We start from the raw sequence: 57,671 nt of genomic DNA, 5'->3' as shown, positions 1-57,671 counted from the left end.
GGAAACAATCGCAGGCGGTTTGCTCAATGCCCTTTCTGGTGGCTTGATTCCTGTCGAGGTGGCCAAGGATTCTGTTGCGATTTCCTACACCTTTACCACCACCGATCCCCAAACTCCTCTTACCGCAATGGCGGCTCCACGAGGAGCGATCGCATTCTCCCAGATTGAGGCTGGCGTGCCGGCACAAGCCGCACTGCAGAATGCGTCCGATCTGGAAGCGGGCCAGTTCCTTAGTACGCCAAAAGCGCGCAACGTTGCGGTCAGCCATGAGACTGGTGTTGATTTCAATGCTTTGACTCAGGGTGCGCTGGGCGCCGGTGTGGGCAAGCTCTATACCGGAGCCATTGACCTGCCTTACTACCAGTCTGCCCCTGCCAGCGCTCTGGACTTCAGCTTCCTTCAGAAATCATGGACTGCAGACCAGGTACTCGGTTCCCAGCTGGGTGAGGGCATCCCGCCCATGGATGTGGACGGTAGCTACAATGTGACCTACAGGTATCCGTTTGCGGCACAGACTGGAACCGAAACGGTGCCCCTGCAGGTTACTCTGCCCAACCCTGCTCTGGCTCCTTCAGAGCTAGGTGGTGCTACGTGTGCCAATGTTCGTGATAATGCGGGTTATCCGACAGTGATCTATGTGCATGGCATCACCAGTGACCGAACTTCTGTGGTGGCATTGGCTCATACTCTGGCTTCTCGTTGTATCGCTACCGTGGCCATTGATTTACCGATGCACGGTGTGCCGGCCAACAGCGCCTTCGCGGCCGCACTCAACGTGGAAAATAGTGCGCTGATTCCGTTCTCCGCCATTTACAATGGCCTTGGTCTGCATGAGCGACATTTCAATGTGGCACAGGATGCGTCTGGTAATCCGGTCCCGATGAACTTCGAGTCTCCGACGGCACTGGATGGTTCCGGTAGCTGGTTCATTAACCTGGCGGACCTGAAGAATACCCGTGACAACTTGCGCCAGGGCGTGATGGATCTGCTGAACTTGAACGCCAGTTTGGGGGCGATCAGCGCCTTGAATATTGACGGCAATGGTGCGCTGGATACCAGCAAGGTGAGCGTGGTAGGGGTTTCCCTGGGTGCGATTGTGGGTACTGCCTTCACTAGCACCAACCAGGTTGCCATTTCTACGGACTCCAATTTTGGAGGAAGCAATCTCAATCCTGTCAGAGGCTTTGTGGCGTCCGTGGGCGGTACCCAATTGTCTCATCTGCTCAATAATTCCCAGGCGTTTGCGCCCAGAATTCAGGCAGGCCTTGCGGCTAATGGCGTTAATGTGGGGACTTCCAACTACGAAAGCTTCCTCTACGTTGCGCAGAGCACCGTTTCCTCCGGTGACCCGGTGAACTTTGCAGGCAGTGTTGGTGCTCTGGCGGTAGCTGGCCTGCCCGTGCTGATACAGCAGGTCAATGGTGATACCGTTGTGCCGAACGGTGACCCTTCGCTGCCCATGATGGGGACAGCGGGTCTGGCGACTTTGTCTGGCGCTGTGCAACTGTCTCCAGGTGCTGTTGATCTGACGAGTCAGGGCAATGCCGGTATCGTCAAGATGACCGCGGGCGGACATGGCTCCCTGCTGACCCCGTCAGGTGGTGCGCAGCAGGTGACCGCAGAAATGCAGGCTCAGGTCATGAGTTTCGTGCTCTCTGGCGGTACTCAGGTGCTCATCGGCTCCCAGGCGCCGGCTGACATTGAGGCTGTTGGTCCGTAAGGCCGATTCCTCATAGATTTATCGTGAAAAAACAACACCCCGCTTCGGCGGGGTGTTGTCGTTTTCGGGACGCGTTAAACTGTCTGAATCTTTCCTTTGTATGGAGTTGTTGCATGGAAACTGCCCACGCCGCTGTCACCACGCGTCTTTCTGATTACCAGCCTCCAGCTTATCTGGTGGATAGCGTGAACCTGGATGTGGATATTCGTGATGGCGTGACTACTGTCACCAGCGAGCTGGCGTTACGACGCAATCCTGAAGCGGCGGTTTCCGATACCATGTCCTTTAACGGGGAAGGCTTGGTTATTCGTTCCCTTGCTCTGGATGGCAAGGTGTTGGAGGAGGGTGAATATCGCTATGAAAATGGCGAGCTGCGCCTGTCCGGGTTGCCCGAACAGGCAACCCTGATTTCTGTTGTCGACATTGAGCCGGAAAAGAATACCGCCCTGGAAGGGCTCTACATGTCCAATGGCATGTACTGCACTCAATGTGAGGCTCAGGGCTTTCGTCACATCACGTTTTTCCCTGACCGCCCGGATGTGCTGTCCCGTTTTTGCACCACGGTCCGAGCGGACAAAAAACGCTACCCCTTGCTGCTCTCCAACGGGAATCCGGTGGAGCAGGGCGAAGAAGGGGAGCGGCACTGGGTCACCTGGGAAGATCCGTTCCCCAAGCCTTGTTACTTGTTTGCGTTGGTAGCTGGGAATTTGGCCTGTCTGGAAGACCGCTTCGTTACGGCATCCGGTCGTGAAGTCGCTTTGCGCCTCTATGCCGAGCACCGTGATCTGGACAAGCTGGACCACGCCATGGCATCGCTCAAGCATGCCATGCGTTGGGATGAGCAGACTTATGGTCGTGAGTACGACCTGGATATCTACATGATCGTGGCGGTAAGCCACTTCAACATGGGCGCCATGGAAAACAAGGGGCTCAATATCTTCAACACCTCCTGTGTGCTGGCGCATCCGGCGACCACGACTGATGCGGGTTTCCAGCGGGTGGAATCGGTGGTGGCCCATGAGTACTTCCATAATTGGTCCGGTAACCGGGTGACCTGCCGTGATTGGTTCCAGCTCAGCCTGAAAGAAGGCTTTACCGTCTTCCGTGATCAGATGTTTTCGGCAGACATGAACTCCGCGGCGGTGCAGCGGGTGAATGATGTGGATTTTCTGGTCAACCATCAGTTTCCAGAAGACCAGGGGCCCATGGCTCATCCTGTGCGTCCCGCCGAGTACCAGAAGATCGATAATTTCTACACGCTGACAATCTACGAGAAAGGGGCCGAGATTGTCCGCATGCAGTATCACCTTTTGGGAGCAGAGAGTTTTCGCAAGGCAACGGATCTCTACTTCGACCGGTTTGATGGCCAGGCGGTCACCTGCGATGACTTTGTTGATTGCATGGAAGAAGTGTCCGGTATGGATATGGGGCAGTTCCGGCGCTGGTACAGCCAGGCTGGCACGCCAATTCTGTCAGTCACAAGCGAGCAGAGCGGTGATACTTACTCACTCACCTTCAGGCAGCAAACGCCACCGACCCCGGGGCAGTCTGACAAGCAACCGTTGGTCATTCCTGTCAGGTTGGCGCTGCTGGACAAGGCGGGTGAGCCGGTCGCACTGGATGACACCGGTCTCAGAGAGACCGTGTTGATTCTCCGTGAGCAGGAGCAAACCTTCCAGTTTCCGGTTGGTCAAACCGTGACGCCTTCCCTGCTGAGAGGGTTCTCGGCTCCGGTGGTGCTGGAGTTTGACTACCGCGCCGACCAGCTGGCGACCCTGCTGGCCCATGATACGGATGGCTATTGCCGCTGGTCTGCCGCGCAGCGGCTTTACTTCGCTGCATTGGATCGACTGGTGACAGGTCACGGCAAGGCCGAGGATGAAGCGCTGAAGCTGGCGCCGGTACTGGAGCAGGTGATCGAGCGCGCGGGAGAAGATGCCGCTCAGGCAGCATTGCTGCTGACCCTGCCCACGGAGGTGGCGTTGGGTGACCGGCACACACCGCTGGATCCTTCAGCCATTCATTCTGCCCACCAGCAGTTGAAGCGGGCGTTGGGGCGGGCTTTACAGGCACAGTGGCTCTCGCTGTCGGAAAACCTGCTCGCTACCGAGCTGCAAATGGATGGGGTGGCCATGGGCCGCCGGCAGTTGCGTAACCTGGCGCTGGATTACCTGGCGGCGGGTGAACACAAGGAAGCCGCACGTATCGCGGTGGAGCTCTTCGAATTGCCATTGTGCATGACAGAGGAGCTGGGTGCCCTGCGCGTACTGGTTCATCATCGCCTGCCGGGTGCCGAGCTGGCGCTAAAGCAGTTCGCCGAGAAGTGGAAAGAGGAAGCGTTGGTCATGGATCAGTGGTTCTCCGTGCAGGCGTCAGTACCTGGCGAAACCACGGTGGAATCAGTTGCCGCTCTGCTTGAACATCCGGCCTTTGACTGGAAGGTGCCCAATCGGGTTCGTTCCGTGCTGGGAGCCTTGGCGGGCAACCCTTCGGCGTTCAATACCGACGAGGGCTATGCGCTCTTCACCCGGGCGCTGGCAACCGTGGATGCATTGAATCCGCAGATTGCGGCACGTATTGGTAACGCTGCGGCGCGTTTGCACAAGCTTGAATCAGGGCGGCAGCGGGCCTTTCGGACATTATTGCAAGGGGTCAATGACAAGGCGTCACCAAATTTGAGCGAAGTGCTGAGCCGGATACTGGGCAGTAGGTAGTCAGTAGTTGCATACCATCGGACCGTTGTAAAAAGTGACTGGCCGGTCGTAAATCGCCTGTAAGGGGGGATTTATTTTAGGTTTCAATGTGTAAGAATTAGGTATTAGCTGTCTGTGGCGTGTTTCAGTAGGAAAGATGGGATCTGAGCCTCGCGTAGGGACACGGCAGCAAGAACAATAAAGCCATTTGGCAACTCGGAGTAGCTACATGAACAATAACCACCTGCGTAGAACCAGGCTGGCGCTTGCTGTCGCCAGTGTCACAGCCCTCGGGGCTTTCTCTGCACCTGCCTCAGCGGTTCAACTCGAATTTGAAAATCCGGACTGGCAAGGCCGTCTGGATACGGCCTTGTCTGTGGGTGCGCTGTTCCGTACGGAGTCCCAGGATTCCATGCTGGCGGCCACCGGTGATGTGGTAGACATGACCAAGGCGGGTTTTGGCTCCCAGATCAACAAGAACGATGCCAACAACAACTATGACACCGGTCTGGCGTCACTGGTTTACAAGATCACCCCTGAACTGGCACTGGACTGGCAGGGCACGTACGGCATGTTCCTGCGTGCAACCGCTTTCTATGATCAGCAAATCATGGGTGGCGGGCATGATGGCGGCATCTTGAATGCGTCAGCTCCTTTTGTGCCGGGCAACGGATTTACTCGCTACGCTACTTACTCTGACTACGCGAACAATGGCACCGGTGACGACTTTACCAGTGACGCAGAGCGTTATGCCGGTGAGCGTGCGCGTCTGCTGGATGCATATGTGTGGGGCAACTTCGATGTTTTCGAGCGCCCACTGAATGTCCGCCTGGGTCAGCAGGTGATTAACTGGGGTGAAGCCCTGTTCATGCAGAATGGTGTGAATACGGCGAACTACTTTGACCTTAACGCACTGCGTCTGCCGGGCTCCGAAATCAAGGAAGCCTTGCTGCCACTGGATAGCGTTTACTTCTCCTATGGCCTGACCTACAACGCGACTCTGGAAGGTTTCTACCAGTTCGAGTGGAAAAACTCCGAGGACGCGCCCACCGGTACCTATTTCTCTACCCATGATGCCTTCCCTGGCAAAGGGGCGGATAACGTGATTCTGGACGGTCGCGTTATCGCGTTGAGCGCAGGCGCACCTGGCCTTGAAAATGCGTTCGCTGCCTATACCGCTGCTACGTATTCTGACTATCAGTATGAGGCTACGCAGGTCACCGTTGATCGTATCCGTGATCTCGAAGCAGATGACAACGGCCAGTTCGGTCTTGCCTATCGCTACTTTGCGGAAAACCTGAATGGGACGGAGTTTGCGCTGTACTACACCCGCACTCATTCTCGTACTCCTGTTGTAGGTGCGCGACTCAACAATGTGCAGGCAGCTCAAGGTGGTGGTGCGGGCGCAATCCCACTGATCATCGATACTGCTGAGTACCAGATGGCGTATGCCGAAGATCAGGACATGTTTGGCGGTAGCTTCAATACCAGCCTTGGCAATATGTCTCTGGCTGGTGAGATCGCCTACCGTCCCAAGCGTGCCATCATCAACGAAGGTGGTGACAACCTGATTGCTGCACTTGCGGGAGCGGCAGGCCAGTCAGCGCTCAGCCCGGCTCCTGTTACGTTGGGTGATCTGACTGGGCACTGTGTCCGCGCCGAGATGGGTGGCAGCTGCTTGTCTTCCGATAGTGAAGTTCAGGACGGCCAGCTCTACTACTTCTATGACGAAGTGGAAAGCTACAACGGTTCATTGGTGAGCATTTTCAACTTCGGCCCGACCTTTGGCGCTGATGGTTTGATCGCGCTGCTTGAGCTGGGTGTGGAGCATATCGAAGGTCTGGAAAATCCCGACCTGGAATACAACTCCACGGCCGCCATTCTGGACAGCGAAGCCCAGATTCTGAGCCCGGATGACCCGAACAAGTACTACATGGACCCGACGTCCTGGGGTTACCGTGCGGTGGTGAAGGCCGATTACAGCAACGTTTTTGCCGGCATCTCCATGAGCCCGAGCGTTCGTTTTGCTCATGATGTTAACGGCAACTCACCCATTGGCGGCAACTTTATGGAAGATCGTAAAGCTGCGACCTTGGGCCTGAATTTTCTGTACTTGAACAACCTGGAAGTGGGCATGTCTGCTACCTCCTTCTGGGGTGCCAACTATTCCAACAAACTGGCCGACCGAAACAACGCTTCGGTTTCTGTTAAGTACTCTTTCTAATTTTTTTCCGGGCCGCAGGGCGGCCCGGTTTATCGGAGAGCTAATCATGTTGAAGAAATTGACCGCAATGGGTAGCGCACTGGCGCTGTCCTTGAGTGTGGCGGCCACTGTGCAAGCGGCTGTTCCCGCTTCCGAAGCTGCCAAGTTGGGCTCAAGCCTGACGCCATTTGGTGCCGAGGTTAAAGGTAATGGCAAAGCCACTTCCACCGGGCTGGGTATTCCGGACTGGACAGGTGGTATCCAGCGCAAGGATATCCCCAAGACCTACACCCGTCCTGGCCAGCACCATCCTGACCCGTACGCCAACGAAAAGCCGGTATTCAGCATCACTGCCCAGAACCTGGGTCAGTATGCAGAAAAGGTACCTGCTGGCGTGCAAGCCATGCTCAAGACCTACCCGGATACCTTCAAGCTGAATGTGTACCCGAGTCATCGTTCCACTTCTGCGCCGCAGTGGGTCTACGACAACACCAAGAAGAACGCGAGCAAGGCCAAGCTGGGTGAAACCGGTGTAGACCAGGCTTTTGGTGGTATTCCATTCCCGATCCTCAGCGGTAGCAACGAAGAAATGGCACTCCAGGCGATCTGGAACCATATTCTCCGCTGGCGGGGTCTGTATGTGGTCCGTCGTGCATCCGAAGTGGCTGTTCAGCGCAGCGGTGCCTATTCACTGATCACTTCCCAGCAGGAAATCTATTTCCGCTACTACGATCCCAAGTACAGCTTCGACACTCTGGACAACGTGATCTTCTATTACCTGTCCTTCACCAAGGCGCCGGCGCGTCTGGCGGGTGGTGCAGTACTGGTTCATGAGATGCTGGATCAGAAGCAAATGCCGCGTCAGGCCTGGGGCTACAATGCCGGTCAGCGCCGTGTACGTCGTGCGCCGAACCTGGCTTACGATACTCCGATTGCGGCTGCAGATGGCCTGCGTACTGCGGATGACACCGATATGTATAACGGTGCGCCCGATAAGTACAACTGGAAGCTGGTGCATGCCAAGCCGGTTGAAATGTTCATCCCGTACAACAACTACAAGATGGATAACCCGGATGTCAGCTACGAGACCCTGCTGCAGAAAGGTCACGTGAACGCTGATTACCAGCGCTGGGAACTGCATCGTGTGTGGGTGGTGGAAGCCAACCTGAAGGACGGTGAGCGTCACATCTACCAGAAGCGTCGCTTCTACATCGATGCTGACTCCTGGCAGATTGCCGCCATCGACCAGTACGACCGTCGTGGTGAACTGTGGCGTGTCAGCCTGGCCTTCATCAAGAACTACTATGAAGTGCCGACCCAGTGGACTGCTCTGGATGTGTTCCATGATCTGCGTGCCCAGCGTTACCACGTACAGTTCCTGGATAACGAAGAGCCTTCCATCCTCGACTACAGCCAGCCGGTACCGGACGATCGTTATTTCCATCCGGCAGCCCTGCGTCGTCGCGGCCAAGGTTGATGGGAAAGACTGGTTTGCCGTTTGAACGGCTGCCATAACAAGACGGCCGGGTTCTGAGAGGTTCCCGGTCGTTTTGTACTCGGCTCATTGAGAGAGCCTCGGGAAGAGATGGGACAATGAATAAAATAACTGTTTTGGCCGTTTCGGCCGTGCTGTCTGCAACTGCGCAGGCAGAGTTTGTTGCTGGTGATTCCCCGCTGGTCAAGGCAAATACCTATCTGGATCTGGCAGATGCAGGTGGTCGTATTGTTGCCGTAGGTGATCGCGGAAAAATTCTTTACTCCGATGATGAAGGCGCGCACTGGCAAGTAGCGGCTTCACCAACGGAAGTGCTGCTCACCAGTGTGTGCTTCGCCGATGCCCGTCATGGCTGGGCAGTGGGGCACGATGCCCTGGTGCTTGGAACCACTGATGGTGGTGAGACCTGGAGTGTCCAGTACAGCGACCCTCTGGGTGGGGGCGGTAGCGTCGATGCAGCATCAGAGGGTGATGTGGGCAGTGTTGACGACCTGTCCATGGATGACATCTACGGCGATCCCTATGCTGACGATGAGTACAGCGATGATCCCTATGGGGATGACCCGTATGGCGATGACCCCTACGCCGAAGAAGGCGGTTCATCTGGCCCGGTAGACACCTCCGGTGCGCCCTTGTTGGATGTGCAGTGTGAGAGCCGGGAACGTGCAGTGGCGGTAGGGGGTTACGGCTACTATCTGGAAACCACTGACGGTGGTGCAACCTGGAGCAAGAAGCTCGACAGCCTGAAAAATGGTGATGGCTGGCATCTTTATGATCTGGCCTCTGTCACGAACACGTCCACCCGTTACCTGGTGGGTGAGAAAGGTGCCATGTTCCGCTCACTGGATCAGGGTGCCAACTGGGAGCGTCTGAAGAGCCCCTACAGTGGTACCTTTTTTGGTGCCACAACACTCTCTGATGCGAAAGCGCTTGTCTATGGCTTGCAGGGCAACATCTGGCTGACGGGCAACCGTGGTGTCAGCTGGAGCCAAGTGGCCAGTGGCTTGACCCGTGGTATTAACGATGGCGCAGTCCTTGCCGACGGCACCGTTGTATTGGTCACCAATGCCGGAGGCATTCTTACCAGCCATGATGGTGGCAAGAGCTTTTCTCTGCGATTCCTGCCGGACCGTGAATCCATCTCCGCCGTTCTGCCCCGTGAAAAGGGTGGCATCCTGATCGCGGGTCAGGGTGGTGTGCGTGTGATTGAAGACGTGAAATAAAGGGGCTCAGCATGTCAGGTAGCATTTCTCAAAATATCGCCGGCGCGCTGTTTAACGCGCGCAAGGTCGTGCTGATCCTCTTTGTAGCGTTGACTGCACTGCTGGGTTATCAGGCGTCCAAGATTCAACTGAACACGGATATCAGCAAGATGGTCCCGCTCGGCCATCCCTATATCCAGAACTACTTTGAACACAAGAATGATCTCAACCTGGGCAACGATATTCGCCTGATTGTGGCGGAAACCCAGGGTGATGATATCTTCAACGAAGATTACATGACTGCCCTGAAAGAGATCACCGACGCGGTGTTTGCTTTGGATGGGGTGGATCCCAGCAAGATCAGTTCCCTGTGGACCAGTAATGTCCGCTGGAACGAAGTGACCGAGCAGGGTTTCCAGGGCGGCGAAGTGATTCCTGCCGGCTATGACGGTTCGGCTCAAAGCCTGGATCAGCTGCGCACCAATGTCCTGCGCTCCGGCCAGGTGGGTCGTCTGGTGGCCGATAATTTCCAGTCCAGTGTCGTGCATGCTCACCTTCTGGATGCTCTGGGTGAAGATGGCGTTGATATTCCTGCGCTGTCGGCCAGCCTTGAGGAAATTCGCAACACCTATCAGGAAAAATACCCCAACGTGCGTGTTCATATTGTCGGTCTGGCCAAGAAAGCCGGCGATGTGATGTCCGCAGCTCAGGAAGTGGCGATGTTCTTCTTCCTGACCCTGGGTCTGATTGCCGTGTTGCTGCTGCTTGATACCCGCTGCATTCGCAGTGCCCTGACCGTGTCCATCTGCTCCTTTGTGGCGGTGATCTGGCAGCTGGGTATTGTCAGCACGCTGGGTTTCACCATTGATCCTTACTCCATGCTGGTGCCGTTCCTGGTATTTGCCATTGCGGTGTCTCATGGTGTGCAGATCGTTAATACGCTGGCCAACTACGTCTCTTCCGGCCTGTCGTCACTGGATGCCTCCAAGTCCACGCTACAGGCACTGGTCGTGCCGGGTATGGTGGCTCTGGTGTCTGACGCCATCGGTTTCCTGACCCTGTACATGATCGATATCGGTGTCATCCGAGAGCTGGCCATGGCGGCGAGTATTGGTGTGGCCGTGATCATCATCACCAACCTGATCGTAGTACCTGTGGTGCTGTCCTACCTGGGGGTGGGTGCGGCAGCAGTGCGCAAGATTCAGGCGGGCGATACCAAGGATCACCCTCTGGCGGGGCTGTTCGCACGCTTTACACGACCGGGTATGGCTGCAGCCTCCATTTTGCTGGCCATTGTGGGTTACGCCGGTGGTATCTACCTGAGCCAGGATCTGAAAATCGGTGACCTGGACAAGGGCGCTCCTGAGCTGTGGCCGGACCCCTGTGAAGAGATGGAGTGTCCCCGTGGTTATGAGCCGAAGGATCGGTATCGCTACAACCATGACGTGAACTTCCTGGTCTCCAACTACTCCGTGAGCGCGGATGTTCTGGTAGTGATGGGCAAGACTCCGCAAGAAGCCTGTAACACCTACCCGGCCATGCAGGCTGCGGATGACATGGCGTGGGCTCTCAAGAATGTGGACGGAGTGCAGGACGTGGCCACCATTGCCTCGGCCACCAAAATGATCGCCACCAACATGAATGAAGGCTCCATGAAGTGGGCCACCATTTCCCGCGATCAGTTTGCCCTTAACAATGTCATGAGTTTCATGCCGGATAGTCTCTACAACCTGGACTGTTCCCTGACGCCGATTTATGTGTTCCTGGACGATCACAAGGCCGAAACCCTGGATCGTGTGACCAAGGCCGTGGCGGACTTCTCTGAAACCCGTAATAACCCGGACGTCATTCAGTTCAAACTGGCTTCGGGTAATGCCGGTGTAGAAGCGGCGACCAACCAGACCATTGAAGCCAGCCAATACCCGATGCTTGCCCTGGTCTATGCCGTGGTGTCCATTCTGGTACTGATTGCCTTCCGCTCCATCCGGGCGGTGATCTGTATCATCGTTCCGCTGGGCCTGACCTCCATTCTCTGCCAGGCGTTGATGGCACAGATGGGGATTGGTGTGAAGGTGGCAACCCTGCCGGTGATCGCTCTTGGCGTGGGTATCGGTGTGGACTACGGCATCTATATTTACAGCAAATTGTCCGAGTACCTGAAACAGGGCATGGATCTCGAGTCAGCCTATAAGGAGACCCTCAAGACCACGGGTAAAGCGGTGGCCTTCACCGGTATCACCCTGGCCGTGGGCGTTATCTTCTGGGTATTCAGCTCCATCAAGTTCCAGGCAGACATGGGTATCCTCCTGACCTTCATGTTCCTGTGGAACATGATCGGTGCCCTCTGGTTACTCCCGGCATTGGGGCGTTTCCTGCTCAAGCCGGCCAGCGTCGCGAAATAACCGGCGCGCTGATTTCGTTGGTTGTGTGTGCAAGCCCGGTGAAAGCCGGGCTTTTTTTGTGGGCCGCTCTGCGGCCGCTGCACGCATCACCCGGCACGCAAAACCATAAATACATCGCACCCTTCTACCGTAGGAGCCTGCCTGCAGGCGATCCTGTCCCGGTCGTGGGGCAATCGACAGCAGGCCGGTTAATCGCTGCGGGCCGCACTTCGTGCGTTACTCCGCTGCGCTTCGCTCCTACGGCGTAAAAGAAAGCGGGTTTTGCGTGAAGGCTGTTGCGTGAAGCGTGCCGCGTCTCTCTGTCCGACACAAAGCATCGAAGTAGCCGTCCCCCTTGGCTATAATGCGCGCCAGCTCACCAGTTGCGGATTCCTCCATGCTGTATTCCCTTGCCCGACCCTTGTTGTTCTCCCTTTCAGCTGAACAGTCCCATGACTTGACCCTGGCCATGCTGCGCAAGCGTGCGGGCAAGCTATGGCCGGGCTGCCAGGTCTCTGCGCCGGTGAAGGTGATGGGGATTGAATTCCCTAATGCGGTAGGACTGGCCGCAGGACTGGACAAGAACGGTGATTGTATCGATGGGCTGGCGGATCTGGGCTTCGGCTTTATCGAGATCGGAACGATCACCCCGCGCCCACAGCCCGGGAACCCAAAACCCCGCTTGTTCCGGTTGCCGAAGGCCGATGCCATTATCAATCGCATGGGCTTCAATAATCTGGGCGTGGATTACCTGGTCAATGCCGTGAAGCACAGCAAGTATGAAGGCGTGCTGGGCATCAACATTGGCAAGAACAAGGACACTCCGGTTGAGAATGCAGTAGACGATTACCTGATCTGTCAGCAGAAGGTACATGCCTACGCGACCTACCTGGTGGTGAACGTCTCTTCCCCGAACACCCCAGGCCTGCGCGAGCTGCAACATGGCGATGCTCTCAATTCCCTGCTGGCAACCCTGCGTGAAGCTCAGGATCGACTGGATGAGCAGCACCGTCGCAAAGTGCCGCTGGTGATCAAGATTGCCCCGGATAATAGTGAAGCAGAGCTTCAGGCCATGGCAGAAGCCTTTGTAAAGCATGGGATTGATGGTGTTTGCGTCGGCAATACCACCTTGTCCCGTGAAGGTGTCAAAGACTTGCCCCATGGGGATGAGCAGGGTGGGCTGAGCGGGGCTCCGCTGACACCGATCGCCAACCAGGCACTGGATACCATGAGCAAGGCTCTCAATGGGCGTATCCCGATCATTGGGGTGGGCGGAATCAGCAGCGCGGAAGATGCCCTGGCCAAGAAAAAGCTGGGCGCCGACCTGGTTCAGATCTACAGCGGCCTGATCTATCAGGGGCCGGGCCTGATCAGCAAGATTGCGCGTGCCTGGAAGTAGGGAGTACAGGCTACGAGCGACACCTGATTGGATAGGGAAACCCGGACAATTTCCCGGGTTTTCGAAGAGCTGAAAAGACTTTCGGATCGTTGAGTTCGGTGGATGGTGAGCCTGATAAGCCGCTGCAGGAGATTCAACTCGTTGAACGAAGCGCTCGTTGCACTGTAGCGCCCATTAAAAAGGGCCCTGGTGGGGCCCTGTGGGTCGGCGCGCGAGCGCGTCGGCGCATTGGTGAACTTGGAATAAATTAACCGATATTTTTCAGGTTCTGAATGCTGGCGACACCCAGCATGCCTTGAGCGAGGTTGGTACGGCCCTCACGCCATCCACCCATCCAGTTGGTTCTGGCCTGGAGCGTGCCAAAGGGGCAGTCTTCACGGGATTTTCCATCGAGGCCAGCGTTGTAGCCACGGTTGTAGGCGCGGTCGTCTCTGTTTCGTTTTTGTCGCTTCATAGACGCTTTTCCCTTTCACATACATCGGTACAAAAAAGAAATAACCCCGGGCAATGCGAACAGGCCCGTTGTGTTATGGACTTCACTTCCGGGGTCGACAAAATCAGTATGGAAAACGGGTAGAGTAGTGTCGAATACCAAGTAGCAATATCGAGGCAATCCTTTAAGCATATGACGTATAAAGGACAGCCAGATGACGGTTTGTGTAACGCGCTGAAAACGTTAAAAATTTAATTTCTGTGATTGCACAAAACAGTCACTTACGAGGAACACATAATGGAATTTGTTGCCACCAGCATGCCCGGTTTGGCGCCACTGCTGGCAGACGAACTGGCCACACTGGGCATATCGGTAACGGAGACGGGCAGAGCGCATGTCGAATTCTCCGGTGGAACCGCTGATGCCCTGAAGGTATGTCTGTGGTCCCGTCTGGCGGAGCGGGTACTGTTACCGCTGGCCACACTGGGGGTGACACCGGATATCGCACCGGAAAAACTGGCGGCGAGCCAGGACTGGCTTGCCCTGGTCGGAAACGACGCGCCCATCCATGTGAATGTGGAGCATGCCGCCGGCGTGCGTGGTGACAACCGTATTAGTGCGAAACGCTTTATTCAGGCGCTTCCGCCACAATTCACCATCTCACGGGACCTGCGTGGCAGTTGCTGTATCCGCGCGCGTCTGGATCAGAATGAGGCTCACCTGTGGCTGGATCTGGCGGGGGATCCCCTGCATCGTCGCGGCTATCGTCTTGCCGGTGGCCGCGCCCCTCTGCGTGAAACCCTGGCTGCGGCCATGCTGTGGGCGGCGGGCTGGCACAAGGCCGAGCGTCCAGCCGCGATGCTGGATCCGTTCTGCGGCTCGGGCACCCTGTTGATCGAAGCGGCCTGGATGGCTGCCGGCCGCGCCCCGGGTCTGATGCGCCGTCACTACGGCTTCCAGCAGTGGCGTGGCTGCCGCCGCCAGCTTTGGGAGGCGGCCATGGAGGAAGCGGCTGCCAGTGCGGACCGCCCGGTACCGGCGCTGTCGCTGAAAGGCTTTGATGCCGATCTCAAGGCTATTCAGCTGGCCCAGCAGAATGCTGAGCGCGCTGGTGTGCGTAGCGCCATTCATTTTGAACGTCGCGAGTTGGGTGCACTGCGGGCGAGGGATGTCGCGGAGGATGGCGTCATGGTGACCAATCCGCCCTGGGGCGAACGGCTTGATGAGCAGGAGCAAGCCGGCTGGTTGCATCTGGGCCTCGGTCGTATCATGGCCCGTCTGGCGCCACACTGGCAGATTGTATTGTTGGGGGCGGATGCACAGGTGATGGACCGTTCCGGCATGCAACTGGACAGCCAGTGGCGCCTCAAGAATGGCCCCTTCAATAATTTTATTCGGCTTTACAGCCCCCGCCAGCTTCAACCGTCGCAGATCGTTCAGGTGGCAGACAGCGCCGCCTTTGATGTGCCTGAAGCGGCCATGCCACTGGTGAATCGACTCAAGAAAAACGGCAAACATCTGCGCCGCTGGCTGGAGCGGGAAGATATCCAGTGCTACCGCCTCTATGACCGGGATTTACCGGAATTCAATGTGGCGGTGGATATCTATGGTGATCAAGTACTGGTGCAGGAGTTCAAGGCGCCGAAGACCATCGATCCGGAAAAGGCTCGAGAGCGCCGCGATCTGGCGGTGACGGCGGTGCGTGCTGCGTTGGGCGTGCACCGCGAGCAGGTGCATCTGCGTACCCGTGAGCGGCAGAAGGGCAAACAGCAGTACCAGAAGCTGGACGGGCAGGGGCACTACCGGCCTGTGCGCGAGGGGCCGGCTCAGCTACTGGTAAACCTGCAGGATTATCTCGATACCGGTTTGTTCCTCGACCATCGCCCGATTCGTCTCCGGATTGCCGAAGAGGCTTCTGGCAAGCGCTTCCTGAACCTGTTTGCCTACACAGGATCCGCCACCGTACATGCGGCGGTGGCCGGTGCCAAGCGAACTGTGACTGTGGATGCGTCCAAGAAGTACCTGGAGTGGGCGGCCAGTAACCTGGCCTTGAATGGTTTCTCGACAGATCAGCACAGCCTTGAGCGTGGCGACACCATGCGTTGGCTGGATGAATGCAAGGAGCAATTCGACCTGGTGTTTTGCGATCCGCCCACGTTCTCCAATAACAAGTCACGTAGTGACTTTGTGGTGGAGGAACATCATGGGGACCTGATTCGCAAGATCATGCGTCGCCTGGAGCCAGGTGGGGTTCTCTACTTCTCCTGTAATTTCCGTCGCTTCAAACTCGATGAGTCCATCACTAAATGGTACGACGTGGAGGATCTGACCCGCTGGAGTATCCCGGAAGATTTCCGCCGTAATGACAAGGTTCACGTGCTTTACGCTATCCGTCATGTGGAGGCGTCATGACCGTTGTACTTTACACCACACTCGGTTGCCATCTATGTGAGCAGGCAAAGGACCTGCTGATGATGGTCAATCCCAATGTGGAGCTGCTGTCAGTGGATGTGGCCGAGGATGATGAGCTGATTGCGCAATATGGTGAGCGCATTCCGGTGTTGGCCCGTGATGGGCACGAACTGGCCTGGCCATTCGGCCTGCTGGATGTGCAGGCGTTTCTGCAAAAATCCGTAGGCATTTCAGGCTGAAATATGACGCAAAGACTGCTTCTGATCGTGATTAAGATCGCGCCCTTGGCAATGCACAAACGGTAGCCGTAGGAGCCTATGCTCGCATGGCGATCACCACCAGCCTGGAAACGGAGCCCGGATTCCAGAAGACAGGGTTCAGGCAGCAATAGAAAGGTTTCCCTATAGGTGCTCTGTGGCATCTGGGGTAAAACTGCTTTTCCTCGGGACAGCAATAGCACAGTCCATGTGGGTTAGGACAATGTCCGGGGGGATTGTCTTTTCATGACGCTGGATTCACGATCCTGGCGTAATCCTTGTAGCATGAAAACGATCACAGCAAACAAACTAGCCAAGCAACAGGTAGAGGAAATCGAGATCACCTCTGCCTGCCTGTCAGTGTGCACAGTGCGAGTCTGCCTCAATGGCGAGTGGTTCTGGGTGGTGGATCAGAATGGCAAGATCCAGCGCTTCAATGGCCCTGAACATGCCAACAACCTGCTCAGCCATGTTTCCACCCCCAAGGCGACTCTGCTTCATCATTCCGCCCATGCGGAAATGGTGGGGCAGCCGGAAGGGGAAGTCATACCGCCCCTGAAAGTGTCATTTAACTGGCGCAGTGACCGGGCTTGATGCTGGCTGACACAAAAAAGCGGTTCTGACTTCTACCTGTTCCCTATCCGGCCACTTTAGATTGACACCACTCTGGCTCTCCATGCCCAGCCAAGGAGCCACGGTGTGGGGTGATGAGGCTCAGGGTACTGGATAGTGTCATCCAGCTTTTCGATCCGCGAACAGGGCTTTGGCGTTATTGCTTGTCATGGCTGCCACCGCCTCGATTTCCTGGCCTCGAAGCTGGGCGATTCGCTGTCCAATCCAGGGTAGCAAGGATGGCTCATTGCGGCGTTTTTTAGGTGGTGCTTCAGGAAGATCTCTGGGCAATAAATAGGGTGCATCGGTTTCGATGAGCAGGCGGCTGTCCGGGATATTGTGGACCAGATCCGCCAGGTCCTTGCCCCGTCGCTCATCGCAAACCCAGCCAGTAATGCCAATGTGACAATCCAGGTCCAGATAGTCGAACAGTGCTGTTTTTGAACCAGTAAAGCAGTGAACCACGGCCCCGACCAAATCATCCCTAAAGGTTTTCAGGATTGGTTGGAAACGTTCATGGGCGTCGCGCTCATGAAGGAACACGGGCAACCCCGCTTCAACTGCCAGAGCGAGCTGCGCTTCAAAGGCGGTTTCCTGGTCCGGTCGGGGAGAGAAGTCCCGATTGAAATCCAGCCCCATTTCCCCCGCAGCACGTACGGCAGGATGGCGCAGCATATCGGCGAGTTCTTTTTCCAGATCCCGGGAATAGAATCGGGCACTGTGGGGGTGGAGTCCTGCAGTGGCGAACAGGTCGTCATGCTGCTCGGCCAGGGCGATGGCTTCGCGGGATTCGTCGATATGCGTGCCAGTAATCAGCTGCCAGCTGACACCGGCTAGCCTGGCCCGATCGATGACCGCATCGCGGTCATCGCGGAACTGCTTGTCTGTCAGGTTGACGCCAATATCAGCCCACTGGGCGGGCGGAAGGAGGGTCGAGCTGTGCGCTTCGGTCATTGGTTTGAATCTCGGCCAGTTTCACGCGCAGGGATTCTACCCGACGGCGGTTGGCACCTAAATCCCAGTAACCGATCCGTGACGCGGAACGTACTTCCACCACGCCATTTTCCCGGACATAGAAAGTCACATCATCAGTAAAGCGCATCACCAGGCTCTTGAAGCGGGCCTGGATACGAGATTGCCCAACCACGTCGTATTCCACCCGTGGCAGGGAGTCCAGCACGGATTGCACGCGCTGGAGACTGGACTCGCGGTTATCTGACACCTCGAGCGGAGCCACCCAGTGATCCTTGCTGCCGCTCAGGCTGGATACACAGTTGGGTGAGTTCGGGCAGGGTGCGAGCAAATTGTTTTCGTCTGACATGACACTGCTACTCATAACCAGAATGAACAAGCTAGTAAGAATTCGGATCACGGATCAACCCCACAAAAATACCTTCAATTACCAGCTGGTCGGCTGGCACCTTGATGGGCTCGTAAGCCTCATTCGCAGGAAGCAGGGTAGCACTGGACTTGTTCAGTTTTAACGTCTTGACCGTGACTTCTTCGTCAATTCTGGCCACAACAATCTCACCGCTACGGGCCACATTGGACTTGCGCACGGCGATCAGATCGCCATCGAAGATGCCGGCATCCACCATACTGTCACCCTGGACCTTGAGCAGGTACGTGGGGCGTTGTTTGAACAGGCCCTGGGGGACCGGAACGGTACGCTCCACGTTCTCGATAGCTTCGATGGGTACACCGGCGGCCACTTTACCGACAATGGGCAGCTCTTCTTCTGACCAATAGGCGTTGTCCAGCAGCTGGATACCGCGAGAGCGGTCACTGTGCAGGCGGATATACCCTTTACGCTCCAGCGCCCGGAGGTGATCAGAGGCGGCATTCTTTGACTGGAAGCCCATGATATCGGCGATTTCGGCCCGGGTAGGCGCCATTCCGGTATCTGCGATGCATTCGCGAATACAATCCAGTACCTGCTGCTGACGATCAGTGAGTTTGCTGCTCATAACCTTCTCCGTATGGTCACAGGGAAATGACGCCTGTACGGGTGCGTTATTTCCGTTGTCGGCTGTAAGTCATTGACCACAGTCGCTCATCGATTTCGATCCTAGCATGGATACTGATAATATGAACAGTGTTATTTGTCCACCTGTCCATAAGGTCAATGGCGCAGTTCCTGCGGCCTGTTTCGGGAGGCGGATAGCTCCAAAAGTGCCATTCCCGGATGAAACTGTGAATTCGGTTCTGTGGGACATTGTTCTTCACTGCGATGGCGAATAGCATTGTGGTTTTCAGTCCATCAGCGTTTGTGGGGTAACAGATGGAAAAGGCCAATAATAATGATTACGGCCAGCAACGAGTGCGTCAGCTTCTGTCCGGCGTACCCTTTTTTAATGAAATTTCTCGAGATGATGCCGAGCAGTTTGACCTGCTGGAAAGCAATACCCGGCTATGGCTGGCCGGGTCAGGCGATGATGTGATTCGCGCAGGTGATGTGGATTCCACTCTTTACTTCCTGCTGCGGGGGCAGCTTGAAGTACTGGGAGACTCTCCTTCCCACCCGCCGTTGTATTACGTCTCTCCCGGTGAAGTGTTTGGCACGCTGTCGATGTTGCTCGGCACGCCGCGCAGTGCCGATATCCGCGTTTCAGAAAATTCCCGCGAGGCGGTGATTGCCAGCCTCGATTTCAATGATTTCAGTGAAGATGACAGCCCTTACACCCTGTCTACCCGCCTTGCCTTTTATCATATGATCGTCCACCACATCCGTTGGACTCTGGAAGTGAAACGGATGGCAGATCCAGATCATGAACTGGTGCAGTCCATGCGCAAGCTGCCGGTATTCCATGGTGAAAAAGGCAGCCAGGAAGAGCTGGATGCCCTGCGAGAACAGGCCCAGGGGCTGGCTGAATTGCTGTGTCGCTGGAACGAGGAAGGGCAGGGGAATACGGGGGCGCTGCAACTCACCTAGTGAACAGTTAACAGTGAATAGTGAACAGCGACGCGATCCTGGTTTTTGATTTGATGAAAGCAATGAGGCCGCGCCCAAGGGTTGGACGCGGCCTCATACGTTTTAAAACCAGAAACCGTTGCTCGCGCAACTGTTCACTATTCACTGTTAACTATTAATTGCTTTTCTGATCGACCTTCACTGCCAGCACATCACAATGGGCGCCGGGTACCAGGCCGCGGGCGGTGGAGCCCAGCAGTAGCGCCAGGCCACTGCGCGTGTGACTGCCGACGGCAATCAAGTCAGCGCCGAGCTTGTCAGCCATGTCGAGAATGGTCTTTTCGATGGAGCCCAGTTCAACATGGATGTTGGCGTCGGCGATTCCGTACTGTGCAGCATACCGTGCTGCCATGGCCTTTGCCTGGTCCATCAGGCCGGTTTGCAGGTCGGTGACATCCATGGGGACGTCAGCCCCGTAGGCCAGCGCCAGCGGCTCAATCACGTGGATCAGGTGAAGCTCGCCTTCGTTGCCGGAAAGCACACCGGCGGCGCGCGAAAGTACCTGTGCGGACTCATCACTACCATCAATGGCGACCAGAATCTTGCGATAGGGGGTGGGCACGATCTTCTCCATGAGCGGCTTTTCCCCCGAGTATAGCGTCCTTTTAACGGCTTGCCAGAGAACAGACTCATGATTCTCTGATCGGGATCAACGCCATGTTTCATGCGGGGTGCGGCGACTTCATGGCAGGCGCCGAAAGCGCCCCATCTGTGCCCTGACTTGCTCTTGGTGCCTTCTCTGGTCTAGTACTAAAAAAGGAACGTCGGGGTAGATCCTGCTTGACCCGGCCATACTGGCGCTGTCTAAATAGCGCCCATCGCAAGCCTTAGATCGGATGTTGAGTACCTGAGAATGGGAAAATCGCTAGTCATTGTGGAGTCGCCTGCCAAGGCAAAGACCATCAACCGCTATCTGGGCGACGACTTCATTGTGAAGTCCAGTGTCGGCCATGTGCGTGATCTGCCGGTCAGTGGTGGCTCCAAAAAAAGCACCCCTCAGGAGCGCGCCAAGGAAGCCGCTTACACTCGCTCCTTGCCGAAGGAAGAGCGCGAAGCCTATAAAAAGAAGAAGGCCAAGGCCCAGCTGATCAATCGCATGGGCGTGGATCCGGATAAAGGCTGGCAAGCGCATTACGAGGTCCTGCCAGGCAAGGACAAGGTGGTTGATGAGCTCAAGCGTCTCGCAGAAAAAGCTGACCGCATCTATCTCGCAACCGATTTGGACCGCGAAGGGGAGGCCATTGCCTGGCACCTGCGGGAAGTGATCGGTGGTGATGACACCCGTTTCGACCGGGTAGTGTTCAACGAAATTACCAAGAAGGCGATCCAGGCCGCATTCGAAGAACCGGGCAAGCTGGATTTGCACCGTGTCGAAGCCCAGCAGGCCCGCCGTTTCCTTGACCGGGTGGTGGGCTTCATGATTTCCCCGCTGCTGTGGGAAAAGATTGCCCGTGGCTTGTCTGCGGGCCGGGTGCAATCCGTGGCGGTGGAGCTGGTGGTGGAGCGCGAGCGCGAAATCCGTGCCTTCATCCCGGAAGAATACTGGGAGATGTATAGCGACACTCACAGCGCAGAGGGTGAAGCTCTGCGTCTGCAGGTCGCCAAGCACCGGGGCCAGGCATTCCGCCCGGACAACGGCGATGATGCCCATGCTCACCGTGCGGCACTGGAAGCGGCAGGCAAGCTGACCATTACCCAGCTTGAGCAGCGCCCCACCAAATCCCGTCCGTCTGCGCCTTTTATTACGTCTACCTTGCAGCAGGCAGCCAGCACCCGTCTGGGGTTTGGCGTGAAGAAAACCATGATGATGGCCCAGCGGCTCTATGAAGCGGGTCACATCACCTACATGCGTACCGACTCCACCAATCTCAGCACCGATGCAGTGGCTGCCTGTCGCGAGTGGATTGGCGAGAATCTGGGCGACAAGTACCTGCCCGAGAAGCCGCTGTCCTACTCCAGCAAGGAAGGGGCTCAGGAAGCGCACGAAGCGATTCGTCCATCCGACGTGAATCGTCGTTCCGAGCATCTCAAGGACATGGAGCGTGACGCCCAGCGGCTGTATGAGCTGATCCGTCGCCAGTTCATCGCCTGTCAGATGCCCCCTGCGGAATACCTGAGCAGCACCCTGACCGCCACCGGTAATGACTACGAGCTGAAGGCCAAAGGTCGCATCATGAAATTCGATGGCTGGACCCGTATTCAGCCACCGGCTTCCCGCAAGGGCCAGGAAGACACCCTGCTGCCCGATGTGAAGGAAGGCGACATCCTCACCATCGACCAAGTGGATGCCGAACAGCACTTCACCAAGCCGCCGGCGCGATTCACCGAAGCCAGCTTGGTGAAAGAACTGGAAAAGCGTGGCATCGGCCGCCCTTCCACCTATGCGGCGATTATTTCCACCATTCAGGATCGTGGCTATGTGCGCCAGGACAACCGTCGTTTCTATGCCGAAAAAATGGGGGACATCGTCACCGACCGTCTGGTCGAGAATTTCCCCAACCTGATGGACTACGGCTTCACCGCCAGCATGGAAGAAACCCTGGACGAAATCGCCGAGGGCCACCGTGACTGGAAAGATGTGCTGGACGAGTTCTACAAGGATTTTGTCGGCAAACTGGAAGCGGCACAGGGCGAAGGTTCAGGCAAGCAGGCCATTGGTGGCATGCGTGCCAACCTGCCTACCGATACCGACATCCAGTGCCCCACCTGTGGCCGTCCAATGCAGATCCGCACCGGCTCCACCGGGGTTTTCCTGGGCTGCTCAGGCTACAGCCTGCCACCCAAGGAACGTTGTACCGCCACCCTGAATTTGCTGCCTGGCGAAGAGGCGGTGGATGTGAAGGCGGACGATGAAGAAGCGGAAATCAATGAACTCCGCAAAAAGAAGCGTTGCCAGAAGTGTGGCACCGCCATGGAAAACTATCTGATTGACGAAAAGCGCAAGTTGCACATCTGCGGTAATAACCCGGATTGTGATGGCTATGTGATCGAGCAGGGCGAGTTCCGCATCAAGGGTTATGACGGTCCGACCCTGGATTGTGAGAAGTGCAATCATGAGATGCAGCTGCGTACCGGTCGTTTCGGCAAGTTCTTCAAGTGCACTAACGAATCCTGTGGCAATACCCGCAAGCTATTGAAAAGCGGTGAACCGGCTCCGCCGCGTGCCGATCCGATTCCCATGCCGCACCTCAAGTGTGAGAAACACGAAGACGATCATTACCTGTTGCGAGACGGCGCCTCCGGCCTGTTCATGGCGGCCAGCAAGTTCCCGAAGAACCGGGAAACCCGACCTCCGCTGATTGAAGAAATTCAGAGCGTGGCCGAACAGCTGGATCCCAAGCACAAGTATCTGGCCGAGGCACCGGCAAAAGATCCGGATGGCAATCCGGGCGTACTGCGTTACAGCCGCAAGTCGAAAGAGCAGTACGTGATGAGCGAAGTGGACGGCAAGGCCACCGGCTGGTCTGCTTTCTATCGTGATGGCAAGTGGGTTGAGGAGCAGGCAAAGAAAAAAGCGCCCGCCAAGAAAAAAGCCGCCGCGAAGAAGCCAGCTGCCAAGAAGAAAGCGGCAGCCAAGAAGTAAAGACACTAGCTACAAGCTACAACACGAGGCTCGCGTCTCTTGTCCTGAGGGCACTGCTCCGTGCTGCGATGACACAAGAGCGCGGGCACTGCCTCTTCTTCGCGATAGCCTCTCCCGCGCCTTGCTGCTTGGGGCGTGTAGCTTGCAGCTTCTTGCCAGGATTATGTTATGTCCCGAATGGTTCGTGAAAACACCGTTAGCGGTCTGCGTGAGCGGATCTATTTTGCCAATGCCATGCTGCGCCAGTTGACCCACGATCAACGCGAAGCCAGCCCGACCATTCGGTTGGCCCTGCGCGGTGCGGTGGTATTTCATCTTTACTCCGCGCTGGTGGGCATGATCCGGCAATCGGCCAAGACCTATCAGGTGGCAGGGGCAGATACCCTGTTTAGCCTGGCGGCACTGGAGCAGGCGTTCGAGGCGGCGGGTGTTGAGGCGCCGGAAGTCTCGGTGCTGGCCCAGGCACGGCAGGATCGCGGTGATCTGGTGGCCTGGCTGGACAGCGAAATGCAGACGGCTCTTGGGGCGTCAGGCCTGGCCCGTCGCCCCACGCCGCCCAGTGAAGCCAATGCCCTGAACTTGATGGCCGAAGACCGCTATGCGCCATTGGCCGAGGGCGATCTGGAACGTCTGGCGCAGACATCGACCCGTGTTGGTGAACTCGTCGAGCATTGCGTGGGGTATCTGGAAGAGTGGTAACCGGCAAGTCAGCTCCGCTTGACTACCGCTAGGTATCCCCAGCCTTGAAAATAGACCCGATACCCTGAATTCTGGTGGCGTCGGGCCGATTCCCTCTGGTGTCCGGCAACGTTTCCCATGCCGGAGCCCCCATGACCCACCCCTACCGCTGGATGTCTGCACTGTTGTTAGTCCTGTCGGGATGGATGCTGTTAAGCATGCAACCTGCCAAGGCAGAGATGCTGCCTGCGCTCACCGGCGGGCAGTCGGATTGTGTGGTCGTGCTCCATGGGCTGCGTCGCTCTGCGTGGGCCATGTCGCGCATCGAAGACACCCTGACGGAGGCGGGCTACCTGGTCTACAACCAGGATTACCCGTCTACTTCCGCACCGGTAGAAGCGCTTGCCCACGAAGAAATCAGCCGTGCGCTTGGCTGGTGTCGAGCCCAGACCGTAGAGCAGGTGCATTTTGTGACCCACTCCATGGGGGGAATTCTTGTACGCAGTTATCTGCAGCATGAAACTATCCCGGAGCTTGGCCGAGTGGTCATGCTCGCGCCCCCCAACCATGGAAGCGAAGTGGTGGATCGCATGCAGGACTGGTGGTTGTTCCAGAAACTCACTGGCCCGGCAGGGCAGCAGCTGGGTACGGGGCCGGAAGGCATCGCGGCCAACCTGAAACCGGTATCGGCAGAAATTGGCGTCATTGCCGGATCCCGCACAGTGGACCCCTGGTTATCATGGATGATTCCCGGCAATGATGACGGCAAGGTTTCCTTGCCGAGCACGCGACTCAAAGAAATGCGTGACCACCTGGTGGTCCCTGCCAGTCATGTGTTCATCATGCGCAAGCGGGCGGTTATCGAGCAGGTGCTGACTTTTCTCAAACACGGCTACTTTGGCAAGGATGGCGAAGGTTCGGCCTGAATTTCATGCGAATCCGGTGACATTAGTTGACACCGCAGTGCACATTTTGGCCTCATTGGCATCGCTGTTTTCGGCGGGGCGGGTATCATGGTAAACACGGTGTTGCTCCTGCCGTCTGAATAACAAAGATTCCCCACTGAACAATGAGGACAACCATGACATCTCGTTTGCTGACTGCCGGCCTGGCTCTGGCCCTGTCCATCCCCCTCCCTGGCATTGCTCAGACGCCAGAAGAGAAGGGGCTGGAAATCGCTCGTGCAGCGGATGCCCGTGGTGATGGCTTTGGGGATTTTCAGGCCGACATGAAGATGGTGCTGATCACCAAGCGTGGCGATCAGGCAGAACGGGAGCTACGTGTTAAGACGCTGGAAGGGAAAGGGGAGCTGGAAGGCGACAAGAGCCTGACCATTTTCGATACCCCCCGTGATGTCCGTGGCACTGCCATGCTCACGTTCAGCTACAAGACCAAAGACGACGATCAGTGGCTGTACCTGCCAGCCCTGCGTCGAGTGAAAACCATCGCCTCACGCAACAAGTCCGGCCCCTTCATGGGCAGTGAGTTCAGTTTTGAAGACATGCGTGGCCAGGAAGTGGAAAAGTACACGTATAAGTACCTGCGTGAGGAGGCCTGTGGCGAACTGACTTGCCATGTGATGGAGCGGTATCCCACTGATGAGCATTCCGGCTATACCAAGATGGTGGTCTGGCTGGACAAGGACGAATACCGCACCTGGAAAGTGGAGTACTACGATCGTCGTGGCAGCCTGCTCAAGACCCTCGAGTCCAGCGACTTCAGCCAATACAAGGACAATTTCTGGCAGCCCGCCAGGATGTCCATGGTGAACCACCAGACCGGCAAGGCCACCAACCTGTTCTGGAGTAACTACCAGTACGATACCGGTCTGACGGAAGACGACTTCAATCAGAACAGTCTCAAGCGCGCCCGATAAAACATGAAAAAAATACTTGTGACGGCATCGCTGCTGGCGATGCCGCTGGTCACGTTGGGCTGGGAATTCCGTGGCGAAGTGGCGCTGGAAGGGCGGTATTTCACCCAGGACTCCCCATATGCGGAAGCCGATTATTCCAGCAATGGTTCCGCCTACCTGAAACCCGAGTTGCTCCATGAATGGAATGACCGGGATGACCTGTTCACTTTCATTCCCTACGCTCGAGTCGATGAGCATGACAGCGAGCGTACCCATTGGGATATTCGCGAACTATCCTGGATTCATGTGGGCAATGGCTGGGAGTCGCGGGTGGGCATTCGCAAGGTGTTCTGGGGGGTGACCGAAGGCCGGCATCTGGTGGATATCATCAACCAGACCGACCAGGTGGATCAGGTGGATGGCGAGGAAAAGCTCGGCCAGCCCATGATCAACCTGTCGTTGGTGCGGGACTGGGGGATCGTGGACCTGTTCGTGCTGCCGGGTTTCCGGGAGCGCACCTTTGCCGGTGAAGAGGGCCGGCCGCGCACGCCGTTGCCGGTGTCTGATGACGCCCTGTACGAATCCTCAAAAGAGGACGGGCGTGTGGATTTTGCCATCCGCTTCCAGCAGTACTTTGATAATGGTATCGAACTGGCGCTGTCGCACTTCTCCGGTACCAGCCGGGACCCGCTGCTGATTCCGCAGAGCCTGACATTGGCAGAGCTGCAGGCATTGCTGGCCACCGGCCAGCTGCCGGCAAACGCCGATCCGGAATTTACCCCGCTCTACAACGTCATCGACCAGACTGGCCTGGAGCTGCAATACTTGCAGAATGGCTGGCTGTGGAAACTGGAGGGCATCAGCCGCTCCGGGCAAGGGGAACGTTTCAATGCGCTGGACGGGGGCTTTGAATACACCCAGGTGGGCCTGTTCGGCAGTGCCGCCGATCTGGGCTGGATTGTGGAATACATCTGGGAAGACCGCGACGACAGCCTGGCCTCACCACTGGCCAGCGATGTGCTGCTGGGCACCCGCTTCACCTTCAACGATGTGGCCTCCACCGAGATCCTGGCCGGCATCATCTACGATACCGAAGAAGAAGAGAAAGCCATCAGCCTGGAATCCAGCCGTCGTTTCGGCAACAACCTCAAGGCTTCGCTGGAAGCCCGCTTCTACACGGATGCGGCAGATCCGCGAAGCCCCTCTGCGCTGTACCGCGATATCCTCAGAAACGTGAATACCAACCCCGGCCTGGGCCCGATCAGTCGCTCGGACTTTGTGCAGGCAGAAATGGTGTATTACTTCTGAAGCCTGATGAGGTGCCGGCGGTGCCGGCCCTCGTATTTCTCCTGTGACAACCCGGAACCTACTTGACCGAATGTGGCTCCAAACGTATGTTTGAAACGTATGTTTTGAACGCTAGGGGCAAGGAAAATGGCACAGCCAGGAACAGTGGACCGGATTCTGGATACAGCGGAGGTGCTGTTTGCCCAGAAGGGGTTTGCCGAGACAAGCCTGCGGGCCATTACCAGCAGGGCCGGGGTCAATCTGGCGGCTGTGAATTATCACTTCGGATCCAAGGAAGCCTTGATTCAGGCGGTGTTCGAACGCTTTCTCTCGCCATTCTCCCAGGCGCTGGATGCCAAGCTGGCGGAGATGGAGGAGACCGGCACCCCAGATACGCCGGAGAAACTGCTTTCCCTGATCTCACGGCTGGCGCTGGGAACGCACCCTGAAGACCCACAGCGCGCTGCTATTTTCTTCCGCCTTTCCGGCCAGGCCTACAGCCAGCCAGTGGGGCATTTACGAGAGTATTTGCACAAGCAGTACGGTGACGTGTTCAGTCGACTGCAGGAGCATATGCAACGTGCTCTGCCAAACATGCCACCGCGTGAATTATTCTGGCGTGTGCAGTTCGGTCTCGGTGCGGCCATTTTTACTCTGTCTGGTATGGAGTCACTGAAAGAAATCAGCCGCAATGATTTCAACATGGAAGTCACCGAAGCTGATATCACCCGCCGTCTGATGCCGTTTTTGATTGGGGGCATCACGGCTCCGATGCCGTAACAATGCTGGACGCAACACGCCCGAAACCAGACACTACAACCCCTGCGGAAACCTTGCCTGCACAGGCAAACGGGCACACATAATCTCGTCAGGCGTTTGACCTCTGGCGTCCAGCGTTCTTCCATCCATTGCAATAATCCTCTCTTCGGGCATAGTCGAAGGAGGGAAAACAATAATGAGGATGGATGTTATGGCACTCGATTATGCCTTGCTGGATGTGTTTGCTGGTGCGCCATTTCAGGGTACCCAGATACCCGTTGTGACTCTTGATGGCTCGGCTATTGATGCGCATGCCAAGACGGCCATTGCCAGTGAATTCCAGCAAACCGAAACGGTATTTATTGAACCCGGAAACAGTGCCGCTCCGGTGTCTGTGTTTAATGGCCGGGGGCAGCAACTGTTTGGCGCCCATACCATCCTCGCTGCTTCTTTCGTTGCCCATGAAATGGGGTTGACCAAGGACGAGGGTGCCTTTGCTTCGTTTCTGCTCAAGCAGAACGATCAGCTGATCGAAAGCTTTGTGGACAAGACGGAAGATGGCCCCGGCGCCATACAGTTTGCCCGTGAACTTCACCCGACTATTGACCATTACACCCCGGAAGTCAGCAAACTGGCCGCGGCGCTGAATACTGACGAGAAGCATATCTCCTTCAGCAAATACAGCCCCATGGTGGTTTGCGTGGACAAGCCCACGTTGATTGTTCCTTTCACCAAACCCGAGCACGTGCTGACAGCGAGTCTGAATACCGGGTATTGGGATGCGTTGGGTGGGCATGTTTATACCACTGAACTCTTTCTGTTCGCTCCCGGTACCATCACCGGCGAGTCGGATTTTCATGGCCGTATCCTGAACCCGGATTTGCCTAGGGATGTGTATCCCCCAATCGGCAACGTGATGCCCGAGTTCATTGCCTACCTGGCAGAACAGAAGGACACTGCCGACGGTACCCACACCTTCTCTATCGATCGCGGTAGCCTGGATACCCGCAAGAGTCTGCTGCGAGCGGAATTCGACAAGCGTTCGGGCAAGGCGTTGCGCTGCCGTATTGGTGGCAACGTGGTGAAGATGGGCGTGGGTTCGTTGCTGTACTCCTGAAACTGACCAGACAGGGACCTCAGTGTGCTGGATGATCTGACGTTGTATCAGATAATCACCGCTTTTGTGATTTTCCTGGTGTGCATCGCCAGCGTGGCGTTCATTGTCTACCTTAAAAACCAGCGTGGTAAATGAGCAGCGGCAAGCTACAAGCCTCCAGCTGCAAGGCGCGGGGTAGGGGGGGCGGAAAGGCCGTGCCCGCGGGACTCTGTTGAAAGTTCAACGTATAAAATTGAAAAGGAAACCCGGTCAGCAGTGGCGGGTTGTTTATCGAGGGGCATTTCCGCAACCACTGCGACAGAGGGTTATCGGTGGAAGCTTGCTTGCAAGCGAAGCCTTTCAACCTGCCTGCTTTGGTTTGCAGGTAACATCCCTCAGAAAAAGCCTGGCCATCGATGGTGCGCGGGGCAGGGCGGTTCAAATGACTCCCCGCCCATCCCGCGCCTTGTAGCTTGACGCTTGTAGCTAAACTCCCTCCAGCAGCGCACAAGTCTTCTCCCAGCCGAGACATCCATCCGTAATCGACACCCCGTAGGCCAGCTCACCCTCCTGGCCCTGACGTCCATCGTTCAGATGACTTTCCAACATCACCCCGGCGATGTGCTGCTGCCCTTCACCCCGTTGGGCGAGCAGGTCGCGCAGTACTGCGGGTTGCTGTAGCGGATCCTTGCCGCTGTTGGCGTGGCTGCAATCCACAATCAGGCGAGGGTTCTGGCCCCGTTGCTGCAGGGCGGCCACCGTTCGGGTAACACTCTGCGCATCGTAGTTGGGGCCGTCATGCCCTCCGCGCAGCACCAGATGGGTATCCGGGTTGCCGGCGGTCTGCAGCAGAGCCGCGCGTCCCTGGTCATCGATGCCCATATGGCTGTGTGGATGCGATGCGGATCCCATGGCATCACAGGCCACATCAATACCGCCATCGGTGCCATTCTTGAAACCCACCGGCATGGGCAGGCCACTGACCATTTCCCTGTGGATCTGCGATTCGGTAGTACGAGCGCCAATGGCGGCCCAGCTGAGCAGATCGCCCAGATAGTCTCCCGCCATGGGATGCAACAGTTCGGTGGCCAGCGGCAGACCGAGCCGAGCCAGATCCAGCAGTAGGTGACGGGATACCGTCAAGCCGGTGGCCAGGTCATGGCTGCCATCCAGATGCGGATCGTAGAGCATGCCTTTCCAGCCCACAGTGGTCCGCGGCTTCTCCACATAGGCGCGCATCACGATGAAGGCACGGTCATTCAGACGATGTGCGAGTTCAGCCAGCTTGTGGCCGTACTCGAGGGCTGATTTAGGATCATGAAGTGAGCAGGGCCCGGTAATGATCAACAGGCGAGAGTCTTCCCCATTAAGAATATTGCGGATGGTCTGGCGGTGACTGGCGATCTGCCCAGCCAGCGCTGCATCCACTGGCAGACGATCACGCAGGGTGACTGGTGAGGGCAAGGGCTGGCTGCGACGGGTGGCCTCAGTCTGCTGCTGGCTGGCGGTACTTTGAAGCTGTTGCATGTTCTTTCCTTTCAATCTGTACGTGCCCAGGCACGCGAGTTCATCGTCGTAATCTCGAATGGGTCTGCGGCCATTGGGTAAATCGCAGGTGCTGTGCTGTCGGTGGATATCGATACATGTTGTGCCTCCAGTGTGTCGACACGATGTGATCAGTACCGAATGCCGGTCTTTCAGGCAATAAAAAACCCCGGGCGGGATACCGACCGGGGTTTTCAGAGGTTTCGGCAGGCGTCCCGTAACGGGCGCGCCTGGGTAAGGTCAGGCGCGCGAGCGGCTAAACCAATACCCAAAATAGAAAGCACCAGACACAAACGAACGCACCGCCATTGAGGCGATAAGTTGCAGTTGTGGGGTGTTGGTCACTTTCATCGTTAATGAATCCTGTTCGTAATGAAGTCAGACTAACCAGCGCTAGACGTGTCTGCAAGCGGAAATCCTGCTGGGATGGATAGATATTAGCTATACCCGCAGTTGCATAGCTTGTTGAGGTGGGATCGGGCCAAAAAGTAGCCAAGGGTAGGGCGCGCTAACACGTTGATACTGCGGCAAGGTCAATGGTGTGCCTGCAGGGGTGTGACAGACTTGCGGCTGAGTGTTTACCCCGCGATAAGACGAGGACGCCCCATGGCACAACAGAGTGAAGCGCTGGCCATAGAACCCCGTAATGCCATTCTTGAAGCCGCCGCATGGTGTTTCATGGAGCGAGGCTTCAATGCCACCAGTATTGACGATATAGCCCGTGAGCTGTCTGCCACCAAGGGCATGGTCTATCACTATTTTGACACCAAGGCGGAGCTGTTCTTCGAAATCCACCACCGGGCCATGGATGCCTTGCTCGATGAGGTCACCCCCCTGGCCACGGCTTCAATGCCCGCTTCACAGCGCTTCACAGAGATGGCACAACGCTATGTGCGCACCCTGATTCTTACCCGCCATTACCAGCGCACCGTTTCTGAAGCGGTACAGATGCTGCTGCGCAGCACCACCACGGCCAGTCAGCGCCTGCAATTGACCCGACTGCAGGAGCGGCGTAATCACTGTGAGTCGCTCTTCCTGACGGTTCTGGAGCAGGGAATGGCTGAGGGCAGCATGCGGGCACAGCGTCCACGCGTGGCCATCAAGCCGGTCTTCGGTGCCATGAATTCGGTGATCAACTGGTATCACCCACGAGAGGACGAAACCCAGGAGCAACTGGACCAGCTGGTCGGGGAAGTGGTGGATGTGGCTCTACAAGGGGTCATGCTGAGGGGCTGATCTCTTCTGTTTAAACCAGAACCCTGCGTTGCCCCTCTTTATTGCTGGGCTGTGCTGGTACGGTGAGCGCCACCGGCTCCTGATCGTCATGCAAGCATAGGTTCCCAGGGTAGTCTGCCAAAGGGGTCATCCGGCCTGCCGGGCCCAACCTGGCCTCACGCCCTCACGCCCTCACGCTACCTCAAGCGATGACGTCTCCCGTTGCATGAGCCATGCTCGCATGGCGATTCCCCCAGGGCCTGATGGCTATGCATCATACTTATCGGCCAGGATTCAAAATATCAATTTCACTAACAGTTCGGGCTGTTCTAGTCTGGGTCATCGACGACATCGCTTCAGGAGTAGCGCATGGCCCAGTTTTACCTTGTCCGCCACGGACAAGCGTCATTCGGTAGTGACAACTACGACCAGCTTTCCCCCCTGGGGCATCAGCAGGCACGCTGGCTGGGCGAGTACTTTGCCGACCGGGACATGCAGTTTGACGGCCTGATTACGGGCGATCTGGTGCGGCACCAGGAGACCGGTGCGGGCATTTGTGACGGGCTGGGAGTCCAGCTGCCAGCAGAAATTCACACCGGCCTCAACGAATTTGATTTCCATTCCATCGTGCATGCCTGGCTGGCCCAGAACCCTGAGGACAAGGCGCCAGAAGATAGCGCTCATGCCTCGGCCTTCTACAAGGCGTTGAAAGCGGCCATGAGAGCCTGGCGCAATGATGAACTGGGTGGCGACTTGCCAGAAAGCTGGGCGGATTTTTCCGACCGGGTAGCGGCAGCGCGTGATCACATCCAGCAGCACTACAGCGACAAGGACAAAGTGGTGATCGTCAGTTCCGGCGGCGCCATGGGCATGTTCATGAAGCATGCCCTCAACACTGCTGATGACACTGTGGTGGAGCTGAACCTGCAGATCCGTAATACCAGCGTGATCCATGGTTTCTTCAACCGCAAAGCGGTGCGCGTGGCCAGTTTCAATAATGTCCCGCATCTGGATCGCGCCGACCGGTTCGATGCGATTACCTATTTCTGAAGTGAGGCCGGACGCCTGACGCCGGACCAGAAACCGCAAAATCAATACGCAGCAAAAAAAGGCGGCAGCAAGACCGCTTACAGACTGCAATCTTACAGGCAAGACAAAAGGACAAGGGAGAGCTGCATGGACTTTCAATACACCGACAAGATGAAGGATCTGGTACTTCAGGTTCGTGAATTCATCAATTCCGAAATCCGTCCGGCCGAAGCCCGCTTCCGCGAGGAGCTGGCGGCCAACCCGTGGGAAACCCCGCCAGTGATGGATGAGCTCAAGGCCAAGGCCAGGGAGAAGGGGCTCTGGAACCTGTTTCTTCCGAAAGAGTATGGCGACTACAGTGCCGGCCTGAGCAATCTCGAATATGCGCCACTGGCAGAGGAAATGGGCCGCAGCCTGATTGCTTCCGAGGTGTTCAACTGCGCCGCACCCGATACCGGCAATATGGAAGTGTTGGCCAAATACGGCAACGAACAGCAGAAGAAGCAGTGGCTGGAGCCGCTGCTGGAAGGCAAGATCCGTAGTGCCTTCGCCATGACCGAGCCAGACGTGGCGTCGTCCGATGCCACCAACATCGAAACCCGCATCGTGCGTGATGGCGACGACTACGTCATCAATGGCCGCAAGTTCTATATCAGCGGCGCCATGCGCAAGAGCTGCGAGATTCTCATCGTCATGGGCAAGACCGACCCGGATAACCCCAGCCGTCACGTGCAGCAGTCCCAGGTGCTGGTGCCCACCAACACCCCGGGGGTCAAGATCGTGCGTCCCATGAAGGTGTTCGGATATGACGATGCGCCGGAAGGGCATGCGGAGGTGATTTTCGACAACGTGCGGGTGCCGAAGGAAAACATCATCCTTGGCGAAGGCCGCGGCTTCGAGATCGCCCAGGGGCGTCTGGGCCCTGGCCGTATCCACCATTGTATGCGTCTGATCGGTGCGGCACAGGAGGCATTTGAGCTAATGGCCAGGCGCGTTAACGAGCGGGAAGTGTTTGGCCAGCCCATGAGCAAACAAGGTTCCGTACGCGAAGATTTGGCCAGATCCTGGTGTGAAATCGAGCAAGCGCGCCTGCTGACGCTGAAGGCGGCAGACATGATGGACCGCGAAGGTAACAAAGTCGCCAAGGATTTGATCGCTATGATCAAGGTGGTTGCACCCAATATGGCGTTAAATGTCATCGATCGGGCGATACAGGTCCATGGCGCCGTGGGTGTCAGTCAGGATACCCCGCTGGCGCACTTCTTCAGTTATGCGCGCAGCCTGCGGTTGGCTGATGGGCCGGATCAGGTGCACATGATGCAGCTGGGCCGCACGTTGGCCAAACAATTCGCCTGAACCGATCATGTCCGGCGCGCCCTTCTCTCTTCACAAGGGAGGCCGCGCCGCGATAAGCCATTCGCGCAGCAGACAGAACAACAGGAGAGCTCCATGTCCCAGGTGGATTCACTGGATACGGTAAAACTGGCCGAGTACCTCGAACAGCAGATCGACAGCTTCAAGGGGCCTATTCAGGCAGACAAGTTTGAGGGTGGTCAGTCCAACCCTACCTTCAAGATCACCACCCCGTCCGGTGCTTATGTACTGCGTCGCCAGCCACCGGGAGCCCTGCTCAAGTCTGCCCATGCCGTTGATCGCGAATACCGCGTCATGGACGCGCTCAAGAACACCAACGTGCCGGTACCCAAGGTACTGCACCTGTGTGAAGACCGTGACGTGATCGGTTCCATGTTCTATGTGATGGAGTTTTGTGACGGGCGCATCCTGTGGGACGCCTCCCTGCCGGAGTGTGGCGAAGGCGAAGAGGGTAATGCCCTGCGCGCGGCGATGTACGATGAGATGAACCGGGTGCTGGCGGCCATGCACAGTGTGGATCTGGACGCCGCAGGACTGAGTGACTACGGCAAGCCGGGCAACTATTTTGAACGCCAGCTGGGTCGCTGGACCAAGCAATATGAAGCGTCCAGGTTGCAAGACATTCCGGCGATGGATGAGCTGATGGCCTGGCTCGACAAGCATCAGCCGGAGGACGATGGTCAGGTAGCCCTGGCCCATGGTGACTTCCGTCTCGATAACATGATGTGGCATCCCAGCGAGCCCAAAGTGATTGCGGTGCTGGATTGGGAACTCTCTACCCTGGGCCACCCTCTGGCAGATCTGGCTTATCAGTGCATGGGCATGCGCATGCCGCAGGGTAAAGCGAAGATGGCAGGTTTGGCCGGCGTGGATCGCAAGGCACTCGGCATCCCTACGGAAGAAGAGTATGTGGCCGCATACTGCAAACGACGCGGTATCGACAAGATTGATAACTGGGAATTTTATCTGTGCTTCAGCTTCTTCCGCCTCGCTGCGATCTGTCAGGGCGTGGCCAAGCGCGCCGAAGACGGCAATGCCTCCAGCAAGGAAGCGGCTACCGTAGGTGCACTGGTAGAACCGCTGGCCAGCATGGCGGTGGATATCATTCATAACGGGGCGTAAAGCCCCGAGCTGCAGGCTACAAGCTTCAATAAAACCTAAAAAAATTGACGCGCGGGCAGGGTGTAGCCGGTTGCTAATCCCCCCTGACGCGTTGCAGCTTGCAGCTTGTAGCTTGAGGCTTACAGCCTTTTTCTGGGAGAGTAAGTGATGAGTACCAAACTGTTTGATCTGACCGGCAAGGTGGCGCTGGTTACCGGTGCCAGCCGTGGCATTGGTGAAGAAATTGCGCGTCTGCTGGCTGAGCAGGGCGCCCATGTGATTGTCTCCAGCCGCAAGCTGAATGACTGTCAGGCGGTGGCGGATGCCATCCAGGCAGACGGCGGCAGTGCGGAAGGCTTTGCCTGTCATATCGGCGAGATGGCGCAAATCGAAGCGATCTTTGCTCATATCCGTGATAGCCACGGCAAGCTGGATATTCTGGTCAACAATGCCGCGGCCAATCCGTATTTTGGCCACATTCTGGATACGCCAGTGGATGCTTTCGACAAGACAGTAGACGTGAACCTCAGGGGGTATTTCTACATGTCCGTCAATGGTGCCAAGCTGATGCGTGAGCACGGTGGCGGTGCCATTGTGAACACCGCCTCCATCAACGGCCTGCACCCGGGTGACATGCAGGGCATCTATTCCATTTCCAAGGCGGCGGTCATCAGCATGACAAAGTCTTTCGCTCAGGAATGCGCCCAGTTCAACATCCGAGTGAACGCACTGCTGCCTGGCCTCACCAAAACCAAGTTCGCCGGCGCCCTGTTCACCAATGATGACATCTACAAACATGCCATTGCCCAGATTCCCATGCGCCGCCATGCCGACCCGAAGGAAATGGCCGGCACTGTGCTGTATCTGGTGTCCGATGCCTCCAGTTATGTCACCGGTGAATGTGTGGTAGTCGACGGCGGCTTCACGATCTGATTACGAGCTACGAGCGTAGAAGCGACGAAGCCGCTGTAGGAGCCTGCCTGCAGGCGATCCGAGCCTAAGCGAGGTAATGAGTTTCGAGTTACGAGAAGCGAGTTTCGAAAGGCAAAACCCAAAATCGCGTCCCGGGCGCCGTCTTTTGATTTTCGAAACTCGATACTCGAAACCCGTTTCTGGAATCTTTACCTCGCCAAGGCTCGGATCGCCTGCAGGCAGGCTCCTACAGCGGCTTCGAAGTACTGTTTTCTCAAACTCTTGCAGCGCGGAGCGCGGCGGGGTTTAGTTACTCCCGACTTGTCTTCGCGCCATAGCCTTACAGGATTTTACTCGCAGTTCGAAGCTCATAGCTCGCAGCTGTTCGACGAAGGAGAACACACACCCATGGATCCAATTCTCGATTTCACAGGCAAGAGCGTCATCATCACTGGTGCTGCCAGCGGCTTTGGCAAATTGCTGGCCCAGGAGCTGGGCAAGCGCGGTGCCTGCCTGGTGCTGGGTGATATTAATACCGATGCTCTTGATGCTGTGGCGGATGAGCTGGCCGGGCAGGGGGTGAAAGTGGCCGCTCTGCGGTGTGATGTGTCCATCGAAGCGGACTGCAAGGCCATGGTGGACACTGCCCTGGCCCAGTTTGGTCACCTCGACATGGCGGTGAACAATGCGGGTATCGCCCATGCCTTTGTGCCTTTTGATCAGCTCACCGACGAGATTCTCGATCTGCAGATCAATATCAACGTGAAGGGCGTGATGTATGGCATGAAGCACCAGATCGCCGCCATGAAGGAAAACGGGGGCGCCATTGTCAACGTCAGCTCCATGGCCGGGCTGGGCGGTGCGCCCAAGATCGGCGCCTATTCCGCGGCCAAGCACGCGGTCATCGGCATGACCAAAACTGCCGCAGTGGAATACGCGCGCCGCAATATCCGTGTCAACGCGGTGTGCCCGTTCTACTCTCACACCCCCATGGTGGACGAGGGCGAGCTGTCCGAAAACAAGGACACCGTCCACGCGATGCTGGCCTCCGGCAGCCCCATGAAACGCCTGGGCCAACCGGAAGAAATCGTCACCGTTATGCTCATGCTCCTGTCCCCGGCCAATACCTACATGACCGGTCAGAGCCTGGCTGTGGATGGTGGGGTGTCGGCATTCTAGGCGAGACGCCTGACGCTGGATGCCGGAAGCCAGATGCAAGAACCGTAAGCCCTTCGTCCCTCACGAGGAACGCCTACAGCAACAATAGGCGTAGGTGGGAGCTTGCATGCAAGCGATTAACATGTGTCGAGTTGCGAGAAGCGAGTTTCGAAGATCAAAACCGGAAGGGCAGACAACCCGGTTTTCGCGACGCGCTTGTCCCTAACCCCCCGATAGCGATGCGGCTGGCGCCCTATCGCGTGTAGACACGCTCCCCAGCAGGTCAACTGACAGCGCGGTCCGGCTGGCCGTAGGAGCGTGCCTGCACGCGATCTTTCTCGCCAGCAGGCCGACTCCTGAGGCCAAGTACACCGCCCACGTGTTGCCTGTTGCGTGCAGCATGTAGCGTCCCTTCCCACTAGTACTTTAGAACAATAGCCGTCTACCCAATTAACCCATACAGTTAACTGAGGGGCGCTCTGTTCGTCGCCCCAGCGTAATGTGGCAATGGATGCCGCTGCCTTTACCAAGGCCACAAGACCAATAACAACGGACCATCAGGAGCGTCCATGTATCAGATCCTGATTGCGGATGATCACCCCCTGTTTCGTGAGGCCATGGCGCGGGTGATTGACGATGGCTTTCCAGGCAGCACCTTGCTTGAAGCGGCCGATCTGGAGGCCACCCTGAAACAGGTGTCTGATAACGAGGACATCGATCTCGTGGTGCTTGATCTCAACATGCCCGGGATGCATGGATTGCAGGGGCTGGTGCAACTGCGAAACCAGTTTCCTGACACCCCGGCTGTGATCGTTTCCGCCGAAGAAGACAAGAGCACCATTCTCCAGGCGGTGACCTGTGGTGCGGTCGGTTTTATTACCAAATCATCCCCGCGCAAACAGATGATTAGCGCTCTGGAGCAGATTCTGGCCGGCTCGGTTTATCTGCCCTCGGAGATCATTCGCGCCAACACGGGTAGCGAGTCCACCCGCCCGGATAACTCCTTGCTGCCGGCAGTGCTGGAAAGCCTGACCCGTAAACAGTTGCAGGTATTCGAACGCATGACCCATGGTGAGTCCAACAAGGTCATCGCTTATGAAATGAATATTGCCGAGAGCACTGTGAAGGCCCATGTCTCTGCCATTCTGCGGAAGCTGGGCGCCAGTAACCGGGTGCAGGCGATTCTGACCGCCAGCGAGGTGGATTTCAGCGCCTATCAGAAACGGGCCGGCCAGCAATGATGGCCGTGGTGGAAGGTGGCTAGTGTGGAAGGCGGAGCCCTGCCAAGATTACCAAACCGCAACGGCAAATAGCTTCAAGCGAGCCGCCGGGATACGCACAATTTGAACTGTCGCGCGCTGAATGCCTCAGCGCCAGAATAAAAACAGAGAAGCGAGTGCCATGAATGCTGCTCCTGCCAATGCGGTGTTGACCTCGTTCAGTTCCGCCACCGATGAATACATCGCTGCTGATGAGCTGGCGAGCAGTCTGGTGCACCCCAATCTGGGCTTCGTACTTTTTTTCTGTTCCGTGGAATATGATCTGGACCGCCTGGCACAGGCGCTCCAGTCACGCTTTCAGAATGTGCCAATCTCTGGCTGTACTTCCTGTGGCGAGATAACCTCTCAGGGTTATGACCGTGGCTCCATCGTGGCCATCGGCTTTGACCGCCGCTTCTTCACCGTGGGCCAGCGCCTGATTGAGCAGCTGGAGCGATTCGATCTGGCTGATGCCCAGCAGCTCACCGACAGTCTGTTTGCCGAATGCAGCCATGGCGTGGCTGGTACCCCGAACACCAACAACACCTTTGTACTGACTCTGATGGATGGTCTTTCAGTCAGTGAAGAAATGGTGCTGGCTACCCTTAACGCTGTCCTGGGAAGCATCACATGCTTTGGTGGATCTGCTGGCGATGAATACCGGCTCAATGGTACCTACGTGTATAGCAACGGGCGATTCTGCCGCGATGCAGCCATTGTTCTGATGGTCTCCACCCAGCTCGATTTTGAAGTGCTTAGTACCCATCACCTGTCGCCACAATCCCAGAAGCTGGTGGTCACCGATTCTGATCCTGAACAACGTCGGGTGCTGTCACTTAATGCGGAGCCAGCAGCACAGGCTTATGCAAGGCTGGTCGGGGTGCCGGTGGAAGAGCTGGATGATGTGACGTTCGCCTGTTCGCCGTTGGCCGTACGTATCAACGGCCGTTATTACGCCCGCGCCATCCAGAGGGTGAACCCGGACATGAGCCTGTCGTTTTACTGTGCTGTGGAAAACGGCATTGTGCTCACCGCCATGGAGACCGGCTCCATCCTGAACGAACTGGATGAAAAGTTGGGCGCCATCGAATCCCGACTTGGCCCTGCCTGGTTGACCCTGGGCTGCGATTGCTGCCTGCGCTATACCCAGTTGGAGGCAGAAGGCCTGGTGGATGCAGCCTCCGCCTTATTACGTCGCTACGGGGTGATTGGCTTCAGCACCTATGGTGAGCATGTGGACGGCATGCACCTCAATCACACCTTCACAGGAGTGGTCATTGGACGAAAGCAACGGCTCTGACAATGCAGCGGACCCCCGCGAAGATTCCCCCTGGGAGTTGCACGAAGCCCGATTGATGGCTGAGAACTCCCGGCTCAGACGTATCTGTGATGCCCTGATCGAGCGGGTGGAATCCAGCAATATGACGCCCACCGCGCCGTATGGTGCGTTCCAGCATTCCGTGGTGCTGGCGGAACAGGTCCGCGAGCGTACCCAGGCACTTCGGGAAGTGAACCAGCAATTACTGGCGGAGATCGAAGAGCGTCGCCGGGTCGAGCAACAGCTGCGCGAGGCCCGGGAAAAAGCCGAGCAGGCCAATCTGTCCAAGACCCGCTTTGTGGCGGCCGTCAGCCATGACCTGATGCAGCCTCTCAATGCTGCACGACTTTTTACCAGTGCCCTGCAGGAAAGTAGTGATGCCAATAGTGCCTTCCAGCTCTCCCACATCAGCACCGCCTTGAGGGACCTGGAATCCCTGATCACTACACTCTCTGATGCGTCCAAACTGGATGCCGGGGTGGTCACCGCGGAGGTGGGGGTGTTCCCGCTGCGTGACCTGCTGGATGTGCTGGCTGAAGAGTTTCGTCAGCAGGCGGAACAGAAAGGACTGCGGCTGCGTTATGTGCCCAGCGAAAGGCTGGTGCGCAGCGATCCGCAACTGCTCAGCCGCATTATGCGAAACCTGCTGTCCAATGCCATTCGTTACACCCATTCGGGCAGTATCCTGCTGGGGAGTCGGCGTCATCAGGACCAAGTGGAGATCGTCGTTGCGGACACGGGTATCGGCATCCGCGAAGATCAGCTCGGCGTCATTTTTGAAGAATTCAAGCGGGGCAAGCAGGCGGCTCGTTTCCATGAACGGGGGCTGGGTTTGGGGCTCGCCATTGTTGAAAAGATCAGCCAGATCCTGGCCCACCCGTTGTCCGTTAGCTCTATCCCGGACAAGGGCTCTCGCTTCACGCTGACCCTGCCTGTTGCACAGCCCTCCGAGTATGTGGCCAGGACGCTGTCAGCTGACGAACTGGCTGGCCAATCGCTGGCGGGCCTGCGCACCTGGGTGGTGGATAACGATGAAGCTATTTGCCTGGGCATGAAGACCCTGTTGGAAGGATGGGGTTGCGAAGTGGTGGTGGCGGAATCACTGGCGGCCCTGCGCGCCAAGGTGGATACCTCCAGGGATAAGGCCGATGTGCTGCTGATGGACTACCACCTGGATCCGGACATGGATGATGGCATCACTGTGGCCCGTTTTATCAATGACGGCCGAGCGGTTCCCCTGCCGGTGCTGCTGGTGACGGCGGATCGCAGTGCCGACCTGAAGAAGCGCTGTGCCCGCAACGGGTACCGCCAGGTCTACAAACCGCTCAAGCCTCTGAAACTGAAAATGGCTCTTCAGCAGTTCGCCCATCACCGCGATAGTTGACGTTTCGTTTCCCAAAGCAAACCAATACCAAAAGCGGAGAAAATTACACCTTTAGTCGCATGCGGACCGATACCTCACAGGCCTAACCTGATCACAAGAGCTCGTCCACGAAGAGACGAGCGTGACCAGCATTGGAATGAGGATCAGGCCATGATTTACGCAAACCCGGGCAGTGACGGTTCGGTGGTATCGTTCAACGAACGTTACGACAACTACATCGGCGGCGAGTGGGTCGCGCCGGTCAAAGGGGCCTATTTCGACAATGTCAGCCCCGTGAATGGCAAGGTCTTCTGCCAGGTTGCGCGCTCCACTGCCGAAGACATCGATCTGGCCCTGGATGCGGCTCACCGTGCAGCCGCCGCCTGGGGCAAGACCTCTGTCACCGAGCGCAGCAACATCCTGCTGAAGATTGCCGATCGACTCGAGCAGAATCTGGAAATGCTGGCGGTGGCCGAGACCTGGGACAATGGCAAGGCCGTGCGTGAAACGCTCAACGCGGACATTCCCCTGGCCGTGGACCATTTCCGTTACTTTGCCGGTTGCCTGCGCGCCCAGGAAGGCACTGCTGCCGATCTGGATGCCAATACTGTGGCCTATCATTTTCATGAACCGCTGGGCGTCGTGGGTCAGATCATTCCCTGGAACTTTCCGATCCTGATGGCGGCCTGGAAACTGGGCCCGGCGCTGGCTGCGGGTAATTGTGTGGTGCTCAAGCCCGCAGAGCAGACCCCGGCCTCCATCCTCAAGGTCATGGAAGTGATTGGCGACCTGTTGCCGCCGGGCGTACTGAACATCGTGAATGGCTACGGTATTGAAGCTGGCCAGGCGCTGGCCACCAGCAAGCGTATTGCCAAGATCGCGTTCACCGGCTCCACCCCGGTGGGTTCACATATTCTCAAGTGCGCGGCGGAGAACATCATTCCGTCCACCGTGGAGCTCGGCGGCAAATCCCCAAACATTTATTTCGCCGACATCATGAATGCGGAAGAACAGTTCATCGACAAGGCCGTGGAAGGTCTGGTGCTGGCGTTCTTCAATCAGGGCGAAGTGTGTACCTGCCCCTCCCGGGCGCTGATCCAGGAAAGCATGTACGACGACTTTATTGGTCGGGTACTCAAGCGCATGAGCACCATCAAGCGTGGCAACCCACTGGATACCGATGTGCAGGTGGGCGCCCAGGCGTCTCAGGAGCAGTTCGACAAGATCATGTCCTACATGGAGATCGCCCGAGAGGAGGGGGCCACAGTACTGGCCGGTGGCGACAGTGAATCTCTGGACGGCGATTACAGCACCGGTTTCTACATCCAGCCGACCCTGCTGCAGGGTCATAACAAGATGCGTGTGTTCCAGGAAGAAATCTTTGGCCCGGTAGTGAGCGTCACTACGTTCAAGGATGAGGAGGAAGCGCTGGCCATTGCCAACGATACCGAGTTTGGTCTGGGGGCGGGTGTGTGGAGCCGCGATATGAATGTGGCCTTCCGTATGGGGCGTGGCATTCAGGCCGGCCGGGTCTGGACCAACTGCTACCACGCCTATCCGGCTCATGCGGCGTTCGGAGGCTACAAGAAATCCGGTGTGGGCCGCGAAACCCACAAGGTAGCCCTGGAGCATTACCAGCAAACCAAGAACCTGCTGGTGAGCTACGACATCAACCCGCTGGGCTTCTTCTGATTCCCGCTGATCATCTTGTTATCTGTCCTGAACGCTTACCGCCCCTCCCCGGGCGGTTTTTTTGGGGGGCCGCTCTGTGGCTTTATCACGCATCAGGCAAGGCAAACGCGCCTCCTGTGGGAACTTGCCTGCAAGCGAACCCCCTCCGCCAGCAGCAAGACACCACCGGTGCATTCCCCGTAGGAGCCCATGCTTGCATGGCGATGTCCCGCCGCAGCCCGATCGCCATGCAAGCATAGCTCCTACGAAAGCAACGCCTGGCCCAGCGCACCCCCAGGCGCGCCCTGCGCCTTGGGGTAGACTTGCACGAGAAACCCACCGCCAGCAGCAAGACACCACCGGTGCATCCCCCGTAGGAGCCCATGCTTGCATGGCGATGTCCCGCCGCCGCCAGATCGCCATGCGAGCATAGCCCCTACAAAAGCAACGCCCAGCCCAGCGCACCCCCAGGCGCGCCCTGCGCCTTGGGGTAGACTTGCACGAGAAACCCACCGCCAGCAGCAAGACACCACCGGTGCATCCCCCGTAGGAGCCCATGCTTGCATGGCGATGTCCCGCCGCCGCCAGATCGCCATGCGAGCATAGCTCCTACAAATACAACGCCCAGCCCTGTGTCTTCACCACCCAACCGAAAGCCCCGCGTAATAACCGGTGCCGGGCCCGGGCTCAAAATAGCCACGCGCCTCAACGGGGCGATCACTATTGGCGTTGATGCGCAAGTTGCTGATGTAATCCCGATCAAGCAGGTTGGTGATGCCGGTGAACAGCGTGAGAGTCTGTTGCTGACGCTGCCATTCACGGCCCAGCCTCACATTCACGATCATCTCGCTGCCCACCCGTGTGACATTGGTGTTTTCCGCATAGCGGTGGGAGCTGAACAGCCCTTCAAGTGCTGCGAAGAAACCCGTCTCGGCCTGCCATTTCGCCAGGCCATAGAGATGATGTTCAGGAAGGCCGGGCAGGCGATTACCCCTGACATCAGCATTCTGCTGGGTATCGAAAAACTCCTGGAAACGGAAATCCGACCAGGTCCAGGAGAGGGCTAGTGTGAGCCGTTCAGTGGTGGCATGTTCCAGCCCCAGCTCGATCCCGTCACGCCGGGTTTCGCCAGCATTCTGGTAAAAAGTTCGTCCGCCCAGTTCATAAGGGGTGATTTCGTCTTCCACGTCTACCCGGAACAGGGCAGCTTCATAAAACAGACGCTCTGTCAGTGTGCCACGGGCACCCAGCTCCAGATTCAATGCGGTTTGTGGGTCGAGCGCCGGGTTAAAGCCGCCTGCGCCGGAAGGGTTCGCCAGTTCGGTAAGGGTGGGGCTTTCAAACGCTGAACTGACGGTGCTGTACAGCGTATGGGCAGAGCTGGCGTGCCACGTCAGGCCTGCGCTGTAGCTGACTTCATCAAAGTCACGATGGCCGCTGTCGTCACCATCGTCGAGCAGGTGATCCTCAATGCGCATGCGTAACCGGTCCGCCCTGGTACCCACGGTCAGCATGATCTGGTCAGAGAGATGGCTGTCCAGTTGAAGAAAAAAGCCAGTGGCGGTGGCGAGCTGATCCTCGTCTGCGGTCAGCGCAGTTACGGCGCCGTCCGTGTCGACAGCCCGACGCCCCCGCGCATCCTCTTGCCTGTCCGCATCCAGCCCCACCAGTAAGCGGTGTGGTTGTGCAAAGAGGCTGAAGGGCAGCGTGTAGTCCAGCCGGGCGCCATAGAACAGCCGGTCATAATCAATCAGGCTGCTGCCGGGGAACGGGAGCTGCTGGCGGAAGTCCCGCTGGCTGACAAAGGTGCGGGCATTGAGCAAGCCGCCACCCAGGGCGGCATCCCGGTAGTGGAGCCCCAGCCGCTGCTGGTCTACCGCCTGACCGGCGTCCAGTGGTGTGGCGAACCGACTGGCCTGATCGGGATCCTCGCGCACCTGCTGCCGGGTGAGTCCGCCGGGGTCATTGGCCATAGGGGTGTCCATGGCGGTCAGCAGCAGGGTCAGGGAACGTGCTTCAGGCAGTTGCCAGCCACTCTGGGCAGTGAGCTGGTATTTACGCACTTCGCTCTGCTCGCGATAACCGTCGTATCCCAGTGCGGTGAGGCTGAACCCATGGTGGCCCTTCTGGCGTTGCCCACGGGCCTGCACATTGGCTTGCCGAAACTCGTTGCCCCCGCCAATCACCGTCGCGCTGGCCGAGTCAGTCCAGGGCGCGCTAAAGGTAGTGATGTCGACGACCCCGCCGGTGGCATTGCCATAGAACAGTGAGCTGGGCCCACGCAGCACAGCAACGCTGTCCACCGTGAACAGATCAATGCTGTCCAGCTGGGACTGGCCATCGGGCAAGGTTTCTGGAAAGCCGTCCACGTTGAGCCTCAGCCCGCGCACCCCAAACGGAGCCCGAGAGCCAAACCCCCGTGAGGACAGCCGCAGCCCTTGGGCAAAGTTATAGCGATTCTGGACAAAGAGGCCGGGCACCCGGTTCAGGCTTTCGTCCAGTTGCAGATGGGGTTGGCCCTGTTGGGCATCGTGACTGTCCACCAGCGTGAGGGCGGCAGGCGTATCCGCCAGCGGCCGTTCCATACGCGTGCTGGTCACGGTGACGGTATCCAGCGTGATGGAATCGGCGAACGCCGCGAGCGGTAAAAACAATGGCAGAGCAGTAAAACGCAAAGGCTTCATGTAAGACATCCGTGGCTACTGATGTTGTACATGACCAGACTCGTGAAGCAAATGGGGGAGGGTAGAAGTGGGTGAGGGTTGCGGGTGTCCAGAGGCAACATCTCAACCTCGCCAGCCGGATCTCCCACAACAGCAAGCCACTACCAACGCATCACCGTAGGGGCCCATGCTTGCATGGCGATCCCCGCCGCTGCCAGATCGCCATGCAAGCATAGCTCCTACAAAAGCAACGCCCTGCTCAGCGCGCCTTCAGGAGCTGCACAAGAAACCCATCTCCAGCAAGCTGTCTCCCACAACAGCAAGACACTACCAACGCATCACCGTAGGGGCCTATGCTTGCATGGCGTTCCCCCGCCGCCGCCAGATCGCCATGCAAGCATGGCTCCTACAAAAGCAACGCCCAGCCCAACGCGCCTCCAGGAGCTGCACAAGAAACCCATCTCCAGCAAGCTGTCTCCCACAGCAGCAAGCCACCACCCACGCACCCGTCGTAGGAGCCCATGTTTGCATGGCGATCCCCCGCCGTCGCCAGATCGCCATGCAAGCATAGCTCCTACAAAAGCAACGCCCAGCTCAGCGCGCCTTCAGGAGCTGCACAAGAAACCCATCTCCAGCAAGCTGTCTCCCACATCAGCAAGGCACCACCGGTGCATCCCCCGTAGGAGCCCATGTTTGCATGGCGATCCCCCGCCGTCGCCAGATCGCCATGCAAGCATAGCTCCTACAAAAGCAACGCCCAGCTCAGCGCGCCTTCAGGAGCTGCACAAGAAACCCATCTCCAGCAAGCTGTCTCCCACATCAGCAAGGCACCACCGGTGCATCCCCCGTAGGAGCCCATGCTTGCATGGCGATCACCCACGCATCGACTCACCGCCAACACGTAATCTCGTACCAGAAAGCGGGTAATTGAGACGGTTTGGATCTTTGATTTTCGAAACTCGAAACTCGAAACTCGCCATTACTCCCATAGACAAAAAGCCGCACAAGGCGGCTTTCGGTTCTGCTTTTCCTGGTGGCTAATAGCTAACCACTCGAAGCTGCTTTTCAATGCAGCTTCTTTTTCTTCTTTTGGCTTGCCTGCGCGTGCTGCTCGGTGAGCATGCCCTCGGCACCGAACAGGCGCTCGCGCCATTCATCCAGCAGCGCGTCTGTGTCGTGCTGGGACGGATGGAAGCCGGGCTTGAAGAAGTCCAGATACTGTGGCCACAGTTTGGTGAACAGACCCTGGCGACCAAACAGGAATTTCACCCCTTTCCAGTTGTTGCGAAGGTCCAGCAGCTTGCCGTCGGCGGCCAGCATCTGCGCCTGGAAAACACCAATCACGGCAAAGAAAATCACGGTGGTAGGAATCATGGTGCCGGCACGGAGCAAGTAGTTACCGCTGACTTTCTCGTATACATCATAGGCCACGGTCTTGTGCTCGTTCTCTTCCAGAGCGTGCCAAAGCCACAGTTTCAGGGTTTCCGGGTCAGCCAGTTCGCGATGGGACTCGTCCCGCAGTAGCTGCTCGGCAATGATTGCGGTGTAATGCTCCAGGCTGACTGTGGCGGACAACTGGAAAATCTTCGGGGTGTACTTCTTCACTGCCCCCAGCAGCTTGCCCAGCGTCTTGTCGAGTTTCTCGGTCGGATAACCGAATTTCTGACCCAGCTCGTTCCAGGCTTCATGCTCCTTGCTGTGCATGGCCTCCTGGCCGATGAACCCGGCGACCTGGGCTTTCAGAGTGGAGTCGGTAATGTCCTTACGGTAGTGACGTACCGCCTGAACAAAGAAATCTTCCCCTTCAGGAAACAGGGTGGAGAGGGTGATCCAGAAGGCACTCAGGAAAGGGTCATCTGCGTAGAAGTAGCGCTTGGCAGTCTTCTCGTCGAAGGAGAAGTCCAGACGACGGGGCGGGATGTTAACCGTGGCACCCAGCGGTACTTTCTCAGCCTGCTTCTCATTCTGCTTGATGGTGGTGGTAGCTGTTGTTGTCATAAATCCTCCTGGTCCGCGGTCTACGTAACCGCTCAATGCCTCAATGTGACATTATTCAATGTAAAGATAGTGTCAATTCAGGGAGGAGGGGTAATTGGCGCATTGGCTGCCCTGACAGGGCGCCAATGCCAGTAAACAAAAGGGGGTGTTTTGTCCTGAGCGGCTGTGCGCCATGGCGACGCCAGCCTCGCTGATGCCGATGCCGATGCTGATGCTGAATCGACTTCGGTCTGAGCGCGGCGATAACTGGATTTAGGTGAACGATGGCCTTTTTGCTATATTCCCCCCCCCCCAACCCTGTACAGAGTCCGACCCGCGGACGGAGTCCCACGGTAAAATGACCTCTTGCTGGCGATTTGCCCGTGTCTTGCTGCTGCTTTCGCTGATTTCCCTGCTGGCGATGCTGCAATTCTGGCCCTTGCCCGACCGTCTCCAAAACACGCCCTTTGCCACGCTGATGCTGGATCGGCAGGGCCGTATGCTGGATGCCCGCATTGCGGCAGACCAGCAATGGCGTTTTGTGCCGGTGACCACCTTGCCTGAGAAATACCGCCGGGCACTGCTGCAGTTCGAAGATCGGCGATTCCAGTGGCACCCGGGTATTGATCCACTTGCGATTGGACGGGCCGCCTGGCTGAACATGAAAGCGGGCAGGGTGGTCAGTGGTGGCTCGACTCTGACCATGCAGCTCGCGCGATTATTGCGCGATGACCCACCGCGCACCCTCAGCGAAAAAGCCCGCGAAGCCGCGCTTGCCTTGCAGCTGGAGTGGCGCTTCAGTAAGGATGAAATCCTTACCCAGTACGCCAGCCGTGCGCCTTTTGGTGGCAATACGGTGGGGCTTCGCGCTGCGTCCTGGCGTTACTTTCAGCGTGAACCCGATGCGCTTAGCTGGGCGGAAGCTGCCTTGCTGGCGGTGCTGCCCAATGCGCCGTCCTGGATCCACCCCGGTCGAAACCGGGAGCGCCTGAAGGAAAAGCGCAACCGCTTGCTGGTCAGCTTGCACGGCAATGGGCAGCTGGATGACAGGGATCTGCAGCTGGCACTGCTCGAACCCCTGCCCGCGCCACCTCAGGCCCTGCCAGCCCTGGCTCCCCACCTGATGAACACCCTGCAGAAAGCCGGGCATGGCAAATTATTGCAAACGACACTGGATGCAGACCTGCAGCAGCGCGTGCTATCTCTGGCACGGCAACATGGTGAGCGTCTCGAGAGAGAAGGTGTCCATAACCTGGCAGTGGTTGTGATCGATCATCACCAGCAGGAAACCCGCGCCTATATTGGCAATGTGACCCACGGCAATGCAGCAGAATATGGCGCGGCTGTGGATATCGCTGCCTCACCGCGCTCGACGGGCAGTATTCTCAAGCCACTGCTCTACGGTCTGATGTTGGACGATGGCCTGCTGTTACCGCAGACCCTGGTACCGGATTTGCCTACCAATTACGGCGGCTTCAGCCCGGAAAATCATGATCGCAGCTATCGCGGGGCGGTGCCCGCCCACGAGGCCTTGAGTCAGTCCCTGAATATCCCTGCTGTGCGTATGTTGCGTGCCTATGGGGGAGGACGCTTCCACAGCTCGCTTCAGCGCATGGGCATGAGCACCCTGTTCCGGCCGGCAGAGGATTACGGCCTGACCCTGATCCTGGGTGGTGCAGAGGGGCGGCTGGATGAGGTCACCGCCATCTATGCCCGGCTCATGGCCGCGGCCAGTGGCAGAGCGCCGCGTGCGGTTGCTTCACTTTCATCAACGGCAACAGGTAGCGAAGCCGCCCCATTCATGCTCAGCTCTGGTGCCGCCTGGCTTACCCAGCAGGCGTTAAGGGATGTGGCGCGGCCAGGCACAGCAAGGCAATGGCGACAATTCAGCTCCAGCCAACCCATCGCCTGGAAAACCGGTACCAGCTATGGCCTGCGCGATGCCTGGGCGGTGGGGAGCAACGGGCGATACAGTGTTGGGGTATGGGCGGGTAACGGGAACGGTGAGCCCGCCCCCAGCCTGGGCGGAGCAGCCACCGCTGCGCCTCTGATGCTGGACGTATTCAGCTTGCTGGGGCCGGCGTCGTGGCCGGAAGCGCCGTTGTCTGAACTGAAAACCGTGCAAGTGTGTGCGGACGATGGCTATCTGGCTGGTGGCCAATGCGAAACCCGGGCACAGCTGGCACCCAGGCAAAGTCACTTCCAGACGGTCACCCCCCATCATGTCAGGGTTCACCTGGATGGCAACGGCCAGCGCGTCCACAGCGGCTGTGAGCCGGTGGCGGCCATGCAACACCGCGACTGGTTTGTGCTTCCCCCTGCACAGGCCTGGTTTTATCGTCGCTATCACCCTGACTATCGCCCGTTACCGGCATGGCGAAAGGACTGCGTGGCAGGCGCTCTGGCGTTGCAAAGTGAACCGCCCATGGCACTGGTCTACCCCCATGCTGGAAGTGCTATCTATATTCCCACCGAACTCTCCGGCACCTTGGGCCGGGCGGTGTTTCGGGCGGTGCATCAAAGCCCGTCAGCCACGCTGTATTGGCATCTGGATGACCACTTTATGGGGGAGACCAGCCACTTCCATGAGAAAGCCATCGTGGCCGATCCCGGCTGGCATACCCTTACCCTGATCGACCAGCAGGGCTTCCGCCTGCGCCAACGATTCAAAGTGCTCGGACGCTAAACCCAAGAAACCAACGGCACAAACCTTTCCCCTGCAGGACCAGTGCGAAGCGAAGGAACGCACGCAGTGCGGCAGCTTGCCTGCAAGCGAAAACGATCCCTTGGTGCCAGTTTGAAACCCGGTTGGCCAATACCTTCTTCTCATACGCAGTGGGAACGCTTATCCGGAGCCAAATTGGCTCACAAACGCGTGTTTCACAGAGCAAATCAGACGGCCCATGGGCCATACAGTCTGTATCCACAGCCCGGAAACTATCCACGGGAGCTGTGGATAACACTGTTAGGGAATGCCGGATAAGCTTCTCTAGCCCTTTAAATATGCAGGGTGTGGCGGTTTGAGTGGTTTTTCATCAGATGCTTTTCACTGCAGTTAGGCGGTGGAAAAGGGTTGATCAATAAGTCATCAGAAAGCGTGCACAAATCCTGTGGATAAAAATGTTGATAAGCTGGCGACAACCGGCTGTAGCCCAGTGATAACGGCGCTTCTCGCATTTTGATCCTTTTTTGTTCGCTGAATAAAATCTCTCCATTTCAATAGGTTAGGGCTTGAAATTTGGTTCAGAAGTTGTGACGACCAGGTGACAGGAATATGACTGAGGGCAAACTGCCATTGTGCAAAACTGTCAAGCAAGTATTGCGTCTGGTGCTAAGAAAACGCCAATTTGGTTATGACGCTGTTGACAAGAAATGGTTTTCCACAGCTTCTGTGGATATCTCTGTGTATAGGTGAACGAATACAGTTAAAAAACACGGTAAATTCTGGCCCGATGACGAAGTGGTTAAAAAATAATCAATAAATAAAAGTGTTTAATATCATTGGGTTACTTTGATTTTTGTGCGTATTTCACACGCTCGTCACAATTTGAAATCATAAAAAGCCCATTGACAGATATCTGTGAACAAAATTGGGGCGCACGAGCGTTACCGAGGGTGACACTCTTTTTGGCTTGTGCATAAAGCAGGCCAACCATTGGGCTAAGCGAAGATTTTTATAGCGCCGATGACCGACAGAAGAGCAATTTTCATTAATAAGCGGTTTTATGCACAGCGCACCACGATGGACTTGGGGCAACCGGGCTTTGTCTGGTTGCCTCAGTGAGTAAAGGCAGGCACGTTCGCGTTGGCGATGTGCTTCATTGGTCTCGCTGGTGGGCCTACCGCTTAACTGAATGGCCAGGGGCAAGGCTGGAGCCATTAGCCCCGCCTCGTTGGAGACGGGCAAATGCTTCCGGCGGGATGTCCTTTCGCGCCATGAATGCGTTATTTGCCGGACTCATGCCCAGCAACATGGCATCCTCTTTGCACCTCTGGTATCAAGGTAGTTTGAATCGATAAGAGCCCGGCAGGGACGCCATCATATTCCCTGTTCGTGCTCGATGCCCCAGCAGCTGACAACGAGGTCAAGGATGAAAACCACTCATTTCCACACATGTAACCTGTGTGAGGCCATGTGCGGCATCGAGATTGAACACCGCGGCGATGAAATCATTGCTATTCGTGGAGACAAGGACGATCCGTTCAGCCGTGGACATATCTGTCCCAAGGCGGTTGCCCTGCAGGACCTGCACCAGGACCCGGACCGACTCCGCCATCCGGTAAAGCGCACGATTGATGGCTGGGTGCCGATTAGCTGGGATGAAGCGCTGGATGAAACGGCCCGTCGTCTTCACGAAGTGCAACAACGCCATGGCCGTAATTCGGTAGCAACCTATTTTGGTAATCCGACCGCACACAATCACGGTGCCTTGTTTACGCTGTTGCAATTCCAGCAGGCTCTGCATACCCGCCAACGCTATAGCGCGACGTCTGCCGACCAGTTACCTCATCAACTGGCTGCCTGGCAGTTGTTTGGCAATCAGCTGATGTTTCCCATCCCTGACATCGATCACACAGACTACTTCTTGGTGATCGGCGGGAATCCGCTGGCATCAAATGGTTCGATCATGACCGTGCCGGACGTGAAGAACCGCTTCAAGGATTTGAAGAAACGCGGCGGCAAACTGGTGGTCATTGATCCTCGCCTCACTGAAACCGCAGCGGTAGCCAGCGAGCATCACTTCATTCGCCCCGGTACCGACGTGTATCTGCTGCTGTCGATCATTCAGGTGCTCTTTAAAGAGCTGCTCGTTGCTCCCGGCAAGCTGGATAAATTGCTTGATGGCAAGTCCGATTTGCAGAAGCTCACCGAAAACTGGACGCCAGAAAAAGTCACTGAAGCAGTGGGTATCAGCCCAGAGGCAATCCGCAAGCTGGCCCGCGATATTGCGGCGGCGCCACGGGCGGCTATCTATGGCAGGGTAGGGCTGACTACCAGCCCGCACAGCACCTTAAGCGCCTGGTTGGTGTATGTGCTCAACATTATTACCGGAAACCTGGATCGCGAAGGCGGTGTCATGTTCTCCAAGCCGGCTTTCGATATCGTTGCGTTGGGCGCCCTTGGAGGAGAAGCGGGCAGCTTCGATCGTTACCGCAGCAGGGTACATGGTTACCCTGAGTTTTCCGGTGAATTCCCGGTGACGACGCTGGCGGATGAAATGCTCACCCCGGGCCAGGGGCAGGTGAAGGCGTTTGTGACCCATGCCGGCAACCCGGTGTTGTCTTGTCCTGATGGCGGCAAGCTGGATACCGCCCTTGAAGGGCTGGAATTCATGGTCAGCATTGATCTCTACATCAATGAAACCTCACGCCACGCCAATATCATCCTGCCGCCTACCGGGCAGCTGGAGCATGGCCAGTTTGATCCGATCTTTCAGGCCGTGGCGGTGCGTAACGTGGTGAAGTACACCCCGCCGGCGTTTGATAAACCGGAAGGTGCATTGCATGACTGGGAGATTCTTAACGGGCTGGCCACACGCCTGAAACGACTGAAGGCGCAAACCCGGCGAGAGCGGTTGCAGATTGCGGCGTCAGACCGCTTTATGCGGCGGATCAAAGACACAGGAATCATTGATCTTGGCCTACGGCTTGGGCCGTACGGCACCGGCGGAAAGGTGATGGCGGCGCTCAAGAAAGATGGCCTGCACACCTTGCCCCAGCAGGCCTGGAAGTTACTGCGTGGCAAGCAGAAAGGGCTCACCCTGCAGACCCTTAAAGACAACCCCCATGGGGTGGATCTGGGTCCACTGCAACCTGCGCTGCCGGAGCGTCTCTTTACCCGCGATCAACGCATTAACCTGGTGCCTGCGCTGTATTTCCGCGCGCTACAGGGCCTGCCAGTACCCAAGACGCCCAAGCCTGATGAAATGCTTATCATTGGTCGCCGTCATATCCGCAGCAACAACTCCTGGATGCACAACAGCCAGCGCCTCGTGAAAGGGAAGGGGCGGTGCAATGTGCTGATTCACTCCCAGGATGCCGAACGCCTGGGTGTTGTGGAAGGCGATGACCTGGTGCTGAGCAGTGACGCGGGTAGCATCACGCTGCCGGTATGGGTGGCCGATGACATTATGCCCGGCGTGATCAGTGTCCCTCACGGCTGGGGACATGATCGCCAGGGCGTGCAGCTGGATGTGGCCCGTCGCACTGGCGGCGCCAGCATCAACGATGTGCTGACCAGCAAGCGGGTCGAGTCAGTGACGGCCATGGCCCAGCTGAACGGTGTGCCTGTGAAAGTTGAGGCGGCGGCGAAGCCCAAGCCGAAACCCCGCAGCAAGCCGAAGAAGGCTGTCGCTGACGCCTGATACTTGATATTGGATTGCCTGCGAGCATCGCTCCTGCGATTGATATCCCTGCAGGGGCCTGTTCGCATGGCGAATCCGTATTCCTGGCTGCATTACCCCGCGCCTCAGAAAGCAACGCCTCAATATCTGGCACAGGCCTGCCTTTCGTAGGAGCTATGCTCGCATGGCGATCAACCCCGGGCATCGCCAACCCAAACGCACCCACTCAACCTGTGCGTTAAAACGTCTTCTACGGTTTTTCCCGGCGGTAAAGCATCGCCATGGCAAGCATCGGCTCCTACAAAACCCGGCCAAGGCGCTGGCGGGTTAGACAGCCGGTCAATGAGCACAGAGCGATTCAGCAACCAAACCCTATCATTCTGGCGCAGGCCTGCCCTTCGTAGGAGCCATGCTCGCATGGCGATCCCCCACGGACATCGCCAACCCAAACGGCCCTCTCAACCTGTGCGTTAAAACGTTTTCTACGGTTTTCCCGACGGTAAAGCATCGCCATGGCAAGCATCGGCTCCTACAAAATCTGGCCAAAGCTAGCGGGTTGGACATCCGGTTAATGATGCTCAGAACCATTGAGCAACCAACACTCTCAAACCTGACGCAGGCCTTTCCTTCTTCGTAGGAGCTATGCTCGCATGGCGATCCTGCCGCAGGCAGAGGGCGCAAGCCCGCTTGTTCTCAATACCGGAACCGCCCTTGAAGTTTCAGCCCGCGTGGCGGGACAACCCTCCAAGCTGCTCACCTACAGAAAACAAAGCACTTCGCTGACGTCATTTGACGCCATCACGGACGACGACTTCTGATATCGCTGATTTCTGTCCGTGACTCTGAGCCACACACTCGGATGCATGAAAACAGAACATCAAAGCCAGAACCTGCGAAAAGGGCGGGTCTCCCAGCCATATCAGGCCTACCTGGTCACCATTGCGACCCGGCACCGCTATCCCTTTTTTGAAGATCACGGTCGGGCGCGGCTGGTGGGCAGAATAATGACCGATCTTGAGTCGCTCGGTGCCTGCCATAACTGGTGCTACGTGGTCATGCCTGATCACTGCCACTGGATGTTTTCCCTGAAGCAGCGCTATTCCCTGGACCAGACCGTCCGAATGCTGAAAAGCAAAACCTCCCGGCTGGCGGGGTTATCTCTGTGGCAAAAGGGATTCCATGATCACGCCCTTCGGCAGGAGACTGACCTGCTGCCCACCGCCCGATACGTCATTGCCAACCCGCTGCGCGCAGGACTTGTCGAGCGGGTGGGGGATTACCCCTACTGGAACGCGGCGTGGTTGTGAGGTGGGTTGATCGCCATGCAAGCATAGCTCCTACGAAAGGCGTCGCACTCATTGTAGGAGCCATGCTTGCATGGCGATCCGGCCGCAGGCCGCGGGCGGTAGCCCCTTCACCCCGTCTTGTCCTGTGTAGCGCAATACTGGTGAAACTGTTGGAGCTTACTATGCGCTGGATATTGCTAATCGCGAGTCTGTTTATGTTGCAAGCCTGTCAATCTCTTCCTGAAGATCCCATTAACGTGGCGAACCCGTTCGACCTGGATCGGTTCATGGGCGATTGGTATGTGATTGCAAACATTCCCACCCTCCCTGAAAAGGGCGCTCACAATGCCATGGAAAGCTACACACGGATCGGCCCCAACAAGGTCGCCACCACCTTCACCTTCCGCAAGAACAGCTTTAATGGTGAGTTCAAGCAGATGACGCCCACCGGCTTTGTGAGTCCGGAAAACCCGGCCATCTGGGGGATGCGCTTCATCTGGCCCTTCAAGGCTGATTATCGGGTGATCTACGTGGATGACGACTACCAATACACCGTAATTGGCAGACAAAAGCGGGATTACCTGTGGATCATGGCTCGCCAGCCGCAGATCAATGTAGAAGCGCTCGAGAAGCTGAAGCGAGTGGCCAAGGATCAGGGCTACAGCCTCGAGAGCCTCCAGATGGTTCCCCAGCAATGGCCTGAGCCCAACTAGCTGAATGGCGTTGCCCCGGCATTGGCGATCACGCCGGGCAGCCTTCAGCACTTCCCGGCAGCCCCGCCAATGGCTCCTCCAAGGTCCAGTCTCGCCGTGATTTTGAGCACTGGCCCAGTGAATGATCCCCACCTTTAGGCACCTCATCCCTCACCTAGGGGATGACACGTTTCGACTCTGAATTTGTTTCAGATATTCCCGGTAAACCATTCGCATTCCCGTAAACACTCTGTAAAATGCGGCTTCTTGTCATATAGATGACAAAAATTTGCCGCCATAATGCGACCCTTCAGTCGTAACCATCAGGATAGGATGTCCTTTGTGAGAGTACCCCGTCGCGCACGCTACTGGATCGCAACCCTTTTAGGGTTGGGTGTGTCCGGCGCCCATGCGGCCAGTCCCTGGGTACCCACCGGCGATCTCACCGCCCGGCATCACATCGAAACCCTGCAAACCCAGGGCTGCCTCAACGGCCTGACCCTCACCTGGCCCATGAGCTGGGCGGCGGTAATGAAAGCGGCACGCCAGGCGCAGGCCAGGCTGCCGGAAGCCCAGGCGCAAGCCTGTGCCAGTAGCTCACACTTTCAATACCTGCAGGCTGGCCATGACGCCGCCCGCGCCAATACCCGGGGGGTATCTATCACCCTCGGTGGCGCCAATCAGGAACCGCTCTACACCAGCTTCGACAGCCAGCCGGAAGACACCTTCACCGGCCAGTTGGCCCTGTACGGCACCGGCGAACACTGGTCCGGGCGGCTGGCCGTGAGTTACGCCGATGGCGAGCGTGACGATCAGCACCTGCGCTTCGATGACTCCTACCTCGCTGCCGTCATGGGCAACTGGCAGCTGGGCGTGGGCGCGGTAGACCGCTGGTGGGGGCCGGGCTGGCAAAGCTCTCTGGCGCTCTCCAACAACGCCCGCCCGGTACCCGGCGTGTGGCTGTCCCGCCATGTGCTTGCTGCGCCGGAAAGTCCGTGGCTACGCTGGATTGGCCCCTGGGACTTGCAGGTCATCGCCGGCCAGCTGGAAGAGGATCGCGCCATCCCCGATGCCAAGTTGCTGGGAGCGCGTTTTGTCTTCAAGCCACTGGATTCCCTGCAGATTGGCCTCTCACGTCTCGCCCAATGGGGCGGGGAAGGGCGGCCACAGGACATGAAGGCCTTCTGGAATGCCTTTATAGGCAGGGATAACGGCGAAACCAGCGGCCTGGAACCGGACGAAGATCCCAGCAACCAGATTGCCGGGTTCGATTTCCGTCTCTCCATGGCGCCGGGTCACATCCCCATGGGGCTTTACGGCCAGTTCATGGGCGAAGACGAAGCCGGCAATCTGCCCTCCAAATTCGATGCCCTGGCAGGCCTCGATATGGTCACCGGCATCGGCAAGGGCACCCAGCGCTGGTTTGTCGAAGCCACCGAAACCGTGGCCGGCAGCTGGATCAGCGAGCGCCGCTATAACACCATGTACGAACACGGCACCTACCAGAGTGGTTTTCGTTACCACGGCCGTAATCTGGCCAGCACCTGGGAAGGTGACGCCCGCGCGGTGACCCTGGGTATTCAGCAGTACTTCACCAACAACCTGACCATCGCCCTGAATCTCAGCCAGGCGACGCTCAATAAGGAAGGTGTGATTCGTGCTGTGGTACCAGACGGCGGTGCCGCAATCCTGCAATCTGTCGAGGAGCAGGATGTGGCACTGGCGGAA

42 protein-coding genes (2 of these 42 only partly in view) are annotated in these 57,671 nt (G+C 57.4%); 34 read left to right on the top strand and 8 right to left on the bottom strand.

Annotated features, from left to right (window positions below; translation table 11 throughout):
• The 7 genes from GFN93_RS14340 to GFN93_RS14310 form a co-directional block, all read left to right on the top strand.
• Positions 1 to 1,720 carry the 3' portion of a hypothetical protein gene (locus GFN93_RS14340; protein WP_153501702.1) on the top strand. The gene continues 677 nt to the left of window position 1, outside the view, so 1,720 of the gene's 2,397 nt are visible here — the last part of the coding sequence; its start codon lies off the left edge, out of view; its stop codon occupies positions 1,718 to 1,720.
• A 113-nt stretch (positions 1,721 to 1,833) separates the two neighbouring features.
• Complete coding sequence (pepN, locus tag GFN93_RS14335; protein ID WP_153501701.1) at positions 1,834 to 4,434, top strand: aminopeptidase N; 2,601 nt, start codon at positions 1,834 to 1,836, stop codon at positions 4,432 to 4,434.
• Positions 4,435 to 4,642: 208 nt separating this feature from the next.
• Positions 4,643 to 6,637, top strand: coding sequence for a DUF1302 domain-containing protein (locus GFN93_RS14330; protein ID WP_153501700.1), 1,995 nt, complete (start codon positions 4,643 to 4,645; stop codon positions 6,635 to 6,637).
• A gap of 46 nt (positions 6,638 to 6,683) precedes the next feature.
• Entirely contained in the window at positions 6,684 to 8,093 is a 1,410-nt protein-coding gene (locus GFN93_RS14325) for a DUF1329 domain-containing protein (RefSeq protein ID WP_153501699.1), read from the top strand.
• Positions 8,094 to 8,209: 116 nt separating this feature from the next.
• Positions 8,210 to 9,334 (top strand): WD40/YVTN/BNR-like repeat-containing protein, encoded by a 1,125-nt coding sequence (locus GFN93_RS14320; RefSeq protein ID WP_153501698.1) that lies wholly within the window; start codon positions 8,210 to 8,212, stop codon positions 9,332 to 9,334.
• A gap of 11 nt (positions 9,335 to 9,345) precedes the next feature.
• Positions 9,346 to 11,715, top strand: coding sequence for an efflux RND transporter permease subunit (locus GFN93_RS14315; protein WP_153501697.1), 2,370 nt, complete (start codon positions 9,346 to 9,348; stop codon positions 11,713 to 11,715).
• 376 nt (positions 11,716 to 12,091) lie between these two features.
• A complete protein-coding gene (locus GFN93_RS14310) occupies positions 12,092 to 13,093 on the top strand; it encodes a quinone-dependent dihydroorotate dehydrogenase (RefSeq protein ID WP_153501696.1) in 1,002 nt (333 codons plus the stop codon).
• A gap of 247 nt (positions 13,094 to 13,340) precedes the next feature.
• On the opposite strand, the gene rmf is transcribed toward GFN93_RS14310, so the two are convergent.
• Complete coding sequence (gene rmf / locus GFN93_RS14305) at positions 13,341 to 13,547, bottom strand: ribosome modulation factor (protein WP_153501695.1); 207 nt, start codon at positions 13,545 to 13,547, stop codon at positions 13,341 to 13,343.
• A gap of 276 nt (positions 13,548 to 13,823) precedes the next feature.
• Here rmf and rlmKL point away from each other — a divergent pair, with 276 nt between their 5' ends.
• The 3 genes from rlmKL (at position 13,824) to GFN93_RS14290 (ending at position 16,789) form a co-directional block, all read left to right on the top strand.
• Positions 13,824 to 15,938 (top strand): bifunctional 23S rRNA (guanine(2069)-N(7))-methyltransferase RlmK/23S rRNA (guanine(2445)-N(2))-methyltransferase RlmL, encoded by a 2,115-nt coding sequence (rlmKL, locus tag GFN93_RS14300; protein ID WP_153501694.1) that lies wholly within the window; start codon positions 13,824 to 13,826, stop codon positions 15,936 to 15,938.
• Positions 15,935 to 16,177: a glutaredoxin family protein gene (locus GFN93_RS14295; RefSeq protein ID WP_153501693.1), complete on the top strand. Its 243-nt coding sequence runs from the start codon at positions 15,935 to 15,937 to the stop codon at positions 16,175 to 16,177. Before rlmKL ends, GFN93_RS14295 begins: the two co-directional genes overlap by 4 nt.
• 303 nt (positions 16,178 to 16,480) lie before the next feature.
• Positions 16,481 to 16,789: a DUF6482 family protein gene (locus tag GFN93_RS14290; RefSeq protein WP_153501692.1), complete on the top strand. Its 309-nt coding sequence runs from the start codon at positions 16,481 to 16,483 to the stop codon at positions 16,787 to 16,789.
• A gap of 138 nt (positions 16,790 to 16,927) precedes the next feature.
• On the opposite strand, the gene GFN93_RS14285 is transcribed toward GFN93_RS14290, so the two are convergent.
• The 3 genes from GFN93_RS14285 to lexA are packed head-to-tail and all read right to left on the bottom strand — an operon-like array spanning position 16,928 to position 18,774.
• A complete protein-coding gene (locus tag GFN93_RS14285) occupies positions 16,928 to 17,761 on the bottom strand; it encodes a TatD family hydrolase (protein WP_153501691.1) in 834 nt (277 codons plus the stop codon).
• Complete coding sequence (locus GFN93_RS14280; RefSeq protein ID WP_153501690.1) at positions 17,712 to 18,128, bottom strand: DUF1499 domain-containing protein; 417 nt, start codon at positions 18,126 to 18,128, stop codon at positions 17,712 to 17,714. The genes GFN93_RS14285 and GFN93_RS14280 overlap by 50 nt, the downstream gene beginning before the upstream one ends.
• Positions 18,129 to 18,159: 31 nt before the next feature.
• Positions 18,160 to 18,774, bottom strand: a complete 615-nt coding sequence (lexA, locus tag GFN93_RS14275) for a transcriptional repressor LexA (RefSeq protein WP_153501689.1) — start codon at positions 18,772 to 18,774, stop codon at positions 18,160 to 18,162.
• Positions 18,775 to 19,088: 314 nt separating this feature from the next.
• On the opposite strand from lexA, the gene GFN93_RS14270 reads away from it, so the two are divergent.
• Positions 19,089 to 19,739: a cyclic nucleotide-binding domain-containing protein gene (locus GFN93_RS14270; RefSeq protein WP_153501688.1), complete on the top strand. Its 651-nt coding sequence runs from the start codon at positions 19,089 to 19,091 to the stop codon at positions 19,737 to 19,739.
• A 154-nt stretch (positions 19,740 to 19,893) separates the two neighbouring features.
• Here the strand turns inward: GFN93_RS14270 and GFN93_RS14265 are convergent, their stop codons facing one another.
• Positions 19,894 to 20,352: a universal stress protein gene (locus tag GFN93_RS14265; RefSeq protein ID WP_153501687.1), complete on the bottom strand. Its 459-nt coding sequence runs from the start codon at positions 20,350 to 20,352 to the stop codon at positions 19,894 to 19,896.
• A gap of 279 nt (positions 20,353 to 20,631) precedes the next feature.
• Here GFN93_RS14265 and topA point away from each other — a divergent pair, with 279 nt between their 5' ends.
• The 7 genes from topA to GFN93_RS14230 all read left to right on the top strand — a co-directional run bounded on the left by topA (position 20,632) and on the right by GFN93_RS14230 (position 29,057).
• Positions 20,632 to 23,361, top strand: a complete 2,730-nt coding sequence (gene topA / locus GFN93_RS14260; protein WP_153501686.1) for a type I DNA topoisomerase — start codon at positions 20,632 to 20,634, stop codon at positions 23,359 to 23,361.
• Between the two features lie 168 nt (positions 23,362 to 23,529).
• A complete protein-coding gene (locus GFN93_RS14255; protein WP_194285808.1) occupies positions 23,530 to 24,060 on the top strand; it encodes a DUF6586 family protein in 531 nt (176 codons plus the stop codon).
• A gap of 131 nt (positions 24,061 to 24,191) precedes the next feature.
• Positions 24,192 to 24,965 carry an alpha/beta fold hydrolase gene (locus GFN93_RS14250; RefSeq protein ID WP_235901864.1) on the top strand — a complete coding sequence of 258 codons (774 nt, stop codon included), beginning with the start codon at positions 24,192 to 24,194 and terminating at the stop codon, positions 24,963 to 24,965.
• A 155-nt stretch (positions 24,966 to 25,120) separates the two neighbouring features.
• Positions 25,121 to 25,915, top strand: coding sequence for an outer membrane lipoprotein-sorting protein (locus GFN93_RS14245; protein WP_153501685.1), 795 nt, complete (start codon positions 25,121 to 25,123; stop codon positions 25,913 to 25,915).
• A 3-nt stretch (positions 25,916 to 25,918) separates the two neighbouring features.
• Entirely contained in the window at positions 25,919 to 27,202 is a 1,284-nt protein-coding gene (locus GFN93_RS14240) for a hypothetical protein (RefSeq protein WP_153501684.1), read from the top strand.
• A 126-nt stretch (positions 27,203 to 27,328) separates the two neighbouring features.
• Positions 27,329 to 27,961 (top strand): TetR/AcrR family transcriptional regulator, encoded by a 633-nt coding sequence (locus GFN93_RS14235; protein WP_153501683.1) that lies wholly within the window; start codon positions 27,329 to 27,331, stop codon positions 27,959 to 27,961.
• A 190-nt stretch (positions 27,962 to 28,151) separates the two neighbouring features.
• On the top strand, positions 28,152 to 29,057 hold the full coding sequence (locus GFN93_RS14230) for a PhzF family phenazine biosynthesis protein (RefSeq protein WP_235901862.1): 906 nt from the start codon (positions 28,152 to 28,154) through the stop codon (positions 29,055 to 29,057).
• 465 nt (positions 29,058 to 29,522) lie between these two features.
• Here GFN93_RS14230 and GFN93_RS14225 read toward each other — a convergent pair whose 3' ends face one another.
• Positions 29,523 to 30,563, bottom strand: a complete 1,041-nt coding sequence (locus tag GFN93_RS14225; RefSeq protein WP_153501682.1) for a 3-deoxy-7-phosphoheptulonate synthase — start codon at positions 30,561 to 30,563, stop codon at positions 29,523 to 29,525.
• A 624-nt stretch (positions 30,564 to 31,187) separates the two neighbouring features.
• On the opposite strand from GFN93_RS14225, the gene GFN93_RS14220 reads away from it, so the two are divergent.
• The 10 genes from GFN93_RS14220 (at position 31,188) to exaC (ending at position 43,002) form a co-directional block, all read left to right on the top strand.
• The gene (locus tag GFN93_RS14220) at positions 31,188 to 31,817 is read left to right on the top strand and encodes a TetR/AcrR family transcriptional regulator (protein ID WP_153501681.1); all 630 of its coding nucleotides are present in this window, start codon (positions 31,188 to 31,190) and stop codon (positions 31,815 to 31,817) included.
• A gap of 348 nt (positions 31,818 to 32,165) precedes the next feature.
• Entirely contained in the window at positions 32,166 to 32,846 is a 681-nt protein-coding gene (locus GFN93_RS14215) for a histidine phosphatase family protein (RefSeq protein WP_153501680.1), read from the top strand.
• Positions 32,847 to 32,972: 126 nt separating this feature from the next.
• Positions 32,973 to 34,181 carry an acyl-CoA dehydrogenase family protein gene (locus tag GFN93_RS14210; protein WP_153501679.1) on the top strand — a complete coding sequence of 403 codons (1,209 nt, stop codon included), beginning with the start codon at positions 32,973 to 32,975 and terminating at the stop codon, positions 34,179 to 34,181.
• 93 nt (positions 34,182 to 34,274) lie between these two features.
• Positions 34,275 to 35,321, top strand: a complete 1,047-nt coding sequence (locus GFN93_RS14205) for a phosphotransferase family protein (protein ID WP_153501678.1) — start codon at positions 34,275 to 34,277, stop codon at positions 35,319 to 35,321.
• 147 nt (positions 35,322 to 35,468) lie between these two features.
• Complete coding sequence (locus GFN93_RS14200) at positions 35,469 to 36,233, top strand: SDR family oxidoreductase (RefSeq protein ID WP_153501677.1); 765 nt, start codon at positions 35,469 to 35,471, stop codon at positions 36,231 to 36,233.
• A gap of 387 nt (positions 36,234 to 36,620) precedes the next feature.
• Entirely contained in the window at positions 36,621 to 37,391 is a 771-nt protein-coding gene (locus GFN93_RS14195; protein WP_153501676.1) for an SDR family NAD(P)-dependent oxidoreductase, read from the top strand.
• A gap of 548 nt (positions 37,392 to 37,939) precedes the next feature.
• Positions 37,940 to 38,611, top strand: coding sequence for a response regulator (locus tag GFN93_RS14190; protein ID WP_153501675.1), 672 nt, complete (start codon positions 37,940 to 37,942; stop codon positions 38,609 to 38,611).
• Positions 38,612 to 38,771: 160 nt separating this feature from the next.
• Complete coding sequence (gene nosP / locus GFN93_RS14185) at positions 38,772 to 39,929, top strand: nitric oxide-sensing protein NosP (RefSeq protein WP_153501674.1); 1,158 nt, start codon at positions 38,772 to 38,774, stop codon at positions 39,927 to 39,929.
• Positions 39,907 to 41,331 carry an ATP-binding response regulator gene (locus GFN93_RS14180; RefSeq protein WP_235901860.1) on the top strand — a complete coding sequence of 475 codons (1,425 nt, stop codon included), beginning with the start codon at positions 39,907 to 39,909 and terminating at the stop codon, positions 41,329 to 41,331. The genes nosP and GFN93_RS14180 overlap by 23 nt, the downstream gene beginning before the upstream one ends.
• A gap of 150 nt (positions 41,332 to 41,481) precedes the next feature.
• Complete coding sequence (exaC, locus tag GFN93_RS14175) at positions 41,482 to 43,002, top strand: acetaldehyde dehydrogenase ExaC (RefSeq protein ID WP_153501672.1); 1,521 nt, start codon at positions 41,482 to 41,484, stop codon at positions 43,000 to 43,002.
• Positions 43,003 to 43,619: 617 nt separating this feature from the next.
• On the opposite strand, the gene GFN93_RS14170 is transcribed toward exaC, so the two are convergent.
• Positions 43,620 to 45,665 carry a TonB-dependent receptor family protein gene (locus GFN93_RS14170; protein ID WP_235901859.1) on the bottom strand — a complete coding sequence of 682 codons (2,046 nt, stop codon included), beginning with the start codon at positions 45,663 to 45,665 and terminating at the stop codon, positions 43,620 to 43,622.
• 1,044 nt (positions 45,666 to 46,709) lie between these two features.
• Entirely contained in the window at positions 46,710 to 47,642 is a 933-nt protein-coding gene (locus GFN93_RS14165) for a metal-dependent hydrolase (RefSeq protein ID WP_153501671.1), read from the bottom strand.
• Positions 47,643 to 47,979: 337 nt separating this feature from the next.
• Between GFN93_RS14165 and pbpC the strand changes: the two genes are divergently transcribed.
• From pbpC to GFN93_RS14135, 6 genes are all read left to right on the top strand, one after another.
• On the top strand, positions 47,980 to 50,307 hold the full coding sequence (gene pbpC / locus GFN93_RS14160) for a penicillin-binding protein 1C (RefSeq protein WP_153501670.1): 2,328 nt from the start codon (positions 47,980 to 47,982) through the stop codon (positions 50,305 to 50,307).
• A gap of 1,405 nt (positions 50,308 to 51,712) precedes the next feature.
• Complete coding sequence (locus GFN93_RS14155) at positions 51,713 to 53,986, top strand: molybdopterin-dependent oxidoreductase (protein WP_153501669.1); 2,274 nt, start codon at positions 51,713 to 51,715, stop codon at positions 53,984 to 53,986.
• A 629-nt stretch (positions 53,987 to 54,615) separates the two neighbouring features.
• Positions 54,616 to 54,783 (top strand): hypothetical protein, encoded by a 168-nt coding sequence (locus GFN93_RS14150; RefSeq protein WP_153501668.1) that lies wholly within the window; start codon positions 54,616 to 54,618, stop codon positions 54,781 to 54,783.
• A gap of 45 nt (positions 54,784 to 54,828) precedes the next feature.
• Positions 54,829 to 55,272, top strand: a complete 444-nt coding sequence (locus GFN93_RS14145; RefSeq protein WP_153501667.1) for an REP-associated tyrosine transposase — start codon at positions 54,829 to 54,831, stop codon at positions 55,270 to 55,272.
• Positions 55,273 to 55,433: 161 nt separating this feature from the next.
• Positions 55,434 to 55,964: a lipocalin family protein gene (locus GFN93_RS14140; RefSeq protein WP_153501666.1), complete on the top strand. Its 531-nt coding sequence runs from the start codon at positions 55,434 to 55,436 to the stop codon at positions 55,962 to 55,964.
• Positions 55,965 to 56,276: 312 nt separating this feature from the next.
• Positions 56,277 to 57,671, top strand: partial view of a capsule assembly Wzi family protein gene (locus GFN93_RS14135; protein WP_153501665.1) — the 5' portion only. Its footprint extends 138 nt past the window's final position; the window shows 1,395 of its 1,533 coding nt (coding positions 1-1,395); the start codon lies at positions 56,277 to 56,279; its stop codon lies off the right edge, out of view.

Source organism: Alcanivorax sediminis (assembly GCF_009601165.1).
GTDB classification, from domain to species: Bacteria; Pseudomonadota; Gammaproteobacteria; order Pseudomonadales; family Alcanivoracaceae; genus Alcanivorax; species Alcanivorax sediminis.
Note: the sequence above shows the minus strand (reverse complement) of the source record. Positions and strands in the feature narration are given on the sequence as shown.

Coding starts and splice junctions, on each gene's coding strand:
- GFN93_RS14245 (WP_153501685.1), top strand. CDS start 25,121: ATGACATCTCGTTTGCTGACTGCCGGCCTGGCTCTGGCCCTGTCCATC.
- GFN93_RS14310 (WP_153501696.1), top strand. CDS start 12,092: ATGCTGTATTCCCTTGCCCGACCCTTGTTGTTCTCCCTTTCAGCTGAA.
- GFN93_RS14210 (WP_153501679.1), top strand. CDS start 32,973: ATGGACTTTCAATACACCGACAAGATGAAGGATCTGGTACTTCAGGTT.
- lexA (WP_153501689.1), bottom strand. CDS start 18,774: ATGAGCAGCAAACTCACTGATCGTCAGCAGCAGGTACTGGATTGTATT.
- GFN93_RS14195 (WP_153501676.1), top strand. CDS start 36,621: ATGGATCCAATTCTCGATTTCACAGGCAAGAGCGTCATCATCACTGGT.
- pbpC (WP_153501670.1), top strand. CDS start 47,980: ATGACCTCTTGCTGGCGATTTGCCCGTGTCTTGCTGCTGCTTTCGCTG.
- GFN93_RS14170 (WP_235901859.1), bottom strand. CDS start 45,665: ATGAAGCCTTTGCGTTTTACTGCTCTGCCATTGTTTTTACCGCTCGCG.
- pepN (WP_153501701.1), top strand. CDS start 1,834: ATGGAAACTGCCCACGCCGCTGTCACCACGCGTCTTTCTGATTACCAG.
- GFN93_RS14150 (WP_153501668.1), top strand. CDS start 54,616: ATGGCGATCCTGCCGCAGGCAGAGGGCGCAAGCCCGCTTGTTCTCAAT.
- GFN93_RS14155 (WP_153501669.1), top strand. CDS start 51,713: ATGAAAACCACTCATTTCCACACATGTAACCTGTGTGAGGCCATGTGC.
- GFN93_RS14215 (WP_153501680.1), top strand. CDS start 32,166: ATGGCCCAGTTTTACCTTGTCCGCCACGGACAAGCGTCATTCGGTAGT.
- GFN93_RS14290 (WP_153501692.1), top strand. CDS start 16,481: ATGAAAACGATCACAGCAAACAAACTAGCCAAGCAACAGGTAGAGGAA.
- rlmKL (WP_153501694.1), top strand. CDS start 13,824: ATGGAATTTGTTGCCACCAGCATGCCCGGTTTGGCGCCACTGCTGGCA.
- GFN93_RS14285 (WP_153501691.1), bottom strand. CDS start 17,761: ATGACCGAAGCGCACAGCTCGACCCTCCTTCCGCCCGCCCAGTGGGCT.
- GFN93_RS14220 (WP_153501681.1), top strand. CDS start 31,188: ATGGCACAACAGAGTGAAGCGCTGGCCATAGAACCCCGTAATGCCATT.
- GFN93_RS14280 (WP_153501690.1), bottom strand. CDS start 18,128: ATGTCAGACGAAAACAATTTGCTCGCACCCTGCCCGAACTCACCCAAC.
- GFN93_RS14235 (WP_153501683.1), top strand. CDS start 27,329: ATGGCACAGCCAGGAACAGTGGACCGGATTCTGGATACAGCGGAGGTG.
- nosP (WP_153501674.1), top strand. CDS start 38,772: ATGAATGCTGCTCCTGCCAATGCGGTGTTGACCTCGTTCAGTTCCGCC.
- GFN93_RS14230 (WP_235901862.1), top strand. CDS start 28,152: ATGGCACTCGATTATGCCTTGCTGGATGTGTTTGCTGGTGCGCCATTT.
- GFN93_RS14240 (WP_153501684.1), top strand. CDS start 25,919: ATGAAAAAAATACTTGTGACGGCATCGCTGCTGGCGATGCCGCTGGTC.
- GFN93_RS14320 (WP_153501698.1), top strand. CDS start 8,210: ATGAATAAAATAACTGTTTTGGCCGTTTCGGCCGTGCTGTCTGCAACT.
- GFN93_RS14265 (WP_153501687.1), bottom strand. CDS start 20,352: ATGGAGAAGATCGTGCCCACCCCCTATCGCAAGATTCTGGTCGCCATT.
- GFN93_RS14200 (WP_153501677.1), top strand. CDS start 35,469: ATGAGTACCAAACTGTTTGATCTGACCGGCAAGGTGGCGCTGGTTACC.
- exaC (WP_153501672.1), top strand. CDS start 41,482: ATGATTTACGCAAACCCGGGCAGTGACGGTTCGGTGGTATCGTTCAAC.
- GFN93_RS14205 (WP_153501678.1), top strand. CDS start 34,275: ATGTCCCAGGTGGATTCACTGGATACGGTAAAACTGGCCGAGTACCTC.
- GFN93_RS14250 (WP_235901864.1), top strand. CDS start 24,192: ATGACCCACCCCTACCGCTGGATGTCTGCACTGTTGTTAGTCCTGTCG.
- rmf (WP_153501695.1), bottom strand. CDS start 13,547: ATGAAGCGACAAAAACGAAACAGAGACGACCGCGCCTACAACCGTGGC.
- GFN93_RS14165 (WP_153501671.1), bottom strand. CDS start 47,642: ATGACAACAACAGCTACCACCACCATCAAGCAGAATGAGAAGCAGGCT.
- GFN93_RS14140 (WP_153501666.1), top strand. CDS start 55,434: ATGCGCTGGATATTGCTAATCGCGAGTCTGTTTATGTTGCAAGCCTGT.
- topA (WP_153501686.1), top strand. CDS start 20,632: ATGGGAAAATCGCTAGTCATTGTGGAGTCGCCTGCCAAGGCAAAGACC.
- GFN93_RS14330 (WP_153501700.1), top strand. CDS start 4,643: ATGAACAATAACCACCTGCGTAGAACCAGGCTGGCGCTTGCTGTCGCC.
- GFN93_RS14295 (WP_153501693.1), top strand. CDS start 15,935: ATGACCGTTGTACTTTACACCACACTCGGTTGCCATCTATGTGAGCAG.
- GFN93_RS14225 (WP_153501682.1), bottom strand. CDS start 30,563: ATGCAACAGCTTCAAAGTACCGCCAGCCAGCAGCAGACTGAGGCCACC.
- GFN93_RS14190 (WP_153501675.1), top strand. CDS start 37,940: ATGTATCAGATCCTGATTGCGGATGATCACCCCCTGTTTCGTGAGGCC.
- GFN93_RS14255 (WP_194285808.1), top strand. CDS start 23,530: ATGTCCCGAATGGTTCGTGAAAACACCGTTAGCGGTCTGCGTGAGCGG.
- GFN93_RS14315 (WP_153501697.1), top strand. CDS start 9,346: ATGTCAGGTAGCATTTCTCAAAATATCGCCGGCGCGCTGTTTAACGCG.
- GFN93_RS14270 (WP_153501688.1), top strand. CDS start 19,089: ATGGAAAAGGCCAATAATAATGATTACGGCCAGCAACGAGTGCGTCAG.
- GFN93_RS14145 (WP_153501667.1), top strand. CDS start 54,829: ATGAAAACAGAACATCAAAGCCAGAACCTGCGAAAAGGGCGGGTCTCC.
- GFN93_RS14325 (WP_153501699.1), top strand. CDS start 6,684: ATGTTGAAGAAATTGACCGCAATGGGTAGCGCACTGGCGCTGTCCTTG.